At 72.7% G+C, this 57,671-nt stretch carries 48 protein-coding genes and 5 tRNA genes (2 of these 53 cut by a window edge); 32 read left to right on the top strand and 21 right to left on the bottom strand.

The features are described 5' to 3' along the window. The 4 genes from ACPXCS_RS24265 to cimA all read left to right on the top strand — a co-directional run. On the top strand, positions 1-624 hold the 3' portion of the coding sequence (locus tag ACPXCS_RS24265) for an agmatine deiminase family protein (protein ID WP_425947684.1). It extends 423 nt beyond the left edge of the window; 624 of the gene's 1,047 nt are visible here — the last part of the coding sequence; the start codon falls outside the window, past its left edge; it ends in the stop codon at positions 622-624. Positions 625-1,013: 389 nt separating this feature from the next. Then, positions 1,014-1,559, top strand: coding sequence for a TetR/AcrR family transcriptional regulator (locus ACPXCS_RS24260; protein ID WP_425947914.1), 546 nt, complete (start codon positions 1,014-1,016; stop codon positions 1,557-1,559). A gap of 126 nt (positions 1,560-1,685) precedes the next feature. After that, positions 1,686-2,930 carry a hypothetical protein gene (locus ACPXCS_RS24255; protein ID WP_425947686.1) on the top strand — a complete coding sequence of 415 codons (1,245 nt, stop codon included), beginning with the start codon at positions 1,686-1,688 and terminating at the stop codon, positions 2,928-2,930. A gap of 302 nt (positions 2,931-3,232) precedes the next feature. Continuing rightward, positions 3,233-4,837 (top strand): citramalate synthase, encoded by a 1,605-nt coding sequence (gene cimA / locus ACPXCS_RS24250; RefSeq protein ID WP_425947687.1) that lies wholly within the window; start codon positions 3,233-3,235, stop codon positions 4,835-4,837. 60 nt (positions 4,838-4,897) lie between these two features. Here cimA and ACPXCS_RS24245 read toward each other — a convergent pair whose 3' ends face one another. Next, a complete protein-coding gene (locus tag ACPXCS_RS24245; RefSeq protein WP_425947689.1) occupies positions 4,898-5,584 on the bottom strand; it encodes an SLATT domain-containing protein in 687 nt (228 codons plus the stop codon). 156 nt (positions 5,585-5,740) lie between these two features. Between ACPXCS_RS24245 and ACPXCS_RS24240 the strand changes: the two genes are divergently transcribed. Then, complete coding sequence (locus ACPXCS_RS24240; protein WP_425947690.1) at positions 5,741-7,093, top strand: hypothetical protein; 1,353 nt, start codon at positions 5,741-5,743, stop codon at positions 7,091-7,093. Between the two features lie 392 nt (positions 7,094-7,485). On the opposite strand, the gene ACPXCS_RS24235 is transcribed toward ACPXCS_RS24240, so the two are convergent. Both ACPXCS_RS24235 and ACPXCS_RS24230 read right to left on the bottom strand, forming a co-directional pair. Next, a complete protein-coding gene (locus ACPXCS_RS24235; protein ID WP_425947692.1) occupies positions 7,486-8,646 on the bottom strand; it encodes a Cmx/CmrA family chloramphenicol efflux MFS transporter in 1,161 nt (386 codons plus the stop codon). A 167-nt stretch (positions 8,647-8,813) separates the two neighbouring features. Then, a complete protein-coding gene (locus ACPXCS_RS24230) occupies positions 8,814-9,752 on the bottom strand; it encodes a DMT family transporter (protein ID WP_425947693.1) in 939 nt (312 codons plus the stop codon). A gap of 74 nt (positions 9,753-9,826) precedes the next feature. Here ACPXCS_RS24230 and ACPXCS_RS24225 point away from each other — a divergent pair, with 74 nt between their 5' ends. Together ACPXCS_RS24225 and ACPXCS_RS24220 are read left to right on the top strand one after the other, a co-directional pair. Continuing rightward, entirely contained in the window at positions 9,827-10,420 is a 594-nt protein-coding gene (locus ACPXCS_RS24225) for a TetR/AcrR family transcriptional regulator (RefSeq protein WP_425947695.1), read from the top strand. A gap of 39 nt (positions 10,421-10,459) precedes the next feature. Beyond that, positions 10,460-11,041, top strand: a complete 582-nt coding sequence (locus tag ACPXCS_RS24220) for a YdeI/OmpD-associated family protein (RefSeq protein ID WP_425947696.1) — start codon at positions 10,460-10,462, stop codon at positions 11,039-11,041. 292 nt (positions 11,042-11,333) lie between these two features. Here the strand turns inward: ACPXCS_RS24220 and ACPXCS_RS24215 are convergent, their stop codons facing one another. Beyond that, positions 11,334-12,119, bottom strand: a complete 786-nt coding sequence (locus ACPXCS_RS24215; protein WP_425947698.1) for a S1 family peptidase — start codon at positions 12,117-12,119, stop codon at positions 11,334-11,336. 216 nt (positions 12,120-12,335) lie between these two features. Beyond that, positions 12,336-12,941 (bottom strand): YceI family protein, encoded by a 606-nt coding sequence (locus tag ACPXCS_RS24210; protein ID WP_425947699.1) that lies wholly within the window; start codon positions 12,939-12,941, stop codon positions 12,336-12,338. Between the two features lie 344 nt (positions 12,942-13,285). On the opposite strand from ACPXCS_RS24210, the gene ACPXCS_RS24205 reads away from it, so the two are divergent. From ACPXCS_RS24205 to ACPXCS_RS24190, 4 genes are all read left to right on the top strand, one after another. Next, positions 13,286-14,101: an SDR family NAD(P)-dependent oxidoreductase gene (locus ACPXCS_RS24205; protein ID WP_425947700.1), complete on the top strand. Its 816-nt coding sequence runs from the start codon at positions 13,286-13,288 to the stop codon at positions 14,099-14,101. Between the two features lie 546 nt (positions 14,102-14,647). Next, entirely contained in the window at positions 14,648-17,017 is a 2,370-nt protein-coding gene (locus tag ACPXCS_RS24200) for a polysaccharide lyase 8 family protein (protein WP_425947702.1), read from the top strand. A 154-nt stretch (positions 17,018-17,171) separates the two neighbouring features. Beyond that, the gene (locus tag ACPXCS_RS24195; RefSeq protein WP_425947704.1) at positions 17,172-18,755 is read left to right on the top strand and encodes an acyl-CoA carboxylase subunit beta; all 1,584 of its coding nucleotides are present in this window, start codon (positions 17,172-17,174) and stop codon (positions 18,753-18,755) included. 35 nt (positions 18,756-18,790) lie between these two features. Then, complete coding sequence (locus ACPXCS_RS24190) at positions 18,791-18,985, top strand: acyl-CoA carboxylase epsilon subunit (protein ID WP_383325657.1); 195 nt, start codon at positions 18,791-18,793, stop codon at positions 18,983-18,985. Positions 18,986-19,137: 152 nt separating this feature from the next. Here ACPXCS_RS24190 and ACPXCS_RS24185 read toward each other — a convergent pair whose 3' ends face one another. From ACPXCS_RS24185 to ACPXCS_RS24150, 8 genes are all read right to left on the bottom strand, one after another. Then, entirely contained in the window at positions 19,138-19,719 is a 582-nt protein-coding gene (locus ACPXCS_RS24185) for a GTP-binding protein (RefSeq protein WP_014675207.1), read from the bottom strand. Then, positions 19,700-20,281, bottom strand: a complete 582-nt coding sequence (locus ACPXCS_RS24180; RefSeq protein WP_425947706.1) for a DUF742 domain-containing protein — start codon at positions 20,279-20,281, stop codon at positions 19,700-19,702. The genes ACPXCS_RS24185 and ACPXCS_RS24180 overlap by 20 nt, the downstream gene beginning before the upstream one ends. A gap of 94 nt (positions 20,282-20,375) precedes the next feature. Further along, entirely contained in the window at positions 20,376-20,789 is a 414-nt protein-coding gene (locus ACPXCS_RS24175) for a roadblock/LC7 domain-containing protein (protein WP_004983065.1), read from the bottom strand. A gap of 10 nt (positions 20,790-20,799) precedes the next feature. Then, a complete protein-coding gene (locus ACPXCS_RS24170) occupies positions 20,800-24,105 on the bottom strand; it encodes a nitrate- and nitrite sensing domain-containing protein (protein WP_425947709.1) in 3,306 nt (1,101 codons plus the stop codon). 378 nt (positions 24,106-24,483) lie between these two features. Further along, the gene (locus tag ACPXCS_RS24165; protein WP_425947711.1) at positions 24,484-25,059 is read right to left on the bottom strand and encodes a GTP-binding protein; all 576 of its coding nucleotides are present in this window, start codon (positions 25,057-25,059) and stop codon (positions 24,484-24,486) included. After that, complete coding sequence (locus ACPXCS_RS24160) at positions 25,040-25,435, bottom strand: DUF742 domain-containing protein (protein ID WP_031121441.1); 396 nt, start codon at positions 25,433-25,435, stop codon at positions 25,040-25,042. The genes ACPXCS_RS24165 and ACPXCS_RS24160 overlap by 20 nt, the downstream gene beginning before the upstream one ends. 112 nt (positions 25,436-25,547) lie before the next feature. Next, positions 25,548-25,961: a roadblock/LC7 domain-containing protein gene (locus ACPXCS_RS24155; protein WP_030851929.1), complete on the bottom strand. Its 414-nt coding sequence runs from the start codon at positions 25,959-25,961 to the stop codon at positions 25,548-25,550. 9 nt (positions 25,962-25,970) lie between these two features. Beyond that, the gene (locus ACPXCS_RS24150) at positions 25,971-29,732 is read right to left on the bottom strand and encodes a nitrate- and nitrite sensing domain-containing protein (RefSeq protein WP_425947712.1); all 3,762 of its coding nucleotides are present in this window, start codon (positions 29,730-29,732) and stop codon (positions 25,971-25,973) included. Positions 29,733-30,332: 600 nt separating this feature from the next. Here ACPXCS_RS24150 and ACPXCS_RS24145 point away from each other — a divergent pair. The 10 genes from ACPXCS_RS24145 to ACPXCS_RS24100 all read left to right on the top strand — a co-directional run bounded on the left by ACPXCS_RS24145 (position 30,333) and on the right by ACPXCS_RS24100 (position 36,677). Beyond that, entirely contained in the window at positions 30,333-30,524 is a 192-nt protein-coding gene (locus ACPXCS_RS24145) for a hypothetical protein (RefSeq protein ID WP_425947933.1), read from the top strand. Positions 30,525-30,697: 173 nt separating this feature from the next. Beyond that, a complete protein-coding gene (locus ACPXCS_RS24140; protein ID WP_425947714.1) occupies positions 30,698-31,474 on the top strand; it encodes a fumarylacetoacetate hydrolase family protein in 777 nt (258 codons plus the stop codon). Then, positions 31,467-32,951, top strand: a complete 1,485-nt coding sequence (gene gltX / locus ACPXCS_RS24135; RefSeq protein WP_425947716.1) for a glutamate--tRNA ligase — start codon at positions 31,467-31,469, stop codon at positions 32,949-32,951. The genes ACPXCS_RS24140 and gltX overlap by 8 nt, the downstream gene beginning before the upstream one ends. 171 nt (positions 32,952-33,122) lie before the next feature. Further along, positions 33,123-35,336: a FlgD immunoglobulin-like domain containing protein gene (locus tag ACPXCS_RS24130; protein ID WP_425947717.1), complete on the top strand. Its 2,214-nt coding sequence runs from the start codon at positions 33,123-33,125 to the stop codon at positions 35,334-35,336. A gap of 29 nt (positions 35,337-35,365) precedes the next feature. After that, positions 35,366-36,097: an HAD family hydrolase gene (locus ACPXCS_RS24125; RefSeq protein WP_425947719.1), complete on the top strand. Its 732-nt coding sequence runs from the start codon at positions 35,366-35,368 to the stop codon at positions 36,095-36,097. Between the two features lie 90 nt (positions 36,098-36,187). Then, positions 36,188-36,259 (top strand) — tRNA-Gln (locus ACPXCS_RS24120). A 40-nt stretch (positions 36,260-36,299) separates the two neighbouring features. After that, positions 36,300-36,372 (top strand) — tRNA-Glu (locus tag ACPXCS_RS24115). A gap of 39 nt (positions 36,373-36,411) precedes the next feature. Beyond that, positions 36,412-36,484: transfer RNA gene (locus ACPXCS_RS24110), tRNA-Glu, on the top strand. A 20-nt stretch (positions 36,485-36,504) separates the two neighbouring features. Then, positions 36,505-36,576 (top strand) — tRNA-Gln (locus ACPXCS_RS24105). Positions 36,577-36,604: 28 nt separating this feature from the next. After that, positions 36,605-36,677, top strand: a tRNA-Glu gene (locus ACPXCS_RS24100). 178 nt (positions 36,678-36,855) lie between these two features. Here ACPXCS_RS24100 and ndgR read toward each other — a convergent pair. Continuing rightward, positions 36,856-37,569 (bottom strand): IclR family transcriptional regulator NdgR, encoded by a 714-nt coding sequence (gene ndgR / locus ACPXCS_RS24095; RefSeq protein WP_094055732.1) that lies wholly within the window; start codon positions 37,567-37,569, stop codon positions 36,856-36,858. 194 nt (positions 37,570-37,763) lie between these two features. Between ndgR and leuC the strand changes: the two genes are divergently transcribed. The 4 genes from leuC to ACPXCS_RS24075 all read left to right on the top strand — a co-directional run bounded on the left by leuC (position 37,764) and on the right by ACPXCS_RS24075 (position 41,089). Then, positions 37,764-39,194: a 3-isopropylmalate dehydratase large subunit gene (gene leuC / locus ACPXCS_RS24090; RefSeq protein ID WP_425947721.1), complete on the top strand. Its 1,431-nt coding sequence runs from the start codon at positions 37,764-37,766 to the stop codon at positions 39,192-39,194. A gap of 6 nt (positions 39,195-39,200) precedes the next feature. Further along, complete coding sequence (leuD, locus tag ACPXCS_RS24085; protein ID WP_425947722.1) at positions 39,201-39,794, top strand: 3-isopropylmalate dehydratase small subunit; 594 nt, start codon at positions 39,201-39,203, stop codon at positions 39,792-39,794. Between the two features lie 277 nt (positions 39,795-40,071). Next, the gene (locus ACPXCS_RS24080) at positions 40,072-40,302 is read left to right on the top strand and encodes a hypothetical protein (protein ID WP_425947724.1); all 231 of its coding nucleotides are present in this window, start codon (positions 40,072-40,074) and stop codon (positions 40,300-40,302) included. A 136-nt stretch (positions 40,303-40,438) separates the two neighbouring features. Continuing rightward, the gene (locus tag ACPXCS_RS24075) at positions 40,439-41,089 is read left to right on the top strand and encodes an HU family DNA-binding protein (protein WP_425947725.1); all 651 of its coding nucleotides are present in this window, start codon (positions 40,439-40,441) and stop codon (positions 41,087-41,089) included. An 81-nt stretch (positions 41,090-41,170) separates the two neighbouring features. Here ACPXCS_RS24075 and ACPXCS_RS24070 read toward each other — a convergent pair whose 3' ends face one another. Both ACPXCS_RS24070 and cofC read right to left on the bottom strand, forming a co-directional pair. Continuing rightward, complete coding sequence (locus ACPXCS_RS24070; RefSeq protein WP_309095154.1) at positions 41,171-41,374, bottom strand: hypothetical protein; 204 nt, start codon at positions 41,372-41,374, stop codon at positions 41,171-41,173. Positions 41,375-41,383: 9 nt separating this feature from the next. Beyond that, positions 41,384-42,022, bottom strand: a complete 639-nt coding sequence (gene cofC, locus ACPXCS_RS24065) for a 2-phospho-L-lactate guanylyltransferase (RefSeq protein ID WP_425947727.1) — start codon at positions 42,020-42,022, stop codon at positions 41,384-41,386. 158 nt (positions 42,023-42,180) lie between these two features. Between cofC and ACPXCS_RS24060 the strand changes: the two genes are divergently transcribed. The 3 genes from ACPXCS_RS24060 to ACPXCS_RS24050 are packed head-to-tail and all read left to right on the top strand — an operon-like array spanning position 42,181 to position 45,220. Beyond that, positions 42,181-42,996 (top strand): lysophospholipid acyltransferase family protein, encoded by an 816-nt coding sequence (locus tag ACPXCS_RS24060; protein WP_425947729.1) that lies wholly within the window; start codon positions 42,181-42,183, stop codon positions 42,994-42,996. Continuing rightward, positions 42,993-44,003, top strand: coding sequence for an NAD(P)H-dependent glycerol-3-phosphate dehydrogenase (locus ACPXCS_RS24055; RefSeq protein WP_425947730.1), 1,011 nt, complete (start codon positions 42,993-42,995; stop codon positions 44,001-44,003). Before ACPXCS_RS24060 ends, ACPXCS_RS24055 begins: the two co-directional genes overlap by 4 nt. 59 nt (positions 44,004-44,062) lie before the next feature. Further along, a complete protein-coding gene (locus ACPXCS_RS24050) occupies positions 44,063-45,220 on the top strand; it encodes a D-alanine--D-alanine ligase family protein (protein ID WP_425947731.1) in 1,158 nt (385 codons plus the stop codon). Positions 45,221-45,248: 28 nt separating this feature from the next. On the opposite strand, the gene ACPXCS_RS24045 is transcribed toward ACPXCS_RS24050, so the two are convergent. Then, positions 45,249-45,764, bottom strand: coding sequence for a DUF3515 domain-containing protein (locus tag ACPXCS_RS24045; RefSeq protein WP_425947916.1), 516 nt, complete (start codon positions 45,762-45,764; stop codon positions 45,249-45,251). 20 nt (positions 45,765-45,784) lie between these two features. Beyond that, positions 45,785-46,018 (bottom strand): Lrp/AsnC family transcriptional regulator, encoded by a 234-nt coding sequence (locus ACPXCS_RS24040; protein ID WP_037677600.1) that lies wholly within the window; start codon positions 46,016-46,018, stop codon positions 45,785-45,787. Positions 46,019-46,224: 206 nt separating this feature from the next. Here ACPXCS_RS24040 and ACPXCS_RS24035 point away from each other — a divergent pair, with 206 nt between their 5' ends. Continuing rightward, positions 46,225-47,190 carry a thiamine-phosphate kinase gene (locus ACPXCS_RS24035; RefSeq protein ID WP_425947733.1) on the top strand — a complete coding sequence of 322 codons (966 nt, stop codon included), beginning with the start codon at positions 46,225-46,227 and terminating at the stop codon, positions 47,188-47,190. Further along, positions 47,187-47,978, top strand: a complete 792-nt coding sequence (thiD, locus tag ACPXCS_RS24030) for a bifunctional hydroxymethylpyrimidine kinase/phosphomethylpyrimidine kinase (protein ID WP_425947734.1) — start codon at positions 47,187-47,189, stop codon at positions 47,976-47,978. Before ACPXCS_RS24035 ends, thiD begins: the two co-directional genes overlap by 4 nt. Positions 47,979-48,092: 114 nt before the next feature. Here the strand turns inward: thiD and rpmB are convergent, their stop codons facing one another. After that, positions 48,093-48,278 (bottom strand): 50S ribosomal protein L28, encoded by a 186-nt coding sequence (rpmB, locus tag ACPXCS_RS24025; protein ID WP_003993230.1) that lies wholly within the window; start codon positions 48,276-48,278, stop codon positions 48,093-48,095. 268 nt (positions 48,279-48,546) lie between these two features. Here rpmB and ACPXCS_RS24020 point away from each other — a divergent pair, with 268 nt between their 5' ends. Then, positions 48,547-50,493, top strand: coding sequence for a DAK2 domain-containing protein (locus ACPXCS_RS24020; protein WP_425947736.1), 1,947 nt, complete (start codon positions 48,547-48,549; stop codon positions 50,491-50,493). 15 nt (positions 50,494-50,508) lie between these two features. Here the strand turns inward: ACPXCS_RS24020 and ACPXCS_RS24015 are convergent, their stop codons facing one another. Beyond that, on the bottom strand, positions 50,509-53,475 hold the full coding sequence (locus ACPXCS_RS24015) for a tetratricopeptide repeat protein (protein WP_425947738.1): 2,967 nt from the start codon (positions 53,473-53,475) through the stop codon (positions 50,509-50,511). Further along, a complete protein-coding gene (locus ACPXCS_RS24010) occupies positions 53,472-55,310 on the bottom strand; it encodes an HSP90 family protein (RefSeq protein WP_425947740.1) in 1,839 nt (612 codons plus the stop codon). The genes ACPXCS_RS24015 and ACPXCS_RS24010 overlap by 4 nt, the downstream gene beginning before the upstream one ends. 187 nt (positions 55,311-55,497) lie before the next feature. On the opposite strand from ACPXCS_RS24010, the gene recG reads away from it, so the two are divergent. Further along, positions 55,498-57,671: the 5' portion of an ATP-dependent DNA helicase RecG gene (recG, locus tag ACPXCS_RS24005; protein ID WP_425947742.1), read on the top strand. The gene runs 70 nt beyond the window's last position; only the first 2,174 of its 2,244 coding nucleotides appear in the window; its start codon is at positions 55,498-55,500; the stop codon falls past the right edge of the window.

The raw sequence follows: 57,671 nt of genomic DNA, 5'->3' as shown, positions 1-57,671 counted from the left end.
GCCTCGCGGCTGGTCAACGAGGGCGGCGCGATCCACGTGGACGGGGAGGGCACGGTCCTGCTGACCGAGACGGTCCAGCTCGGACCCGAGCGCAACCCCGGGTGGAGCCGCGAGGAGGTCGAGGCCGAGATCCACGCGCAGCTCGGCACGCGCAAGGCGATCTGGCTGCCGCGCGGCCTGACCGGTGACTATCCTCCGCACGGCTTCGGCACCCTCGGGCACGTCGACATCGTCGCGGCGTTCGCCCGCCCGGGCGTCGTCGTGGCGCACTCCCAGCCGGACCCCGCCCACCCCGACCACGAGGTGACCCGGGAGGTCATCGGCCTGCTGAAGGCGCAGACGGACGCGCGCGGCCGGCGCCTGGAGGTCGTGGAGGTCCCCGCCCCCACCGTGCTGGAGGCCGACGGCCACTGGGCCGACTACTCGTACATCAACCACTACCTCTGCAACGGCGGCGTGGTGCTGTGCGCCTTCGACGACCCGCGCGACGAGATCGCCGCCGGGATCTTCCGCCGCCTCTTCCCCGAGCGGACCGTGACCCTGGTCGACGCCCGGACGATCTTCGCCGGCGGCGGAGGCATCCACTGCATCACGCAGCAGCAGCCGAGGACGGCCGTCAGGTAGAACGTACGGGTGAACGAAACGCCGCACCGCGCGTCCCGCGGCCGCCACCGCACCGAGTCGCCCGGGCTCCCGCCGGGGCCCGGCCCCGACCAGCGTGACCACCCGGCCCCTCCCCGGCCCGCCCCCCGAGCCGGGCAGCACACGGCGCACCCGCCGGAGCCCAGCCCGGTCGCAGTCCCCTCGACGCCCTGTAGGCCGGGCGTTACGGGTCGTGCGTCGGGCTTCGCGTCCCCACCCCCGGGCTCCGCGGACCGACGGCCGCACGCGGCCGCCCCCGATTCGGCCGCGGCGGTCCCCGGCACGGGCGTGAGGGCGAGTCGGTGAGTTCAGCCGCCGCGCCCCGTCGCCGTACCCCCGCCCCGCCCCGCGAGGACGTGCTCGCCGCCGCCATGGCGATGATCGCCGAGCGCGGTCTGGAGAAGCTCACCATGGCCGCGCTCGGACGCGAGGTCGGGATGAGCAGCGGGCACCTGCTCTACTACTTCGGCTCCAAGGACGAACTGCTGCTGCGCACCCTGGAGTGGAGCGAGGGCCGGCTCGGGGCCGAGCGGGCCCGCCTGCTGGCCCGGGCCGCCTCCGCCCGCGAGCGGCTCGACGCCTACGTCGGCCTGTACGTCCCCGACGGCCACCGCGACCCGCACTGGACCCTGTGGCTGGAGGTCTGGAACCGCTCGCAGGGCGCCGACGAGGACGCCCGCGACCGGCAGGCGGCCATCGAGGGCGCCTGGCACCGCGACCTGGTCGCCCTGCTCGCCGAGGGCATCTCGCGCGGCGAGTTCCGCCGCGTCGACCCGGACCGCTTCGCCGCCCGGCTGCGCGCCCTGCTGGACGGCCTCTCCATCCACGTGGCGATCGGCCTGCGCGGCACAGACCGGACCCAAGTCCTCGGCCATGTGCGCGAGTTCCTCAGCGACGGGCTCCTCGCGGACGCCTGAACGCCCGCCCGGGTTGTACTCAATACGACGGATTGACCCGGTGACGGCCGGTGCGGTTGGCTCAGGGGATGCCCTCGGCGCGGGGCCGGGGGAGAAGCGTCCACGGGGACACAGGGGGAACAGCACATGAGAAGCACCAGGAGGGTCACGTCCGGCGTGCTCGGCGTGGCCCTGGCCGTCGCGCTCGGCGCCGCCGCCGCACCGCCCGCGACCGCCGCGCCCACGGCGCCGCGTACCGAGAAGGCGAGCGTCGCCCCGGACGGCACCGAGGGCAACGGCCCCTCCGGCGGCCCGAGTCTGAGCGCCGACGGCCGCCGTCTGGCCTTCGTCTCCAGCGCCGACAACCTCGTCGCCGGCGACACCGACGGCACCGCCGACGCCTTCGTGCGCGACCTGAGGACCGGCACGACCAGGATGGCCGGCGCCTCCGTGCCCGGCTCCGTCGACGACGTCGCCCTCAGCGGCAACGGCCGACACCTGGCCTTCAGCGCCACCGACCCCGGCGACGGACGGAGCCACGTCTGGGTCGAGGACCTCGGCACCGGCGCCCTGCAGCGCATCGAGGACACCGTCGCCCCGGGCTACGACACCGGCCGGCAGCCCGCCCTGAGCGCCGACGGCCGGTACGTCGCCTTCGTCGCCCAGCAGTCCGGACTCCCGGAGGGCGAGGACCGCTGGGCCCGCGTCTACCGCGTCGACCGCAGCAGCGGCGCGACCGTCCGCATCAGCCAGCTCCCCGCCGCGGGGGACCGCAGGACCGCCGCGGCGGACCCGACGCTCAGCGCCGACGGCAAGCGCGTCGCCTACCGGCTCTTCGTCCCGCACCCCGCCTCCGGCGACTGGAGCGACGCCTGGGTCCGGGACGTGCCGAGCGGCGAGCTGATCCAGGCCGACCGGGCCCCCGACGGCCGGACCTCCGACGGGCAGTCGGAGTCCCCGCAGATCAGCGCCGACGGGCGGTACGCCGTCTTCAGCTCCCTCGACGCGCAGCTCACGCCCGGCGACACCAACCGAGGGCACAACGTCTTCGTCCGCGACCTGAAGACGGGCGAGCTGCGCCGGATCGACGCCGCCGACCCGGCCGCCTTCACCGCCTTCGGGCAGCTCAGTGCCGACAACCGCCACCTGGTCTTCGTCTCGGCCGACCCGGGCGACACCGACCACGTCCACCGCGCGTACGTCCGCGACCTGCGCACCGGGCGCACGGTCCTGGCCAGCCCGGACACCCGGGGCGGCGGCAACGACCAGAGCGTGTCCACCCCGGTCCTCGACCGGCACGGCCGCACGGTCGCCTTCGCGAGCCCCTCGCCCGACCTCGTGCCCGGCGACACGTACGACACCTCGCACGTCTACGTCCGCCACCTGAAGTGACCGACCGCATCCTGAGACAACCGTGAGCGAGGTACGGGGGTTGTGCCAGACTGCCCCCGTGCTCTCGTTCGCCATGATTATTGGCAGCAGGCGCGCCGGTCCGCAGTGACCGCCACGTACGACCAGGTACGGGCGGACACCGTCGTCCTCGACCCGCGCGCAGACCTCTCGCACCCGCGAGAGGTTTTTCGCATTTCTGGCCCACCCACAGCCGGAAGGCGAGAGCGCGAGGGAGTATGTGAGGGCGGTGGAGCCGGTCACTCCGGTACGACCGAGATCCCATCCTCAGGAGCCTTGACACCATGACCGCTACCAGCGAGCTCGACGATTCGTTCCACGTCTTCGACACCACCCTGCGCGACGGCGCCCAGCGGGAGGGCATCAACCTCACCGTCGCGGACAAGCTCGCCATCGCGCGGCACCTGGACGACTTCGGCGTGGGCTTCATCGAGGGCGGCTGGCCCGGCGCGAACCCCCGGGACACCGAGTTCTTCGCCCGCGCGCAGCAGGAGATCCGCTTCCGCCACGCCCAGCTGGTCGCGTTCGGCTCCACCCGCCGCGCCGGCACCACGGCCGCCGAGGACCCCCAGGTCAGGGCGCTGCTGGAGTCCGGCGCCCCGGTGGTCACGCTGGTCGCCAAGTCGCACGACCGCCATGTCGAACTCGCGCTGCGCACGACCCTCGACGAGAACCTGGAGATGGTCCGGGACACGGTCTCCTTCCTCAAGGAGCAGGGCCGCCGCGTCTTCGTCGACTGCGAGCACTTCTTCGACGGCTACCGCGCCAACCCGGAGTACGCCAAGTCGGTGGTCCGCACGGCCTCCCGGGCCGGCGCGGACGTCGTCGTCCTGTGCGACACCAACGGCGGCATGCTCCCGGCGCAGATCCAGGCGGTCGTCGCCACGGTCCTGGCGGACACCGGCGCCCGGCTCGGCATCCACGCCCAGGACGACACCGGCTGCGCGGTGGCCAACACCCTCGCGGCCGTCGACGCGGGCGCGACCCACGTGCAGTGCACGGCCAACGGCTACGGCGAGCGCGTCGGCAACGCCAACCTCTTCCCGGTCGTGGCGGCCCTGGAGCTGAAGTACGGCAAGAAGGTCCTGCCCGACGGGCACCTGCGCGAGATGACCCGCATCTCGCACGCCATCGCCGAGGTCGTCAACCTCACGCCCTCCACGCACCAGCCCTACGTCGGCGTGTCCGCCTTCGCCCACAAGGCCGGACTGCACGCCTCGGCCATCAAGGTCGACCCGGACCTGTACCAGCACATCGACCCCGAGCAGGTCGGCAACACCATGCGGATGCTGGTCTCCGACATGGCCGGGCGCGCCTCCATCGAGCTCAAGGGCAAGGAACTCGGCATCGACCTCGGCGACGACCGCGAGCTGGTCGGCCGGGTCGTCGAGCGGGTCAAGGAGCGCGAACTGCGGGGCTACACCTACGAGGCCGCCGACGCGAGCTTCGAGATCCTGCTGCGCACCGAGGTGCAGGGCAGTCCGCTGCGCTACTTCGAGGTCGAGTCCTGGCGGGCCATCGTCGAGGACCGGCCGGACGGGTCCCACGCCAACGAGGCGACGGTCAAGCTGTGGGCGAAGGGCGAGCGCATCGTCGCCACGGCCGAGGGCAACGGCCCGGTCAACGCGCTGGACCGGGCCCTGCGCGTCGGGCTGGAGAAGATCTACCCGCAGCTGGCCAAGCTGGAGCTGGTGGACTACAAGGTCCGCATCCTCGAAGGCAAGCACGGCACCAACTCGACGACCCGGGTGCTGATCGCCACGTCCGACGGCTCGGGCGAGTGGTCGACGGTGGGTGTCGCCGACAACGTCATCGCGGCGAGCTGGCAGGCCCTGGAGGACGCGTACACCTACGGCCTGCTGCGGGCCGGAGTGGAACCGGTGCGGTAGCGGGGAGTCGTCCCGCGGGCCCGGGCGCCGCAGCCGGCACCGGGCCCGGCCGGGCGGGCGTCACATCGCCGTGTCGCGGGAGCGGGGCCCGGGCAGGTCGCCGCCGCGGTCACGGCCGGGCGTGCGGTCGAGGCGGAAGAGGCCCGCGGCGTGCGGGCGCTGGCCGGCGGCCTGGGCCGTGGAGCGGGTCAGTTCCTCGACGCCGTCGGCCAGGTAGCCGACCCACGCCGTGCCCTCGTCCTCGATGATCCGCTGGGCGTCCGTCCGCAGCCGCTCGATCACCTGCAGCAGGGCCGCCTGCTCCTTGTCGCTGGGGGAGTCGGTGGTCCGCAGGAACGCCTGCGCCCAGTCGGACTGCGCCCTCTTCAGGATCTGCTGCAGCGCCAGTTCCGTGCGGATGTAGCGCGTCCAGGACGCGGAGAAGCCGAAGATCCGGTCGAACAGGACACAGCCCGCCCCGCCGGCCAGGAACACGAAGCCCCACTCGGGCTGCACGGCCGTGGGCGCGGCGGCGTGCACCAGCGGCGTGATCGTGCCGACGATGCCCAGGAGCGCGGCCAGCGCCCGCAGCGACCGGGACCACATCGCCGGCCCCCGGCGCCGGGCCAGGTACCAGCCGATCGCCGACCTCACCTCGGCCTCGGCGTGCCGGAACAGCTCCCACAGCAGGTCGGACCGTGTCCGTGACCGGTCCAGCTCGGCGAGTTCGGACACCGTCATGTCCGCCGCTCCGCGTCTTCCGAACATGCCCCTCTTCCCGCCCCTTCTGCTGCGACCGCTCGGCCGGACCGGCCGGACCGGCCCACGGCAGTGGGCCAGGAGGCATCGTAGGCGCAGCCGCGCTCCGAAATCCCTGCCCTCACAGATATCCGTTTCTGTACCGATTCAGGTAGCTTCGAACATATGAAGGCCGCACTGGTGCGCACTGTCGTACGCCTGCTGATCGTGCCGGTCGCCGCCGTCCTGGCGGTGCTCCTGGCCGGTGCGCCCGGTGCGCACGCGGCCACGGACCTGACGACGGTCGCCCGTGAACTGCGCGAGAGCCCCGTCTACGTCGATCCGGCCGCCCGCGGCCAGCTCGCGGAGTCGGACGCGGAGGCGCTCGCCGACAAGATCAGGGACGCCGACAAGCCCGTCTTCGTGGCGGTCCTGCCGGACGGCTATCCCACACAGGACCTCTTCCGCAACCTCCGCACCGAGACCGGCGTGACCGGCCTGTACGGCATCCGTCTCGGCGACGAGTTCGACGCCCGCGCGGACAGCGCGGTGATGAGCCCCCAGGCGGTGTCCAACCTGGTCACGGCCGTGCGCGGCTCGGGGGACGCCAAGGCCCAGCTGAACGACTTCGTCGACGACGCCCTGCGCAACGTGGGCGGCTCGGCGCCGAGCAGCTGGAGCGACGGCTCGGGCACCGACGTACCGGTCGGCGGGCTGATCACGGTCGGCGCCCTGGTCGCGGCCGGAGGCGCGGGCGCCTACGCGATGGTCCGGCGCAACCGGCGCCGCCACGAGGAGGAGCAGCGGGCCGCGCTGGAGAAGCTGCGGGTGGTCGTCGACGAGGACATCACCGCGTTCGGCGAGGAACTCGACCGCCTCGACTTCCACCCCGGCGAGCCCGGCGCCGACGACGCGATGCGCGACGACTACGCACACGCGCTGGACGCCTACGAGCGGGCGAAGTCCCTGATGGCCGCCGCGACGCGGCCGGAGGACGTCAAGGCCGTCACCGAGGCCGTCGAGGACGGCCGGTTCTCCCTGGCGCGACTCGTCGCGCGCCGCGCGGGCGAGCCGCTGCCCGAGCGCCGGCCGCCCTGCTTCTTCGACCCGCGGCACGGCCCGTCGGTCGCCGACGCGAACTGGACGCCGCCGGGGGGTGCCGTGCGCCAGGTCCCGGTCTGCGCGGCCGACCGCACCCGGCTCGCCGAAGGCCGTGACCCGGTGATCCGCGAGGTCGACACCGACTACGGCCGCCGCCCGTACTGGGAGGCCGGCCCGGCCTACGGCCCCTGGGCCGGCGGCTACTTCGGCGGTGGCCTGCTGCCCGGCCTCCTCGTCGGCACCATGCTCGGCAGCATGATGGCCGGCCCCGCCTACGGGGCCGACTACGGCTCCGGCTACGGCGACTTCGGCGGCTACGAGGGCGGCGACGTCTCGGGCGCGGACTTCAACGCCGGCGACTTCGGCGGCGACTTCGGCGGTGGCGGGGGTGGGGACTTCGGCGGCGGCGGGGGAGGCGACTTCGGCGGCGGCTTCTGAGCGCGGGGTCGCTGTCCGCCCGGGCCTGACGTGGCCCACCCCGGATCCCGCTGTCCGTCCGGGCCTGACTCGCCCCACGCCGGTCCCGCCGTCGGTCCGGGCTTGATTCGCCCCACGCCGGTCCCGCCGTTCGTCCGAGCCTGATACGGCCGCGCCGGGTCCCGCCGTCTGTCCGGGCCTGACATGGCCCGCCCTGGGTCCCGCCGTTGTCCGGGCCTGACATGGCCCGCCCCGGCTCCCGCCGTCTGTCCGAGCCCGGCATGGCCTGCCCTGGGTCCCGTCGTCCGCCCGGGCCCGGCACGGTCCACCAGCCGTTCAGCGCGACAACAGCAGTCCCCTCCGGCCCCGGGGGAGAGCACCGCCCCGCCCCGGCCGCCCCCCGCGCCCAGGGCTCAGCGGCGCGGTACGGCTCGCCCTCGCCGGCGCCACGCCACCCCCGCCACGCCACCCGCAACCGCGACCAGCCCCGCGCTGACCCATACCGGCGATCGGTAGCCGAACCCGGCGTCGATGGCCGCTCCGCCCGCCCACGGGCCCAGCACCGCACCGACGTTGAACGCGGCCGTGGCGAAACCCCCGGCCAGCGTGGGGGCCTCCGGGGCCGCGTAGAGGGCCCGGGAGATCAGCGTCGAGCCGACGCCGAAGGACAGCGCCCCCTGGACGAGGACGAGCGCGAGCGCCGGTGCCGGGTGCCCGGCCCCGAGGGCCAGGAGGCACCAGCCCGCGCACACCGCCACACCTCCGCCGGCGAGCACCGGCACGGGACGCCGGTCTGCGAACCGCCCCGCGAGGGTCACCCCCAGGAACGACCCGGCCCCGAACAGCGCGAGCACCCCGGGCACCCAGCCGCTGCCCAGCCCCGTCTCCTCGGTGACCAGCGGCGCGAGATAGGTGAAGGTGCAGAAGGTCGCGCCGTTCACCAGGGCGCCCAGCAGCAGCGTCAGCACGAGCCGCGGGCTGCGCAGCGACCGCAGTTCACCCCGCAGCGCGGGCGGCGGGCCCCCGGCCGTACCGCCCGGCACGGACCGCGCCACCGCCACCAGAGCCGGCAGCGACAGCAGCGCCACGGCCCAGAACGCCGCCCGCCATCCCCACACCTCGCCCAGCACGGCCCCGGCGGGCACCCCGGCCACGCAGGCCAGCGTCACCCCGCCCAGCAGCATGGACGTCGCCCGGCCCTTGGCGTCCGGCGGGACCATGCCCACGGCGGCCACGAGAGCGACGGCGAGGAACCCGGCGCCGGCGAGCGCGCCCACCACCCGGGTGACGAGCAGGACCTCGAAACTGCCGGTGAGCGCACCGGCGACGTGGACGGCCAGGAAGACGACGAGGAACGCCAGCAGCGCACCCCGGCGCGGCCAGCGCCGCGCGAGCCCCGCCATCAGCGGCGCCCCGACGACCATCCCCGCGGCGAACGCGGAGGCAGTCGCCCCCGCCGCGGGAACGGACACCCCCAGATCCCGCGCGATGTCCGGCACCAGCCCGGACAGCATGAACTCGGACGTGCCTTGCGCGAACACGGCAAGGCCCAGCATGACAAGAGCGAACGGCATGAAAGAACTCCGCACCCGGAAGTCGACGACGGACGAGACACGTCGGACGGCGCACCGGCAGCGGAGCGAGCGGGCAGCCTCAGCGGCCCGGCATCGGCGTCACGAGCAGCCACCGGAGTGCCGGTGGCCGCAGTCTGGACGCCTCGGGGCTGGACATGCCCCGCAGGCTAGGCGCGCCCGGGGGAGCGGGTCCACCGGTTTTCCGACGGCCCGCCCCGGGCCGCGGTCACGGCCGGGTCCGCGCGCCCGCCGCCGCGGTGGACGACGACGACGGCCACGAGGCAGACGGCCAGCCCCAGGGCGGTCTGGACGCCGAACGGCTCCCCGAACATCAGCGCGCCCCAGACGGCCGTCACCGGCGCCATGAGGAACATCAGCGTGTTGACCTTGGTGACGCCGGAGCGCTTCAGGATGAGCCAGTACAGCCCGTAGCCGCCGAACGTGGCCAGCCCCACCAGCCAGGCCACCGCGACCCAGAACTCCGTGTCGGCCGGCGGCACCGCGGCCCCGGCGCCCAGCGCCAGCACGCTGAAGAGGAGGGCGCTGGTGGCGCAGTGGACGGTCAGCGACACCGAGGGCGCGACCCGCGAGCGGGAGCGGCTCTCCAGGAACGTGGCCGCGACCAGCGACAGCATGCCGAGCAGCGGCACGGCGTACGCCCACCAGGCCACGCCGGTGCCGGCCGCCGCGTCGGCCAGGGTGACCACGGCGACGCCGCTCAGCCCCAAACCCAGGCCGAGCCACTGCCGGCCCGAGACGTACTGCCCGAGCAGCGGTCCCGCGAGGGCCCCGGCGACCAGGGGCTGCACCCCGTCGATCAGGGCCGTGGTGCCGCTGGAGACACCGAGCTGGATGGCGTAGTAGACGCTGAGCAGATAGCCGCTCTGCGACAGCACGCCGACCACGGCCTGCCGGGTGACGTCCCGGGCGGTGAGTCCCCGCCAGGCCGGCCGCATCGCGAAGGCGACGGCGAGGAGGACGACGGCCAGCGGCAGGAACCGCCACATCAGGATCGTGAGCGCGGACGCGCTGCCCGCGCCGAGCTTGGCGCCGATGAAGCCGGAGCTCCAGCACAGGACGAAGGCGAGGGACAGGAAGATGTTCACGCCGTCACCACCAGTAGACAGATCGGTATACCTCTTTCTTCCGGCCACTATACAGATCGGTATACTCTGGTGCCATGAGCACCACCGCGCCGACCCCGCCGGCACCGCGCCGCATCACCATGACGCCCGCCGCCCGCCGCGCCCTGGACGCCGCCGCCCGGCTGTTCTACGAGCGCGGCATCCACGCGGTCGGCGTGGACCTCATCGCAGCCGAGGCGGGGGTGACGAAGAAGACCCTCTACGACCGGTTCGGCTCCAAGGAGCAGATCGTCGTGGAGTACCTCGCGGACCGGGACGAGCGCTGGCGGGAGTTCCTCGCCGGGCACCTGGACGCGGCGGGACCCGATCCGCGCGCTCGGGTCCTGGCCGTCTTCGACGCCACGGGCGCCTGGGCCGCGGACCGCAGCCCCAAGGGGTGCAGCATGGTCAACGCCCACGCGGAGATCAGCGACCCCGCCCACCCGGCCCACCCGGTCATCACCGGGCAGAAGCAGTGGATGCTCGACCTGTTCACCCGGCTCGTCACGGACATCGCCCCGGACCGGGCCGGCGAACTGGCCCGGACGCTGATGCTGCTGCACGAGGGCGCCCTGGTCGCGCACGGCCTCGGCATCTTCCCGGACGCCGCCGCCTCGGCCCGCGAACAGGCCCGCGCCCTGCTCGCATAGCGGACGGCAGCTGTCCTACCGCCTGCCTACGGTGGTGCCATGACCGCCGAAGACGACACCGGCCCCCTCGCCTTCGCGACCGTGGCCGAGCTGGACGCCTGGCTGACGGCCCATCCGGCCCCGCACCCCGGGTTGTGGGTCGAGGTCGCGAAGAAGGGCACGGGCATCCCCTCCGTCAGCGCCGCCGACGTCAACGACGTGGCGCTGTGCCACGGCTGGATCACCGGGCAGCGCAAGGGCCTCGACGCCTCGCGCTACCTCCAGCGGATCACCCCGCGCCGCCCCGGCAGCCTCTGGTCCGCGGTCAACGTCCGGCGGGTCGGCGAACTGACCGCCGAGGGCCGGATGCGTCCGGGCGGGCTCGCGGAGGTGGCGGCCGCGCGGGCGGACGGACGGTGGGACGCGGCGTACGCGTCGCAGAAGGAGGCCGAGGTCCCCGACGACCTGGCGGCGGCACTGGAGCGCAGCCCGCGGGCCGCGGCGGCCTTCCGGGCGCTCGGGCGCACGGACCGCTACCTGGCGATGCTCGGCGTCCTGCGCGCCAGGACGCCGAGCGCCCGGGAGTCCCAAGTGGCCTCCGCCGTGGCCGAGCTGGAGTCCCGCGACGAGCCGGACCGCTGACCCCGGCCGGTACCGCGCCCCGCGCCGACCGACACCGCGGGCCGACACTGCCGGCCGGCATCGCCGGGCGACATCGCCGGGCGGCGAGGCACCGTCACCGTGCGGGGACGCCGCACCGGGCGCCACGTACGCACCGGACAGGACCCGGCGTCCCGCACGCACCGACAGGACCCGGCATCCCGCACGCACCGGACGGCCCGGCGCCACGCGGCGCCGGGCCTGATGAACGGTGAGTCAGAAGGTGGACGCCGATGAACGGCGAGTCAGAGGGTGGACGCCGATGAACGGCGGGTCAGAGCGTGGACGCCGCCGAAGCGATGGCGGAGGCGAACGTCGAGACCTCCGTGTAGACGCCGGGTGCCTCGGGCCGGGCGCAGCCCTCGCCCCAGCTGACGATGCCGACCTGGATCCAGCTGCCGGCGTTGTCCTTGCGGAACATCGGGCCGCCGGAGTCGCCCTGGCAGGTGTCCACGCCGCCCGCGTCGAAGCCGGCGCAGATCTCCTCGTTCGCGACGAGGCCGCTGTACAGACCGCCGTAGGCACGGCAGGCGGCGTCGCTGACGAACGGCACGGTCGCCTTCAGCAGGTAGCGCTGCTGGGCCCCGCCCTCCCGGTTCGCGCCCCAGCCGGCCACGGTGAAGTCACCGGTGTTGTACTGCGTGGTGGTGGCGATCTTCAGGGTCGGCAGGTTGATGGGCTGGGCCAGCTTGATGAGCGCCCAGTCCTTGCCGGTGCCGTTGTAGCCGGGGGCCCGCAGCACCTTGGTGGAGCGGACCTGGACCCGGCCGCTGGTGGACTGGAGGTCGACGACCCCCGCGGTGGCGGTGATGCTCGTGTTGTTGCCGGAGCTGCCCACGCAGTGCGCGGCCGTGAGCACGATCTGCTGGGTGTAGAGCGCGCCGCCGCAGCCCATGGAGAGCCGGACCATGAACGGGAACTCACCCTGCGCGGCACGGGTTCCGCCGACGACCGGCGAGGGGGCGGCCTGTGCGGAGGAGACGGGCTGGAGGCTGGCGATCGCGAGGGCGGCGGCGCCGAGGGCCGCGCATCTCTTGAGGGCGGTGAGGAGTCTCTTCAACGTGATGCCTTCCGTGGGGGGTTGACTGGGGAGGTGCAACCGAAGCATCAGATTGACGAGAACATGACAGCAGCATGGGCAAAAAGAACGTCCATGTGCTGGCATGGACTGGTCAATTCTTGCTGCTGGATTATGAGAACGCCGGCGGTTCTCGCACAAGGGGCGCGATCCGGCCAGGCCGGCCCGGCGGGGGTTCGCCGGGCCGGTGCCGCCGGTTCACGCGTTCCGGATCGCCGAGATGTCGAAGCTGAGCTTGATCTTGTCGGAGACCAGGACGCCGCCGGTCTCCAGCGCGGCGTTCCAGGTCAGACCCCACTCCGAGCGCAGGATCTGCGCCTTGCCCTCGAAGCCGACGCGCTCGTTGCCGAACGGGTCCTTCGCGGCGCCGTTGAACTCCAGGTCGATGGTCAGGGGGCGGGTCGTGCCGAGGATCGTCAGGTCGCCGGTGATGCGGTAGTCGTCGCCGCCGAGCGCCTCGGCCTTGGTGGAGCGGAACGTCATGGTCGGGAACTCGTCCGCCTTGAAGAAGTCCGCGCTCTTCAGGTGCCCGTCGCGGTCGGCGTTGCCCGTCTCGATGCTGTCCATCACGACGTCGAGCGAGGCGGTGGAGCGCGCCGGGTCGGTGCCGTCGAGATGGAGCGTGCCGGTGAAGTCCTGGAAGCTGCCCTTGACGTTGGTGACCATGGCGTGGCGGGCCACGAACCCGATCGTGGAGTGCGCGGGGTCGATCGTGTAGTCGCCGGTCAGGGCGGCGAGCTCCGGGGTCACGGCGGTGCCCGTGGCGGTGGCGGTCTCGGCGTCGGTGCGGCTGAAGATGCTCATGGGGTGCCTCCTGCGGCTTATGTTGAATGTTGAACTACCTAACGCGCTCCACCGTAGACCTATTCCGTTCAATGTTCAACATCTTCGGCGGGTGTGTCCGCAACGGATGTCCCGCGGTTCGCCCGTACCGCCGCCTGGCGGCATCCGGCGGCCCCGCACGGGTGGTCCCGCGCCCCGCGGCCGCGGACGGCCGTGGCCTGCGGTTCGCCTGGGTGGCGGGCCCGGCGGCGGGTGAGCGCGGACCGCCGGGGCGGGGAGGTGCGGTGGCGAAGCCCCGGGAGACGGGGTTCCGTAGCAAAGGACCGTAGGGAGACAGACGAGGCACAGCGCAGGGGAGACGACTCGTGACACTCACCGGCTCCGGTTCGGCCTACGACCCACCGGCGGGCGCCACCCCACGCGATCCCGGCGCGCCCGTCCCCGCCCGGACGCGCGTGTACGGGCCGGAACGGCGTCTCGACCGGCCCGTGGCCCTGGTCACCGGTGCCTCCTCGGACGTCGGGGCGGCCACGGCACGGCGCTTCGCCCTGGACGGCTGGCAGCTGCTGCTCAGCGGACACGACCGGTACCGCCTGGAGCGGACCGCCGCCGGCACGTCGGCCGTCGTGCTGCCCGCCGACCTCGCCGCCCCGGACGGCCCACGCCTGCTGGCCCGGTCCGCGCTGCACCGCACCGGCCGGATCGACGCCCTGGTCGCCGGGGCGGGCATCGGCTGGGCGGGCCCCTTCGCCGCCATGCCGCACACCGACATCGACCGGGTGCTGACCCTGAACCTCAACGCCACGCTGCACCTCGTGCGCGAGGTCCTGCCGACGATGATCGCGGCCGGGCGGGGCCGCGTGGTGCTGCTCGACGCGCTTCAGCGCCCCGGGGACCTACGGCAGGAAGCGGTGTACGCCGCCGCCAAGGCCGGCCTGGCCGCCTTCGCCGAGGCCCTCCGCGAGGAACTGCGCGGCACGGGCGTCGGCGTCACCCGCGTCGCCCCGGGCCCGGCCGACGGCTCCCACGCCGGCCTCCCGTCCCCGGGCCACGTCGCCGGCACGATCTTCGACGCCGTCCGCCGCCACGAGGACGAGGCGTACCTGCGCCCGCCCCCCGGCACCCGCACCGGCGAGCCGGGCCCGGGGTTGCTCCGCCGCCTGCGAGACCGCCTGGGCTGAGAGCCCGAGGCCGCCTGCCCGGTGGCCGGCTGCGCCGGTGCCGGACGCTCGGTGGCACGGTGATGCGCGGCGCTCTCCGCGGTACGGGATCCCGACGAGGACGCCCGCAGCGGCCGGTGCCGGGGCTGCCTGTGCAGCCGGTCCGACGGCCGCCCGATCCGGTGTCGATCCGGGCGCCGGACGGCCCGGGGGAGAGCTCCCCTCGCGGCCGCACCGGAAGGTCTGCGGCGCTTCCGGCGCCCCGGTCAGGCGCATGCCGGGCCTCGAACACCTGCACCCCGCTGAAGCCCTCGCCCGCAGCCGCTTCCGGAAGGACCACCGCCCTCCGCCGCCCGCGCCCATGTTCCCCACCCCGCCCCGCAGCTCCGGCCCCCGCCCCGCAGCTCCGGCCCCCGCTCCGGCCCCTGCCCCGGCGGCCGGGGCGCTCTCCCGCAAGAAGCCCGGCGGACAGCGCACCTGCCCCCCGCGTCGGCTCGTTCCGCCATTCCGGTCACTCCGGCCGGATCCTCCGTTCAGGTGAGCGGCTCCCCGTGGTAGGGCATGGGCATGACTTCGCAGCGTCGCCTGTCCCTTCACCGTCAGGGCGAAGCCGCCGGTCCGGCCCGGCCCGGTCGCCGGGCCCTGCTGCTGGCCGCCGCGGCCCTGGCGGCGACCGGGGGCGCGAGGCCCGCGGCCCGGACCGGGGCACCGCCCGAAGACCCGTACGACACCCTGCGCCGGCGCTGGCTCGGCATCGCGCTCGGCACGGGCTACGACCCGGCCGCCGAGCCGTACGCCTCCCGGCTCGCCGGGACCGGCGCACTCGCCCGGGACCTGCTCGCGCGGATGGCCCCGACGGCGAACTCCCTGTGGCCCGGGCACCCCTTCGACCCGCCGGCCGGCATCACCCTCAGCTACAACCGCCTGTGGACCATGACCCGGGCCCACGTCCAGCAGGGCACCGGCTCCACCGGGGACCCGGACCTGCTCACCGGCGTCCTGCGCGGACTCGACCACCTCGCCGCCACCGTCTACCACCCCGCCACCACCCGCTACGGCAACTGGTGGGAGTGGCAGATCGGCAGCCCGCGCCTGCTCCTGGACATCACGGCCGCCCTGTACGACCGGCTGGGCGACGCCCGGATCGAGGCCGCCTGCGCCGCCGTCGACCACTTCGTCCCCGACTCGGCCCTCGGCGACTACTCCGGCACCTCCACCGGAGCCAACCGCGTCGACCTGTGCCGCTCCGTCGCCCTGCGCGGCATCCTCGGCCGAGCCCCAACCAAGATCGCCCTCGCCCGCGACGCCCTCTCGCCGGTCTTCCCGTACGTCACCCGCGGCGACGGCCTCCACGCCGACGGCTCCTTCGTCCAGCACACCTGGGTCGCCTACTCGGGCACCTACGGCCAGGTCATGCTCGACGGCCTCGGCCGCCTCTTCGCCCTGCTCGCCGGATCCGGCTGGGAGGTCACCGACCCGAACCGGCAGATCGTCCTCGACAGCGTCGAGCGGGCCTACGCGCCGCTCATCCACGACGGCCTGGTCATGGACAGCGTCAACGGCCGCGCCATCAGCCGCGGCCGCCTGCGCACCGACGACCGCGGGGTCATGCGCAGCGACCACTACCACGGCCATCAACTCATCGCCGCCATCGCCCTCCTCGCGGCCGGCGCGAGCCCGGCGGAACGCGACCGCTGGCACGCCCGCATCAAGGGCTGGATCGAACGCGACACCGTCACACCCCTGCTGACGGCCCCGCAGTTCGGCGTCGCCACCCTCGCCCGGCTGCACACCGTCGCCGCCGCCCCGGTCCCGGCCGCCCCCGAACCCGCCGGCCACCACCTCTTCGCCGCCATGGACCGCGCCGTGCACCGCCGCCCCGGCTTCACCGTGAACATCGCCATGGCCAGTGACCGCATCGCCCACTACGAGTGCGGCAACGGCGAGAACCCGCGCGGCTGGCACACCGGCGCGGGCATGGTCAGCTGGTGGTCCGGCGCGAGCGACCAGTACACGGACTGGTACTGGCCGACCGTCGACTGGTACCGGCTGCCCGGCACCACCGTCTCCACCCGGCGGCTGGCCGACCGGGAGGGCGGCGAATGGGGCGCGGCCCGCCCGGACGCCCGCTGGGTCGGCGGCACCACCGACGGCACCTACGCGGCGCTCGGCCAGCACCTCAAGGGCCTCGGCTCCACCCTGCAGGCCCGCAAGTCCTGGTTCTGCGCCGAGGACGCGGTGATCTGCCTGGGAGCCGGGATCACCTGCACCGACGGCGTCCCGGTCGAGACGGTCGTCGACAACCGCAACCTCGGCGAGAACGGCACCCCGGCTTTCGCCCGGGGCCCCGGCTGGGCCCACCTGGACGGCCACGGCGGCTGGGTGCTGCTCGACGGGGAGCCGAGGGCACTGCGCGAGGACCGCACCGGCGCCTGGTCCGACATCAACACCGGCGGCACCACCGAGCGCCGCACCCGCCGCTGGCAGACGCTCTGGCTCGACCACGGCACCGACCCCGTCGACGCCCACTACGCGTACGTGCTGATGCCCGGGGCGTCCCGCCGGGCGGTCGCGCGCCGTGCCGCCGACCGCCACTGGCTGTCGGTCCTCGCCAACGACCCCGCCCGCCAGGCGATCCGGGTGCCCTCCCTCGGCCTGACGGCCGCGAACTTCTGGCGGCCCGGCACCGCGGGACCGCTCACCGCCTCCGCGGGCGCCTGCGTGCTGACCGTCGGCGAGGGCCCCGCCGCCACCCTCCGCGTGAGCGAGCCGCCCCGCACCGGGGAGCCGCTGGAGATCACCTGGGACCGCCCGGTGCGCCGGGTCCTCCACGCGGACGAGACCGTCGAAGTCCTGTCCACGGGCCGCAGGCTGCGGCTGCGCATCACCCCCGGCACGGCCTGCGCCACCCACCGGTGTGACGTGACACTCGCCTGAGCGGCTTGTGCGACCCCTACAAGCAGAACGCCCCCTGAGCAGTCGAAACGGCTGCACCCCGGTGTGGTTCTGTTCAGTGGTACCAGGAAAACACGCCGGAGACTGTGAGGAGTCGACGGCCCGCTTTTCTTGGTGGACTTCGTAAGGTCACTACATGACCGTTTTGGATGAGGCGCCGGGTGAGCCGACCGACGCGCGTGGACGCGTGGCCGAACTGCACGAGATCCGTGCGCAGGCGGTGGCCGGACCGAGCGAGAAGGCGACCGAGGCGCAGCACGCCAAGGGCAAGCTGACCGCACGTGAGCGCATCGAACTTCTCCTCGACCCGGACTCCTTCCGCGAGGTCGAGCAGCTGCGCCGGCACCGGGCCACGGGCTTCGGCCTGGAGGGCAAGAAGCCGTACACCGACGGTGTGATCACCGGCTGGGGCACGGTGGAGGGCCGCACGGTCTTCGTCTACGCCCACGACTTCCGCATCTTCGGCGGCGCGCTGGGCGAGGCCCACGCCACGAAGATCCACAAGATCATGGACATGGCCATCGCGGCCGGAGCACCCCTGGTCTCCCTCAACGACGGTGCGGGCGCCCGCATCCAGGAGGGCGTCTCGGCCCTGGCGGGCTACGGCGGCATCTTCCAGCGCAACACCAAGGCCTCGGGCGTCATCCCGCAGATCAGCGTGATGCTCGGCCCGTGCGCGGGCGGCGCGGCCTACAGCCCCGCCCTGACGGACTTCGTGTTCATGGTCCGCGAGACCTCGCAGATGTTCATCACCGGCCCCGACGTCGTCAAGGCGGTCACCGGCGAGGAGATCACCCAGAACGGCCTGGGCGGCGCCGACGTGCACGCCGAGACCTCCGGCGTGTGCCACTTCGCCTACGACGACGAAGAGACCTGCATCGCCGAGGTCCGCTACCTGCTCTCGCTGCTCCCGCAGAACAACCGCGAGAACCCGCCCCGCGCCGAGTCCTCCGACCCCGTGGACCGCCGCTCGGACGTCCTGCTGGACCTGGTTCCGGCGGACGGCAACCGGCCCTACGACATGGCCAAGGTCATCGAGGAGATCGTCGACGACGGCGACTACCTGGAGGTCCACGAGCGCTGGGCCCGCAACATCATCTGCGCCCTGGGCCGGATGGACGGCCAGGTCGTCGGCATCGTCGCCAACCAGCCGCAGGCCCTGGCGGGCGTGCTGGACATCGAGGCCTCCGAGAAGGCGGCCCGCTTCGTGCAGATGTGCGACGCCTTCAACATCCCGATCATCACTCTTCTGGACGTCCCCGGCTTCCTGCCGGGCGTCGACCAGGAGCACGGTGGCATCATCCGCCACGGCGCGAAGCTCCTCTACGCCTACTGCAACGCGACCGTGCCGAGGATCTCCCTGATCCTGCGCAAGGCCTACGGAGGTGCGTACATCGTCATGGACAGCCAGTCCATCGGTGCCGACCTCACCTACGCCTGGCCGACCAACGAGATCGCGGTCATGGGCGCGGAGGGCGCCGCCAACGTCATCTTCCGCCGCCAGATCGCCGAGGCCGAGGACCCCGAGGCCATGCGGGCCCGCATGGTCAAGGAGTACAAGTCCGAGCTCATGCACCCCTACTACGCGGCCGAGCGCGGCCTGGTCGACGACGTCATCGACCCCGCCGAGACCCGCGAGGTCCTCATCAAGTCCCTCGCCATGCTCCAGACCAAGCACGCGGACCTGCCGTCCCGCAAGCACGGCAACCCGCCGCAGTAACCCGGCGGACATCTCAGCCACGGAGACTGACACCCATGGACACGCCTGACATCCGCGTAGAGAAGGGCCACGCCGAGCCCGAGGAGGTCGCCGCCATCACGGCGCTCCTGCTCGCCCGCGCCGCCGCCCGCCCCACGGACCCCACCCCGGCCCACCGGGGCCGCGTCAAGGCCGGCTGGCGCCGCCTGGAGCGCGAGCCCGGCTTCCGCGCCCCGCACAGCTGGCGCTGACCGCAGAACCTGAAAGAAGGCCCCTCTTGGAGGGGCCTTCTTTTTCTTGGGGCGCGGGGAACTGCGCGACCAGCCCGCCACCACCCGCACCCGGCAACGCGACAGCCCCTGGCAGCTCAGAGGCCGCCAGGGGCTGTCCCACAGCGGGAGAACTAACGCAGCCGAGCCATCAACGCGTGCTCGACCAGCGTGATCAGCGCACTCTTCGCATCGGCGCGATGCCGCGCGTCGGTCGTGATGATCGGCGTGTCAGGACCGATCTGAAGCGCCTCCCGGACCTCGTCCGGGGTGTACGGCTGCTGGCCGTCGAAGCCGTTGAGGGCGATGACGAACGGCAGGCCGCTGTTCTCGAAGTAGTCGACGGCGGGGAAGCAGTCGGCGAGCCTCCGCGTGTCGACGAGCACGATCGCGCCGATGGCGCCGCGCACCAGGTCGTCCCACATGAACCAGAAGCGGTCCTGACCGGGCGTACCGAAGAGGTACAGGATCAGGTCCTGGTCCAGGGTGATACGGCCGAAGTCCATGGCCACCGTGGTGGTGGTCTTGTCCCCGGTGTGGGTGAGGTCGTCGATCCCCGCAGAAGCGGACGTCATGACGGCCTCTGTGCGCAGCGGATTGATCTCCGAGACGGCGCCGACGAACGTGGTCTTGCCCACGCCGAAGCCGCCAGCCACCACGATCTTCGCGGACGTGGTGGAGCGGGAAGGCCCTCCGCTAGAGCTTGCGAAGTCCACTGAGCACCCTTTCGAGCAGTGTCACGTCTGGCTGGCCGCCGGCGTTCTCGTCGCCGCCGGGCTGATGGATGGCGACCAGTCCCGCCTCCGCCAAGTCGGCGACGAGGATCCTGGCCACGCCGAGAGGGATCGTGAGGAGCGCCGAGATCTCGGCGACCGACTTGATCTCCCGGCAGAGGTTGCAGATCCGCTGATGCTCGGGCAACTGGCCCTGCATCTGGTGCGGCTGCGCAGTGGTGTGCACCAGCGCCTCGATGGCGAGCTGGTAGCGCGGGCGCGTCCGGCCGCCGGTCATGGCGTACGGACGCACCAACGGATTGTGATGGTTCGACGCCCCGCCGGGCGCCGGCTCGGGGGTGCGGCGCTGCGGCTGCACGGGCTGGATACGAGGGGCCGGAGGCTGGTCGTACGGCGACGGGCCGGGGCCCTGAGGCGCGTACGGCTGCCGGTGGCTCGGGGTGGAGGGAAAGTTGTAACGGTTCGGGTTCTGACCACCGTCGCCCTGACCCTGGGCAGGGCCGTACGACCAGTTGCCTGACGAACCGCCTGGGGGTGTTGCCACTTTCTCCTCCTCCGACTGTGCCTGGCACCCATCGCTGTGGAGCCGCGTCCCGAAACCTTACGGCCACGGGACGCCAAAACGCACCGTCCGTCGATTAGTTGAGCAGGCTCCCCTGGAGCTCCGCACGAAGGTCCGGGGTCAGGACCGTACCGGCTCGGTCCACCAGCAGAGCCATCTCGTACCCGATGAGGCCGATGTCCGCCTCGGGGTGTGCGAGAACCGCGAGCGACGATCCGTCGGAGATGGACATGATGAAGAGGAATCCCCGCTCCATCTCCACAACCGTCTGATTCACGCTGCCGCCCTCGAAGATCCGGGACGCGCCTGCCGTCAGAGACGTCAGACCGGAGGCGACGGCCGCGAGCTGGTCGGCGCGGTCGCGGGGGAAGCCTTCGGACATCGCCAGAAGGAGTCCGTCGGCGGAGACCACCACCGTGTGGGACACCCCCGGGGTGTTGTCCACGAAGTTGGTGATCAACCAGTTCAGGTTCTGTGCCGCCTGGCTCATCGGGCTCACACTAACGCTCCTGGTTGTAGGTGCTGTCAGGACCGAAGCCCTGGCCGTTCGTTTCACTGCCTGCGCTGCGTCCGCGTTGGACACCCCGGCGCAGGTTGCTCAGCCTGCCCCGGACGTCCTCCGGGGCACGGGAGACCTGTGGGCCTCCCTGGGGAGTGCTCTCGGCGGCCCCCTCGATCAGGTTGGCCTTGGGGACACGCCTCGGCAGGCCGGAGGAGGTGACCCCGCCCGCCTTCGGCTTCCGGAGCTGCGAGGCCTGCTGCCACCGCTCGTCGTTGGCCGAGCGCCAGTCGCTGTCGCCGTTGCTCTCCTGCGTGGAGGCCGGCGGCTCCTGGCTCCCGTGCCGTGCGCCACCCGTGCCGTTCGCACCGCCGGCGGTGGCTCCGCGGCGGGGAAGCCCGGCGTCGGTCAGCGCGTGGGCGGCGGAGGGGGCCGGTCCCGGACGCTCGAAGCCTACGCGGTCCTGCTCACCCGCGTCAGCGGCCTGCGCAGATTCCGTTTCCTGGGCCTGAGAAGGGTACTGGTTCGGGTAGCCGTTCTGGTAGCCGTCCTGCTGCGGCCAGTCATCCTGGTGGCGCCGCTGCTCGAACGCCGGGAAGCTGTCGGGCACGCCCGCGCCCTGTCCCGCGGACTCCTCCTGGGCCGGCTCCGCATAGGCGGGGTCCGGGTAGCCGCCGTTCGGCGAGAAGGTGTCGTTCTGCGGCAGATTGCCGTTGGGCGCGTAGTACTGCTCGTCGTACGCACCGCGCTGCGGCTCCTCGTACGACGTCTGCCGCTGCTCCTCGTACGCCGCCTGCTGCTCCTCGTAGGCCTGCCGGCCGTCGTAGGAGGCGGGCTGCTGCTCCGGGTAGCCGTTCCGGCCGGTGCCGTAGTCCTGGCCGTAGCCCTGCTGCCCGCCGAAGTCGTCCTGGTACGCGGGCGCCTCGGCCTGCTCCTGGGCGTTCGGGCCGGACAGGGCGGGCTGCTCGTCGTGGGACTGGGCCTCCAGGGCCGCCCGGCGCTCCTCGCGCATCAGGGAGCGGCCGACGGGGTCCAGCTCGCGTATGTCGTCGGGGACGTCGGAGTAGCGGCTGTCGTCGAAGCCGAGCTCCGCGGCGGTGCGCAGGGGCTGGCCGAAGTTCTCGCCGCCGAAGTTCTGCTCCGGGATGATCTGCGAGACCGTGAACTCGTCGCGGTCCACGTGCTGTTCGCCGCCACCGCCGTGCGTGATGGCGTCCGGCAGCATGACCAGCGAGGTGGTGCCGGCCTGCTCGCCCGAGGGGCGCAGCTGGACGCGGATGCCGTGCCGGTCGGACAGCCGGCCGACCACGAACAGACCCATGCGCTGCGAGATCGCGGCGTCCACGGTCGGCGGGTTGGCCAGCTTGTGGTTGATGTCCGCGAAGTCCTCGGCGGTCAGGCCGATGCCCTTGTCGTGGATCTCGATCATCACGCGGCCGTCGGGCAGCCGGGTCGCGGTGACGCGGACCTTGGTCTGCGGGGAGGAGAACGTGGTCGCGTTCTCCAGCAGCTCGGCGAGCAGGTGCACGAGGTCGGTCACGGCCCGGCCGTGGATCTCGGCCTCCGGCACGCCCGACAGCTCGATGCGCTCGTACTGCTCCACCTCGGAGGAGGCGGCGCGCAGCACGTCGATCAGCGGCACCGGCTGGTCCCAGCGGCGGCCGGGCTCCTCGCCGGCGAGGACCAGGAGGTTCTCGCCGTTGCGGCGCATACGGGTCGCCAGGTGGTCCAGCTTGAAGAGGTTCTCCAGCTGGTCCGGGTCGGCCTCGTTGTTCTCCAGGTCGGTGATCAGGGTCAGCTGGCCCTCGATCAGCGACTGGTTGCGGCGCGAGAGGTTGGTGAAGATCGCGTTGATGTTGCCCCGCAGCAGGGCCTGCTCGGCGGCGAGCCGGACGGCCTCGCGGTGGACCTGGTCGAAGGCGCGGGCGACTTCGCCGATCTCGTCCGTGGTGGTGATCGGGATCGCCTGCACGCGGGTGTCGACGCGGCCCGGGTCGGTCCGCGAGAGCTGGTCGACCAGCATCGGCAGGCGCTGCTCGGCGATGCCGAAGGCGGCGTTGCGCAGCTGGCGCATCGAGCGGCTCATCTGGCGGGCGACCGCGCCGGCCAGGATGAAGGCCAGCAGGAGGGCGACCACGACCGCGGCACCGGTGATGTAGGCGTCGCGCTGGGCGCCGTCGGCGATGTCCGAGGCCTCGCTCACGGCCTTGTCGGCGAGGTCCGTCTCGATCTTCTCGTACGCGTTGAACTTGAGGGTGTTGACCGCCCACCAGTTCTCGGCGGTGACGCCCTTCTCGGCGAGGGCGGCGCGGGCGCTCGGGTCCGTGCTCTGCAGCGTCGCGACGGCCGAGACCATCGTCGTCGGGTTCGACGGCGGGGCGACGTAGTCCGGGTTCTTGGCCTTGGCCTCCCGGGCCATCGCGGCGCCGTCGGTCCTGAGCTTGGCCTCGGCTTCCTTCAGCTTGGCCGCGTCCTGCTCGGTGCCACCGCCGATGTACTCCTGCATGGCGATGCGCTCGAGGTAGGCGTACGAGGACAGGGCGATGCGCTGGCTGGCCAGGTTGCCGTCGTCGGGGCCCGGCTTGACCAGGATGTGCATGCCGATGGAGCGCTGCAGCGACAGGGCCGCCTTGGTGAGCTCCATGGCGTACACGGTCCGGCCGTAGCTGGTGATGTTGCCGGTGCCGAGGCCGAGTTCGTTGGCGAACTCGGTCAGCGGGTGGGCCACCTCGACGTAGCCCTCTTCGGTCTGGACGCCCTTGAGCTTGGAGGTGTAGGCGACCTGGCGCAGGGTCTGCAGCTTCGGCTCGGCCTCGCGGAACAGCTTCAGCCGCCGCTCCAGGCCGGGCTTGGCCGGCATGCTCTGTGCGGCGGCGTCGAAGGCGTCGGCGGCGGCGTCGGTGGCCTTGCGCACCTCGGTGACGGTCGCCTTGTCCTGGGCGGTCTGGGCGCTGCCCTTCAGCAGGGGCGCCGCGGAGGCGTCACGCTCGTTGTAGAGGGCGTTGGCGTAGAGCAGCGAGGCGCGGACCAGGCGCGCGGTGTTCTCGGCGTCCTCGGCTTCCTGCCAGGTGTCGATCGAGCTCTTCACCTGGAAGCCGCCCATGACGAGGCCGACCAGCACGGGTATGAGCAGGATCGCGTTCAGCCTGGTCGCCACGCGCCAGTTGCGCGGGGAGAGACGACCACCGCTCCGGTCGGGTGCGGCCGCCGGCTCCGAACCGGGCACGGGGGCGGGCGCCGCTGTGCGCGGCGGCGGGGTGAAGTTGCCCCGGGCCGACGGCTCGGGACTGTTCTTGCTTCGCCTCACTCGACCAACAACCTCTCGGCGGTCGGCACCAACCATGTGCCGCAGTGTCTCAGAGCCCAACCACGTCCTCGGTGGACGAGTACGTCATTGACTATTGGGCAGTTCAGGCATTCCAGCACGACGACCTGCGCTCTTCCAAACAGTCGAGGGCAGTGATTCCGGGGTGCGCGAGCCCCAGATAAAACGGTCATAAAGAGCGAGCCCCGCCAAAAGGCGGGGCGATTGTGCGCGCAGCGAGACCGGATGTGCGCGACGCGTGGCCGTACCACCCCAGTTCTCTGCCGAAACGTTATGAACACCTTGGCCGACCGTGTCAAAGGACACAGCCGGCTCCGGTGTATCTACGACAACTGCCGTATATCGCCTCAGAATTGGGTGCTACCTCAGCCGGGCCATCAGGGCGTGCTCGACCAGCGTGATCAGGGCACTCTTCGCGTCGGCGCGATGCCGGGCGTCCGTGGTGATGATGGGGGTGTCCGGACCGATCTGGAGCGCCTCGCGCACCTCGTCGGGCGTGTACGGCTGCTGGCCGTCGAAGCCGTTGAGGGCGATGACGAACGGCAGGCCGCTGTTCTCGAAGTAGTCCACCGCCGGGAAGCAGTCGGCCAGGCGCCGGGTGTCCACGAGCACCACCGCGCCGATGGCGCCGCGCACCAGGTCGTCCCACATGAACCAGAAGCGGTCCTGGCCCGGCGTACCGAAGAGGTACAGGATCAGGTCCTGGTCCAGGGTGATACGGCCGAAGTCCATGGCCACCGTGGTGGTGGTCTTGTCCCCGGTGTGGGTCAGGTCGTCGATCCCCGCGCTGGCCGAGGTCATCACGGCCTCGGTGCGCAGCGGATTGATCTCCGAGACGGCGCCGACGAACGTGGTCTTGCCCACGCCGAAGCCGCCCGCCACCACGATCTTCGCGGAGGTGGTGGAACGACCCGAGTCAGAGCTTGCGAAGTCCACTGAGCACCCTTTCGAGCAGTGTCACGTCGGGCGCACCGGTGGCCTCGTCGCCACCCGGCTGGTGGATCGCCACGAGACCCGCCTCCGCGAGGTCCGCGACCAGGATGCGCGCCACACCCAGCGGCATGTTGAGGAGAGCGGAGACCTCGGCCACCGACTTGACCTCACGGCACAGGTGGCAGATCCGCTGGTGCTCCGGGAGCAGGCCCATGAGCGCGGCGGGGTCCGCGGTCGTACTGATCAGTGCCTCGATGGCGAGCTGATAGCGCGGCCGGGTCCGGCCGCCGGTCATGGCGTACGGCCGTACCAGCGGCTGGTCGCCCTCGTCCTCGTACGGCTCCGCGTACGGATCATGAGAGGCGGTGGGCGGGGTCATGGGTCCTCCGGGCGGGACAGCAAGTCGGTCAGATCAAGCCGTCTGACGAGGCCTGTGTGGGGTGTGTGGCGGCCGGACGGTGATGTGGTGAGACGGGTGGTGCCGGGGCCGATCAGTGGAGCAGACTGCCTTGGAGCTCGGCTCGCAGGTCGGGGGTCAGGACCGCGCCCGCGCGGTCGACCAGGAGCGCCATTTCGTAGCCGACGAGGCCGATGTCGCACTCGGGGTGGGCGAGTACGGCCAGGGACGAGCCGTCCGAGACGGACATGAGGAAGAGGAATCCTCGTTCCATCTCGACGACCGTCTGGGCCACCTCGCCGCCCTCGAAGATGCGCGAGGCGCCCGCCGTCAGGGACGTCAGCCCCGAGGCGACGGCCGCGAGCTGGTCCGCGCGGTCGCGCGGGAAGCCCTCCGACATCGCCAGGAGGAGACCGTCGGCGGACACGACGACGGTGTGGGACACCCCGGGGGTGTTGTCCACGAAGTTGGTGATCAACCAGTTGAGGTTCTGTGCCGCCTGGCTCATCGGACTCAACTAACGCTCCTGCTGGTGAGTGGGGTGCGGGAAGCTTCCGGTCTGGGTGGAACCGGCCTGTCGACCCTGTGCGATACCCCGACGGAGATTGGTCAGCCGGCCGCGCACGTCATCGGGGGCGCGCGAGACCTGCGGACCACTCTGGTGCGGTTGCTGCTGAGCCGTGCCCGGGACGAGGTTCGCCCTGGGCACCCGGCGCGGCAGGCCGGAGGTGGTGACCCCGCCTGCGGCGGGCTGGCGGACACGTTCGGCCTGGCGGACGAGATCGTCGTTGGGCGAGGTGCGCCAGCCCGCCGAGGCGGACCGCTGCGGGCCGGTGGGGCCCTGCGTCTGCTGGGGAGCGGCGGGAGCCGAGCCGTTGCTGCTCTGCGGCTGCTGCTGCTCCTGCTGCCCGTGGAACCAGTTGGTCTCGAGCGTGTCGTACAGCGGCGTACGTCCGTCGCCCGGGCCGGTCGCCGGCGGCAGCGCCTCGGGCTCCTGCCGGGCGGGCCTGCCCTGCGGGGCGGGCGGACGCGGGGCGCCGAAGTCGGAGGTGCCGCGGCCGCCGTTGACCTGCGGCCGCTCGAACTGGCCCGTGCCCGCCGGGTCGGCCGGGGTGGCCGGACCGGGGAGGGTGGGACGGCCGGAGCCGTTGCCCTGCCGCTGCGCGGGGTACTGGCCGTTGGTGTCCTGGCGGGGCGCCGGGTACTGCCCGGTCGAGCCGTTGCCGTACGACTGCGGAGCCTGCGGGGCCGGGAACTGGCCCGTCGAGCCGTTGTCGTAGGCCTGCGGGGCCGGGAACTGGCCCGCCGTGGAGGACGGGTCGGGGCGGCCGCCGGCGGAGCCGAAGACGTCCGGCCGGACGAACTGGCCCGAGTTCTGGTCGTAGCGCTCCTGGTGCTGCGGGACGCCGAAGTCGGCCGGGCCCTGGCGCTCGTCGCGCACGGCCGGCATCTCCGCCGTCGCGCCGGGACCCTGACGGTCGTCGACGCGGGGGAGGGCGGACGTCCGGGAGACGTCCTGCTCCTCGTGGCCGCGAGGGGAGTCCAGCGAGGCGCGCGGCACCGGGGGCTGGGCGTTGTCGTCGCTCCAGCTCGGCGTGCGCGGCTGCGGGTCGCCGCCGGGCAGCTCGGCCCGCGCGCCACCGCGCGGCGGCAGCTGCGGCCGACGGCCCTTGCCCTGCTCGCCGTTGCCGCCCTGCTGCGACCGGCCCCGGCCGCCGCCGAAGGCGTCCTGCGCCCCGCCGGTGCCCGCGGCCTGCAGACCCTGCGGCGTACCCGGCGCCTGGCCGTATCCGGCACCGGCACCGGCCGGCGCGGGACGGCCCTGCGCGGGCGGGCCCTGCTCGAACAGCGAGGGGCCCGGACCCTGCGGTCCGCGCGCTCCGCCCTGACCGGCCGGACGGCCGTCACCGTCGCGTCCCGGCAGCGCGGCCCGCGGGCCCTGGCCGGCACCGAGCCGGCCACCGCCGGGCGCGCCGCCGAAGGCGCCGGCACCGAGGGCGCCGCCGTTCTGGCCGGCACCGGCGGCCCGCCGGGCCGCCGCCGCACCGGCCGCGGCCTGCGCGGCGGCCGGACCGCCACCGCCGACCGGCGGCTGGCCGCCCTGCTTGGGCTGGGGCTTCTTGCCGCCCTGGGCGACGTCGACGGGCAGCATGACCAGCGCGGTCGTGCCGCCGGAGTCGGACGGGCGCAGCTGGATGCGGATGCCGTGCCGCTGCGACAGCCGGCCGACCACGAACAGACCCATGCGGCGGGAGACGGAGACGTCCACCGTCGGGGGAGAGGCGAGCCGCTCGTTGATCGCGGCGAGGTCCTCGGGGGACAGGCCGATACCGGTGTCGTGGATCTCGATCAGCACCCGGCCGTCGGGCAGGGCGTGACCGGTGACCTTGACCTTGGTCTGCGGCGAGGAGAACGAGGTCGCGTTCTCCAGCAGCTCGGCGAGCAGGTGCACGAGGTCGTTGACGACCCGGCCGGCCACTTCGGTGGTCGGCACGGAGGCCAGCTCGATGCGCTCGTACTGCTCCACCTCGGACGCGGCGGCGCGGAGCACGTCGACCAGCGGGACCGGGCGGGTCCAGCGGCGGCCGGGCTCCTCACCGGCGAGGACGAGGAGGTTCTCACCGTTACGGCGCATGCGCGTGGCGAGGTGGTCGAGCTTGAACAGCGAGGACAGCTGGTCCGGGTCGGCCTCGCGGGACTCCAGTTCGGAGATGAGCGACAGCTGACGCTGGATGAGGCCCTGGGAGCGGCGCGAGAGGTTGGTGAACATCGCGTTGACGTTGCCCCGCAGCAGGGCCTGCTCGGCGGCGAGGCGGACCGCCTCGCGGTGCACGTCGTCGAAGGCCGCGGCCACCTTGCCGATCTCGTCCCGGGAGTGCACACCGACCGACTCCACGGACGTGTCGACGTCCTGCGGGTCGGACTCGGACAGCTGCTTGACCAGCTCGGGCAGGCGGTCGGAGGCGACCCGGGTGGCCGTCTCCTCCAGGCGGCGCAGCGAGCGGATCATCGACCGGGCCACGACGAACGCGCCGACCAGCGAGACACCGAGCACGATCAGGATCAGCGCGCCGGAGATGATCGCGTCGCGCTCGGTGGCGCTGCGCAGCTCTCGGGCCTTCTGTTCCATCTCCTCGAGCAGGGTGTGCTCGATGTTCTTCATCTGCTGGATCTTGGTGGAGCTGTCGTCCAGCCAGTCGCGGTAGGACCGCTTGTCCTGCTGGGCGAGACCGCTCGCGGAGATCAGGGCGCGGCCGGCGTAGGTGTCGGTGGCCTTGATCGTGGAGTTGCCGCCGTCCTCGATCGGCTTGAGCAGCTCGGCGGCGGCGTCCTCGCCGTAGATGCTCTTGAAGGTGCGCAGCTCGGAGTCCTGGCTGTCCAGGGCCGACTGGGCGTAGAGCCGGTCGTTCGGGGACAGCTTGCCGGCCGTGGTGTTGCTGGCGGGCAGCGCCGCGGCGAGGGCGGCGCGCTGGATCGAGGAGTACTCCTTGGCGGAGGAGAACGCCGCGAGCGCACGCGTGCGCTGGATCATGTCCGGGTTGCTGGTCGCCTCGGCCATGTCCTGGGAGAGGTCGATCAGGTTCTCGATCAGACGGTGGTACCCCTCGATCGTCTGCGTCGAGTTGCCCTCGGAGGCGTAGGCGCCCTTGCGGATCTGCTCCAGGTTGCCCAGCTCGCCGGCGATCTGGACGAGGTACTCGCGGACGCCGGTGAGGTTGCCGTCCTTGCTGGCGCTGTCGATCTCCTCGGACGAGTCGAGGAAGTTCGTGCGCGCCCGGTCGGTCTTCTCCCGCAGGCCCTTGATCGTGAAGTCGGTGGCCTTGCCGCCGTGCGCGAGCGGGCCCGCCGACTGGTCGCGCTCCTCCTGGAGGGCGGCCGACAGCTCGGTGGCCTGCTTGGTCATGTCCGTCAGCAGCTTCATGTTGTCGAGCTGCTGGATGTCGTCCATGGACTGGTTGATACGCAGCGCGCCCAGCGAGGTGGCCGCGACCACCGGGAGAGCGAGCAGCGACACCAGTCGGGTGGAGATCCGCCAGTTGCGCAGGGCTATTCGCGGGCCGGGGCCGGTCGGGCCGGCCGGCGGCTTCAGGGCCGGGGCCGGGTCGGCGGGGCCCGAGGGGACCGACGCGCCGGGGCGCCCCGGGCGCTCACCGCCGTCACCGGCCGGGCCCGGGTTCTGGGCGTGCTGGGGCGAGGGGCCGCCATTCATGGGGCCAGTCCCGCCGTGCGGCTCCGGCTCCGCCGAAGCGTTGCCATCCCTCTTGAAACGTCCCTGCACTAGCGTCGCAACCTCTGGACCAGGCACCCCGTCGGATGAACGGCGGGGCACGGTGTCGGCGTTCTGGGGACGCCCTGAGTTCGCCCCCGTGGTGGTCGTGAGTGACCGGCGCTGGTTCCCCCTTCTGGCCGCCACTCGGCGCGTCTGTGCGCCCCCTGTGCGCCGGCTCGATCCTTCGGCGGTCCGTGGCATTCCAGCACAGCACAGGATCTCCAACAAGGCTCGTAGGCCAGGCCGTGACATAGGTGACACCACGTGAGGGCCGGATCACCGGTCGTAGAAAGGGAGTTCGCCAATTTCGGGCATATGCCCGCGAGTCGCCGAGCGGTGACAGGTGTCCCAGTCGCCATGATCAGGAGCGGAATGATGGCTTCAGGGGGTCAATGTCCGCTTCGTCACGCTGGGGCGGGAGTCCGGAATGACCGATTCGACCCCTGATTCGTGAGCAAACTCACAGCCTGATCGTGAACCCCGTGCGTCCTGACCGGGAATCCGATGTTTAGCCTGACGCTTTACAGAGAAGGCAAAACCGACAACCCGCGCCCCAGCGGGGGTCTCGCACCCCCGCCGCGCCCGTCACAGGACAGGGTCAAGTAAACAGTGAAGACGACGACGATGTTCCACAAGATCGCCAACCCGCGACGCACGACGCTGGCGCACCTCGACGACGCCGACGAACTGCAGACGCCGGAGCAGCCGGAGCACCGCGTCGAACTGCCCGCCCAGACCGCCAACCCCAAGCGCACCGTCCTCATGGAGAAGCCCGTCGCGGCCACCGCGACCGCGGAGTGACACCAGGACATACGCGTGCCGGCCGCGGGATGCTCACCGCGGCGGGAGACGGACTTCGAGGGGCGCCCCCGGCGACGGGGACGCCCCTCGCGCATGCGCGCGGCGGGCACGCCCTGCCGCGTTAGCCTGGAGCGTCAGACTCCAGCCGCTTCAGTCAAGGGGCCAAGCATCCCGTGCGCATCGCCAGATTCTCCATCGACGGGAACGTCGCCTTCGGCGCCATCGAGGGCGAGAAGCAGGACGAACTCGTCCTGGACATCATCAAGGGCATCCCGTTCGCGGACTACGAGCTCTCCGGCACGAAGGTGCCGGTCGGCAAGGTGAGGCTGCTGCCGCCGGTGCTCCCGAACAAGGTCGTGGCCTTCGGCCGCAACTACGCGGAACACGCGCGCGAGCTGGGCAACGAGGTGCCCGAGGCCCCCTTCGCCTTCTTCAAGCCGTCCACCTCGGTGATCGGCCCCGGCGACGAGATCCAGTACCCCTCCTTCTCCGAGGAGCTGCACCACGAGGCCGAGCTGGCCGTCGTCATCGGGCGGATGTGCCGCGAGGTCCCGCGCGAACGGGTCAAGGACGTGATCTTCGGCTACACCTGCGCCAACGACATCACCGCCCGCGACGTCCAGAAGCGCGAGAAGCAGTGGGCCCGGGCCAAGGGCTTCGACAGCTCCTGCCCCCTCGGCCCCTGGGTGGAGACCGACCTCGACCCCTCGGACCTGACCATCCAGCTCACGGTGAACGGGCAGCAGCGCCAGCTCGGCCGGACCAGCGAGATGATCCACTCGGTCGAGGACCTGATCGTCAACATCTCCGAGGCCATGACGCTGCTCCCCGGCGACGTGATCCTCACGGGCACCCCGGCTGGGGTCGGCCCCCTGAACGTCGGCGACGAGGTCGCCGTCACCATCGAAGGCATCGGCACTCTCACCAACAAGGTTGTCAAGCGTGGCTAGCGCATCCGCCCCAGCAGTCCGTGTCCGTTTCTGCCCGTCGCCCACCGGTAACCCCCACGTGGGCCTGGTCCGCACCGCCCTGTTCAACTGGGCGTTCGCCAAGCACCACGGCGGCACCCTGGTCTTCCGCATCGAGGACACCGACGCGGCCCGCGACTCCGAGGAGTCCTACGACCAGCTGCTCGACTCCATGCGCTGGCTGGGCTTCGACTGGGACGAGGGGCCCGAGGTCGGCGGCCCGCACGCGCCGTACCGCCAGTCGCAGCGCATGGACCTGTACAAGGACGTCGCGGCCAAGCTGCTCGACGCCGGCCACGCCTACCACTGCTACTGCTCCCAGGAGGAGCTGGACACCCGCCGCGAGGCCGCTCGCGCCGCCGGCAGGCCCTCCGGCTACGACGGCCACTGCCGCGCGCTGACCGACGCGCAGGTCGAGGAGTACCAGGCCCAGGGCCGTGAGCCGATCGTCCGCTTCCGGATGCCCGACGAGACGATCACCTTCACCGACCTGGTCCGCGGCGAGCTGACCTTCACCCCGGAGAACGTCCCGGACTACGGCATCGTCCGGGCCAACGGCGCCCCGCTGTACACGCTGGTCAACCCGGTCGACGACGCCCTGATGGAGATCACCCACGTCCTGCGCGGCGAGGACCTGCTCTCCTCCACCCCCCGCCAGATCGCCCTGTACAAGGCGCTGATCGAGCTCGGCGTCGCCAAGGAGATCCCCGCCTTCGGCCATCTGCCGTACGTGATGGGCGAGGGCAACAAGAAGCTCTCCAAGCGCGACCCGCAGTCCAGCCTGAACCTCTACCGGGAGCGCGGGTTCCTCCCCGAGGGCCTGCTCAACTACCTCTCCCTGCTCGGCTGGTCCCTCTCGGCCGACCAGGACGTCTTCACGATCGACGAGATGATCGCGGCGTTCGACGTCACCGACGTGAACCCGAACCCGGCCCGCTTCGACCTGAAGAAGTGCGAGGCGATCAACGGCGACCACATCCGCATGCTGGACGTGAAGGACTTCACGGAGCGCTGCCGCCCCTGGCTGCGGGCCCCGTTCGCCCCCTGGGCCCCGGAGGCCTTCGACGAGGCCAAGTGGCAGGCCGTCGCCCCGCACGCGCAGACCCGCCTCAAGGTGCTCTCCGAGATCACCGACAACGTCGACTTCCTGTTCCTGCCGGAGCCGGTCGAGGACGAGGCCTCCTGGAACAAGGCCATGAAGGAGGGCTCCGACGCCCTGCTGCGCACGGCCCGCGAGAAGCTGGAGGCGGCCGACTGGACCTCCGCCGAGTCGCTCAAGGAGGCCGTCCTGGCCGCCGGTGAGGCCCACGGCCTGAAGCTCGGCAAGGCCCAGGCCCCGGTCCGGGTCGCCGTCACCGGCCGCACGGTCGGCCTGCCGCTCTTCGAGTCCCTGGAGATCCTGGGCAAGGAGACGACCCTGGCCCGCATCGACGCGGCGCTGGCGAAGCTGGCGGCGTAACGCCGGAGCGGGACCACGAGGGCGGCGTCCGGTTCGGGCGCCGCCCTCGCCGTGTCCGCCCAGCCGTCACCCGGAGTTCACCCTTCCGGCCAACTCCCGTCCCCGGTCGGGACGTTGGATGCCGGATGGGCACACGGTACGCGTGTGCGCCCTGGTACCGGGGGAGGGAACATGAGCCGTTCACGAAGACTCGTCCACACGGCCGTCGGCGGGGTGGTGGCCCTGTCCTGCGCCGTACTGACCGCACCCGCGCAGGCGGCGCCCGAGGCCGACGCGCCGGCCGGCACCGTGCGCCTGGTCACCGAGCGGCGCGTGACCGTCGACTACCCGTGGGCCGGCGCGTCCGGCTTCCAGTACCGGCCCGGGACCACGGCGGTCACCACGGTCGACTACCCGGACACGACCCCGCCCGCCCACGCCGGCCCGGACGCCCCGGCCACCGGCACCGACGTCATGACCACGCGCGAGGGTCAGCAGGTCGTGCAGCGGCACCGCTCCACCGGCGTGACCGCCACCGTCACCATCCCCTCCGACCAGGCCTACCGGGCCGCCGTCGGCTGGAGCGTGCTGACCATGGACGGCACCGGCGCCCTGCACGTGCTGCGCGGCGCCGACGGCTCCCGCACCGAGGACATCCCGGTCACCGGCGTCCCCGCGGGCGCCCGGCCCGTCTCCTACCGCACCGGCGGCTCGGTCGCCCGCCTGGCCGTCGTGTACGTGCTGGACGGCAAGACGTCCGTGGGCCTGGTCGACCTGGCCGACGCCACCTTCCGCACCTACGTCACCGGCGACGAGGCCACCCCGGAGCTCGCCTTCAACGACCGCTGGGTCGTCGCCGACTGGAAGGCGATCCGGGTGGACTCCGAACCCGGCACCGCGCCCACCGCCCTCACCAGGACCGACGGGCAGCTGGAGGCGGTCGTGGGCGACCAGCTCCTGCTCGGCAACCCGATGTTCGTGGTGGGCGGCACCGAGGCCGCGCTGACCTCCCGCTCCCTGGTCACCGGGGCCACCGCCACCGTGCTCCCCTCGTCGTTCGGCGGGATCGGCCCGACCCTGGACGGCGGCGCCCTGGCCACCGCCGGCCCCTCCAGCCTCGACTGGAACATCCACCGCATCACCCTCACGGACGACGGCGGCCTCACCACCACCGCGGTGGCCGAGGTCCCCGCCGCCCCGACCGCGGTCGAGGGACTGGCCGCCGCCGGCGGCGAGTTGCTCCTGCACGGGGCGACCCCGGGCGGCTCGTTCCGCTACAACGGATTCCGGCTGGACGCCAACGGCCGGCCCGCCGGCCCGCAGACCCCGCGCAGCCCGGGCCTGAGCGCCCCCACCTGCCTCGGCGGCGACGCCGCCTGCCCCCAGCTGGAAGCCCTGGGCGACGGCCGGGTCAGCCACCTGTCCACCGACGCGAGCGGCGAGGAATCCGTGGTGAACACGGGCCTCGACACCACCACGCTCCTCAGTGCGCCCACGGACGGCGACTCCGGCGGCCGCATCGCCGGCAGCACCGGCCGTTACGTGCTCTACAACGGCGGCTCCGGCAAGCAGCGGATCGTCGACTTCCCGCGCGGTGCCACGAGCGGCACGACCGTCCTCACCCGCGACCGCACCGCCGCCGCGGTCTGGGGACAGACGCTGTGGACCCCGGGCACCACCCAGGGCACGGCCACCGGCCGCAACCTCAAGACCGGCACGACCACCACCGTCACCACCGGCGCCTCCTGCACGCCCACCGACCTCCAGGCCGTCAACACCTGGCTGTACTGGTCCTGCGGCACCTCCGCCGGCGTCTACGACCGCGCCACCAACCGGAAGATCACGGTCCCGGCCGACCACGGCCCGGCCCGTCTCGCCGACGGTTTCCTGCTCCGCGAGAACCGCACCACCCACGAGCTGCTGCTCACCGACTTCCACACCGGCACGGCCACCACCCGCACCCTGGTGAAGCTCCCGGCCACGGACCAGAACACCGGCGGCAGCAACGGCCGCTGGGCCGTCGACCGCTTCGGCGGCCACATCGCCCACCTCACCGGCACACGCGGCGAGGTGTCGATCGTCCCCAGCGGCGTGCCCGCCTCGCCCCTGGCGCAGATGGAGGCCCAGGTGTACTCGCCGTCCGTGATCGGCAAGTCGATCCCCTGGACACCGGTGTGGCAGCTGAACAGGCCGTCCACCTGGACCCTGACCCTCACCAACGCCTCCGGCACCGTCGTGCGCACCCTCACCGGCGCCTCCGCCGCGGCCGCGGTACGCCCCGCCTGGGACGGCACCACCGACGCCGGTGGCCCCGCCGCCGGCCCGTACACCTGGAGGCTCACCGCCGAGCCCCGCGACGGCCAGGGACCGGACCTGACGCTCTCCGGCACCATCACGCCGGGCTGAGAACGGGGCGCCGTGGGTACGGTCGGACCATGAGCATTCGCGCCGTGGTCTGGGACGTCGACGACACCCTCTTCGACTACACCACCGCCGACCGCCTCGGCATGCGCGCCCACCTGACGGCCGAGGGCCTGCTCGACGACCGCGAGACCGTCGAGCAGGCCCTCGCCCGCTGGCGGGAGGTCACCGACCGGCACTGGACCCGCTTCGCGGCCGGCGAGGTCACCTGGCAGGGCCAGTGCCGCGACCGCGTACGGACGTTCCTGGACCGCGACCTCACCGACACCGAGGCCGACGCCTGGTACCGCCGGTACATCACCCACTACGAGGCGGCCTGGTCCCTCTTCCCGGACGTCCTGCCCGTCCTCGACGCCCTCGCCGCCAGCCACCGGCACGCCGTGCTCTCCAACTCCAGCCTCCTGGTCCAGGACCGCAAGCTGCGCACCCTCGGCGTCCACGACCGCTTCGAGACGATCCTGTGCGCGGCGGAACTGGGCATCTCCAAACCGGAGCCCGGCGCCTTCCTCGCGGCCTGCGAGTCCCTCGGCCTGCCACCGCACCAGGTCGCCTACGTCGGCGACCACCCGGAGATCGACGGACGGGGCGCCGCCGACGCCGGTCTGCTGTCGGTGTGGATCGACCGCGGCGGCCTGTACGCCACGATCGAACCGCCCGTCGGCCCGCACCGCATCGCCTCCCTCGCCGAACTGCCGTCTCTGCTGGGCGCGGATACTCGTTTTGGAGCCCCGTCCACCTTCGGGTAATGTTCTTCCTGCGCCGCGGGGAGCGGGCCGGAAGGCAGGAACCCCAGGCGCACAACTAGAACAAGATCCCCTCAGGGGCTTGCGTTCCAGTGGCCTATGGTGTAATTGGCAGCACGACTGATTCTGGTTCAGTTAGTCTTGGTTCGAGTCCAGGTAGGCCAGCTCGCAGAGCTCATCTGCGCCAGCGGATTCCGATCCGCAAGCCCCCGTTGTGTAGCGGCCTAGCACGCTGCCCTCTCAAGGCAGTAGCGCCGGTTCGAATCCGGTCGGGGGTACTGGTTCCGGAAGATCGACGATCACCCGGAGCTGCTAGGGCCCCCGTTGTGTAGCGGCCTAGCACGCCGCCCTCTCAAGGCGGTAGCGCCGGTTCGAATCCGGTCGGGGGTACTGACTGGTCTAAACCACATTGGTCTATGGTGTAATTGGCAGCACGACTGATTCTGGTTCAGTTAGTCTTGGTTCGAGTCCAGGTAGACCAGCTCGGACCTGCGGAAACGCAGGATCCACGCCCCCGTTGTGTAGCGGCCTAGCACGCCGCCCTCTCAAGGCGGTAGCGCCGGTTCGAATCCGGTCGGGGGTACGTACGACGGAAGGCCCCTCACTTCGGTGAGGGGCCTTCCGTGTATGCCCTGCTTGGGGCGCGGGGAACTGCGCGCTCAGCCACGGACGGGCCACAGCCGACGACGAACCCGCCACGGTCACGGCGCCGACTCGGGGAAGACCTGCCGCGGCGTCGAGGCCGGCCTCCCCCGTGTCGCTCAGCCGCGCCGCAGCGCCTCGGACAGGCGCCCCGCGGCGTCGATCACGGCCTGCGCGTGCATCCGCCCCGGGTGCCGCGTCAGACGCTCGATGGGCCCGGAGACGGACACCGCGGCCACCACCCGGTTCGACGGCCCCCGCACCGGCGCGGACACGGACGCGACGCCCGGCTCCCGCTCGCCGATCGACTGGGCCCAGCCCCGCCGCCGGACGCCGGAGAGGGCCGTCGCCGTGAACCGCGCCCCCTGCAGGCCGCGGTGCAGCCGCTCCGGCTCCTCCCAGGCCAGCAGGATCTGCGCCGAGGAGCCGGCCTTCATCGTGAGCGTCGATCCCACCGGGACCGTGTCCCGCAGTCCGGACAGCCGCTCCGCCGCGGCGACGCAGATGCGCATGTCGCCCTGGCGGCGGTAGAGCTGCGCGCTCTCGCCCGTGACGTCGCGCAGATGCGTGAGCACCGGGCCGGCGGTGGCGAGGAGTCGGTCCTCACCCGCGGCCGCGGCCAGCTCGGCCAGGCGGGGGCCGAGAATGAAACGGCCCTGCATGTCCCGCGCCACCATGCGGTGGTGCTCCAGGGCCACGGCCAGGCGGTGAGCCGTGGGTCGTGCCAGTCCGGTGGCACCGACCAGGCCCGCGAGGGTGGCCGGACCGGACTCCAGAGCGCTCAGGACGAGGGCCGCCTTGTCCAGAACGCCGACGCCGCTACTGTTGTCCATGCAACGATACTCGCGTCTCACTCTGTGAAACGCAAGTTCAAATTTCCGCGGAACCCGCCACCCTGGAATCACGAAGTCACAACGGCCCGTGACGTAAGGGCCTGGTGGTGTGTGCCCGGAATCAGGGGAACGGGCACCGCCTCTCAAGATCTCTAGTTGGGTCGGCGGATGGCCGTCGGCCGGAGGGAACAGCGATGGGTAGGACACTCGCGGAGAAAGTCTGGGACGACCATGTCGTCCGCCGCGCGGAGGGCGAGCCCGACCTTCTCTTCATCGATCTGCACCTGCTGCACGAGGTGACCAGCCCGCAGGCCTTCGACGGTCTCCGCAAGAGCGGCCGCCCCGTGCGGCGCCTCGACCTCACCATCGCCACCGAGGACCACAACACCCCCACCGTCGACATCGACAAGCCCATCGCCGACCCGGTCTCCCGGGTCCAGCTGGAGACGCTGCGCAAGAACGCCGCCGAGTTCGGCGTGCGGCTGCACCCGCTGGGCGACGTCGAGCAGGGCGTCGTGCACGTCGTCGGCCCGCAGCTGGGCCTGACCCAGCCCGGCATGACCGTCGTCTGCGGCGACTCCCACACCTCCACGCACGGCGCCTTCGGTGCGCTGGCCTTCGGCATCGGCACCTCCCAGGTGGAGCACGTGCTGGCCACCCAGACGCTGCCGATGAGCCGCCCGAAGACCATGGCGATCACCGTCGACGGCGAACTGCCCGAGGGCGTCACGGCCAAGGACCTGATCCTCGCGATCATCGCGAGGATCGGCACCGGCGGCGGCCAGGGCTACGTCCTGGAGTACCGCGGCGCGGCCATCGAGAAGCTCTCGATGGAAGCCCGCATGACCATCTGCAACATGTCGATCGAGGCCGGCGCCCGCGCGGGCATGATCGCCCCGGACGAGACGACGTTCGCCTACCTCAAGGGCCGTCCGCACGCCCCCGAGGGCGAGGACTGGGACGCGGCCGTCGCGTACTGGAAGACGCTGAGGACGGACGAGGACGCCGAGTTCGACGCCGAGGTCGTCATCGACGCCGCCGCGCTGTCGCCGTTCGTCACCTGGGGCACCAACCCCGGGCAGGGCGCACCGCTTTCCGCGTCCGTCCCCGATCCTGCTTCGTACGAAGACGCATCGGAGCGCCACGCCGCCGAAAGGGCCCTGGAGTACATGGGGTTGGAGGCCGGGCAGCCGCTGCGCTCCATCAAGGTGGACACCGTCTTCGTAGGCTCCTGCACCAACGGCCGCATCGAGGACCTGCGCGCCGCGGCCGCGCTGCTCAAGGGCCGTAAAGTCGCCGACGGCGTACGGATGCTGGTCGTCCCCGGCTCGGCGCGGGTCGGTCTGCAGGCCGTCTCCGAGGGGCTGGACGTCGTCTTCAAGGAGGCCGGCGCCGAGTGGCGGCACGCGGGCTGCTCGATGTGCCTGGGCATGAACCCGGACCAGCTGGCCCCGGGGGAGCGCTCCGCGTCCACCTCCAACCGCAACTTCGAGGGCCGGCAGGGCAAGGGCGGCCGTACGCACCTGGTGTCGCCGCAGGTCGCGGCGGCCACCGCCGTCCTGGGCCACCTGGCCTCCCCGGCCGACCTGGCCGACGCCGACGTCCGTACGCCCGCTGGAGTCTGATCAGTCATGGAAGCATTCACCACCCACACCGGCCGGGCCGTCCCGCTGCGCCGCAGCAACGTCGACACCGACCAGATCATCCCCGCCCACTGGCTCAAGAAGGTCACGCGCGACGGGTTCGAGGACGGGCTGTTCGAGGCCTGGCGCAAGGACCCGGAGTTCGTGCTCAACCGGCCCGAGCGGCAGGGCGCGACCGTGCTGGTCGCCGGCCCCGACTTCGGCACCGGCTCCTCCCGCGAGCACGCCGTCTGGGCGCTGCAGAACTTCGGCTTCAAGACCGTGATCTCCTCCCGCTTCGCCGACATCTTCCGCGGCAACTCGCTCAAGAACGGCCTGCTCACGGTCGTCCTGGAGCAGAAGATCGTGGACGCGCTGTGGGAGCTCACGGAGAAGGACCCGCAGGCCGAGATCACCGTCGACCTGGTGGCCCGCGAGGTGCGCGCCGAGGGCATCACCGCCTCCTTCGAGCTGGACGAGAACTCCCGCTGGCGGCTGCTGAACGGCCTCGACGACATCTCGATCACCCTGCAGAACGAGGCGGACATCGCCGCGTACGAGGCGAAGCGCCCGTCGTTCAAGCCGCGGACGCTCCCGGTCTGATCCGGATCACGTTCCGACGCCCGCGAGCAAGGCGACTTTCGGCCACCGCAACACCCCCGCCGTACCCCCGATCAGCCCGATCGGGGGTACGGCTGTTTCTGCACCCGAACGGCCCTGCGCGCCCCCTGGTCGGCAGCCAACTGGCCACGTTATGGCGGTGGTTGTCGGGGTACGCGAGTGGTAAAGCCGTGCCTTCCGTGTGTGCTCGGATGGCCGTTTGAGGCGGCAGTTGTCCCCTGCGCAGGCGACAACTCGCCCCAGATGGCACAATCTGTGCATGGAACGCGACGGCCAACTCGAGCTCTATGCGGCAGTCGCGGACCAACTCAAGGAAGCGCATGCAAGGGTGCGCGCACTGCAAGTCCCGGAGGGCGTACGGATGGCGCTGACCCGGAAGCTGCTGGTCATTACGGCCGCGGCCAAGCACGATCTCGCCGACGCGGCAAGGCGGCTGGAGCGGTTCATCGCGGACCTCGACAAGGGGTGCCTCCCCGAAGAGGAACGCTGAACCCGTCGACACCGCCGAGTTCGTTGCGGCACAAGGGTGATAAGCCCGTTTCGTGTTTGATTTGCGGTATATATCTGCCTAACGTGCGAAAAAGCTTGAACACTTTCGTTCTGGCGATGTCTCCGAAGGGGAAGACGTGAACAAGGCGCAGCTCGTAGAAGCGATTGCCGACAAGATGGGCGGCCGCCAGCAGGCCGCCGACGCTGTCGACCATGTGCTGGACGCCATCGTCCGCGCGGTCGTCGCAGGTGAGAGGGTCTCCGTCACCGGCTTCGGTTCCTTCGAGAAGGTCGACCGCCCGGCGCGCTACGCCCGCAACCCGCAGACGGGCGAGCGGGTTCGGGTCAAGAAGACCTCCGTTCCGCGCTTCCGCGCGGGCCAGGGCTTCAAGGACCTGGTCAGCGGCTCGAAGAAGCTCCCCCGGGGTGGCGAGGTCTCCGTCAAGAAGGCGCCCAAGGGCAGCCTGACCGGTGGTGCCGGCGCGACGGTCAAGAAGGCCGCCGCGAAGAAGGCGACCACCAAGACGGCCGCCGCGAAGAAGACCACCGCCAAGAAGACCACGGCGAAGAAGACCACCGCCAAGACGGCCGCCGCGAAGAAGACCACCGCGACCGCCAAGAAGGCGCCCGCCAAGAAGACCACGGCGACGTCCAAGACCACCGCCGCGAAGAAGACCACCGCCAAGAAGGCCCCGGCGACGAAGAAGGCCACGGCCAAGAAGGCCCCGGCCAAGAAGTCCACTGCGCGCAAGACCACCGCCAAGAAGACCACCGCCCGCAAGAAGTAGGGCCGCCTGGGTACTCACGCGACGGGCCGGACTCCTCAGGGAGTCCGGCCCGCGGCGTGTTCGGGAAGTGGTGGGTGGTGCTCAGAGGGTCTGCAGGGTCACCAGAGTGATGCGCGGGGCGTCCTTCGGGCCCTCCACCTCGATGCGCACCCGCTGTCCGGGGCGCAGCAGCCGCAGGCCGCCCGCGTCGAACGCCGCCGCGTCGAAGGGCACCGGAGTTCCGTCGTCCAGGAGGACCTGCCCGCTGCGGCTGTCGGGGTCGTAGGTGTACGCGGTCGCCTGCATGCCCGCAGCCTACTGCCCGGGAATCAGCAACCGCGCGGCGGTCGCGGCCGTATGAGGGCCCACGCCCAGGGCCAGCGCGCTGCGCAGGTCGTCGCCGGTGTCCACGTCCTGGCGTACGGAGTCCACGCCGGTCAGGGACAGTTCCACGGCCCCGGAGGCGCGGTGCCGGGCCCGGGAGCCGGTGCCGAAGGCCGGGCGCAATGCGCGGCCCGGGGCGGCGGCCAGCAGTGTCGTTCCCATTGCCGCCGCATCCGGCAGAAATGCGCGCGGGAATTCGGCGGCGGTATCGAGAACCCGGGACAATTCCCGCGGGCGCAGCGCCGGCAGATCCGCGTTGAGCGCGGCCACCGGACTCGCGGGACGGGACAGGCGCACGGCGGCCGCCGCGTGTGCGAGTGCGGCGTTGAGGCCGCCGCCCGGCTCGTCGGCGATGATCGCGGCGCCGAGCGCGGCCAGCTCCCGGCCCGCCCGGGCGTCGTCCGTGACGACTGCCACATCCCGCACCGCCGGGCAGGCCAGCGCGGCCGCCACGGTGTCCTGGGCGAAGGCGAGCGCCAGGTCCGGCCGCAGCCCGTCGTCGGCGGTGTCCGCCAGCCTGCTCTTGGCCTGGGCCAGGGGCTTCAGGGGTACGACCAACGTCCACTGCACGGGTGTTTCGTCCTCCTCTTGTCGCGGTCATTGTCACCCGGGGCCTCCGGCGGCCGGCGGGTCGGGGCGTACGGTGTTCTCGACAGACCGGCGGCCTGGGGCGACACTTGTGCGGCCCCCCGTGGCCGCCGCTTCAGGCCCTAGAGGAAGGTGTCCGCGTGCCCCGCCGCAGAATCGGCTTCTGGTACCGCTTCGCCGCGGTGATCTGCAAACCGCCGCTGGTGGTACTGCTCAGGCGGGACTGGCGTGGAATGGAGCACATTCCGGCCGAGGGTGGATTTATCACCGCGGTGAACCACAATTCGCACATTGATCCCTTCGCTTACGCGCACTTTCAGTACAACACCGGGCGCGTCCCGCGATTCCTCGCCAAGAGCGGGCTTTTCAAGAAGGGATTCGTGGGCGCCGCGATGCGCGGCACCGGACAGATCCCCGTCTATCGCGAGAGCACGGACGCGCTCAGCGCCTTCCGGGCCGCGATCGACGCCGTGAACCGCGGGGAATGCGTCGCCTTCTATCCCGAGGGCACCCTCACCCGCGACCCGGACGGCTGGCCCATGACGGGCAAGACCGGGGCCGCCCGGGTCGCCCTGCAGACCAAGTGCCCGGTGATCCCCGTGGCGCAGTGGGGCTGCAACGAACTGCTGCCGCCGTACGCGAAGAAGCCGCATCCGCTGCCGCGCAAGACGCACCGCGTGCTCGCCGGACCGCCGGTGGACCTCACCCGGTTCTACGACCGGGAGATGACCGCGGACCTGCTGAAGGAGGCCACGGAGGTCATCATGGCCGCCATCACGGCCCAGCTGGAGCAGATCCGCGGGGAGAAGGCGCCCGAGACGCCCTACGACCCGCGCCGGGAGCGGATCGAGCAGCGGCGGCGGACGCAGGCGCAGCGGGGCGGGCAGGAGCCGGGACGGCCGGTGCGGTCGGCGCAGTCGTCGCAGTCGGCTCAGGAAGAGGGGCTGAGTACGTGAGCAAGCCGGTCAAGGCGGCGGTTCTGAGCGCCGGTTCGTGGGGCACGGCCTTCGGCATGGTGCTCGCGGACGCGGGGTGCGAGGTGACCCTCTGGGGACGCCGCCCGGAGCTCGTGGAGGCGATCAACTCCACGCGGACCAATCCCGACTACTTCCCGGGCGTCGAGCTCCCGGAGCACGTGCGGGCCACCACGGACCCCGCCGAAGCCGCCGCGGACGCCGACTTCACGGTCCTGTCGGTGCCCTCGCAGACCCTGCGCGGCAACCTCGCCGAGTGGAGTCCGCTGCTCGCCCCGGACACGGTCCTGGTGTCGCTGATGAAGGGCGTCGAACTGGGCTCCGCGATGCGGATGAGCGAGGTCATCGACGACGTCGCCAAGGTCGGCCCGGACCGGATCGCCGTGGTCACCGGGCCCAACCTGGCCCGGGAGATCGCCGCACGAATGCCGGCGGCGGCCGTGGTCGCCTGCACCGACGAGGCCGTCGCCCAGCGCCTTCAGGCCGCCTGCCACACGCCCTACTTCCGCCCGTACACCAATACGGACGTGGTGGGTTGCGAGCTCGGCGGAGCCGTGAAGAACGTCATCGGTCTCGCCGTCGGCATCGCGGACGGCATGGGGCTCGGCGACAACGCCAAGGGCTCGCTCATCACGCGCGGCCTGGCGGAGACCACCCGGCTCGGCATGGCGCTCGGCGCCGACCCGCTGACCTTCTCCGGACTCGCCGGCCTGGGCGACCTGGTGGCGACCTGCTCCTCGCCGCTGTCGCGCAACCACACCTTCGGCACCAACCTCGGCAAGGGCATGACGCTGCAGGAGACCATCGCGGTCACCAGGCAGACCGCCGAGGGCGTCAAGTCCTGCGAGTCGGTGCTGGATCTGGCCCGCAGGCACGGCGTCGACATGCCGATCACGGAGACGGTCGTCGGCATCGTGCACGAGGGCAAGCCTCCGGTGGTCGCCCTCAAGGAGCTGATGTCGCGCAGCGCGAAGCCCGAACGACGCTGAGCGACGCGGGGTGGCGGGCGCTGTCTCGGTGCCCTACCACCGGGTACTCTCAACGCGATATGAGCACCGAGAACCTCCCCCAGAGCCCCGAGCAGCCGCCTCGCAAACCGCGTGTGGCCGTCGTGTTCGGCGGGCGCAGCTCCGAACACGGGATCTCCGTGGTCACCGCCGGAGCCGTCCTCAGGGCCATCGACCGGACCAAGTACGACGTCCTGCCGATCGGCATCACCCAGGACGGCCGCTGGGCGCTCACGGCGGACGAACCGGAGCGGATGGCGATCGTCGACCGGCGCCCGCCGAGTGTCGACGCGCTCGCCGAGTCGGCCGAGGGCGCGGTGATCCTCCCGGTCGACCCCGCCGACCGCGAAGTCGTCTACAGCGAGCCCGGATCCGTGCCCAAGGCGCTCGGCGAGGTCGACGTGGTCTTCCCGGTGCTGCACGGCCCGTACGGCGAGGACGGCACCCTGCAGGGCCTGCTGGAGCTCTCCGGAGTCCCGTACGTGGGCTCCGGTGTGCTCGCCTCGGCCGTCGGCCAGGACAAGGAGTACATGAAGCGGGTGTTCACCTCCTTCGGGCTGAAGGTGGGCCCGTACCTGGTGATCCGGCCGCGCGAGTGGGCCATGGACGAGTCCGCGGCCCGCGGGCGGATCGTCGACTTCGCCGGCGAGCACGGCTGGCCGCTGTTCGTGAAGCCCTCCCGCGCCGGTTCGTCGATCGGCATCACCAAGGTCGACGACCTCTCCGGCCTGGACGAGGCGATCGCCGAGGCGCAGCGCCACGACCCGAAGATCCTGGTGGAGGCGGCCCTGCGCGGCCGCGAGATCGAGTGCGGCGTCCTGGAGTTCGAGGACGGCCCCCGGGCCTCGGTGCCCGCCGAGATCCCGCCGCCCGAGGCGCACGCGTACTACGACTTCGAGGCCAAGTACATCGACTCCACGCCGGGGATCGTGCCGGCGCCCCTCACGCCCGAGGAGACGGCCGAGGTCCAGCGCCTTGCGGTGGACGCCTTCGAGGCGGCCTCCTGCGAGGGCCTGGTCCGCGCGGACTTCTTCCTCACCGAGGACGGCGAGTTCGTGATCAACGAGATCAACACGATGCCCGGCTTCACGCCCATCTCGATGTACCCGCAGATGTGGCAGGCGAGCGGGGTGAGCTACCCGGAGCTGATCGACCGGCTGGTGCAGGCGGCGCTGGGCCGCTCGACGGGCCTGCGCTGACGCGGCCGTGCGGCCGGCCCGCGGGCCACTAGGAGGCGATCCCCTCGGGGATCGCCTTTTTCACGGCCGGGGCCAGATCGATCAGGACACCCGAGCTGTCCACGCCCCGGGGCACCTGGACCTCGACGTAGGCCTTGCGGTTGGCGGTCGTGAACCGGTGCCCGTCGCCCTGCTTCTCCATCAGCCAGTCCACCCCGTCCACGCCGCCGGCGACGGCGTCCGCGTCCCGTCCTTCGGCCACCTTCGGATCGACCATCTTCGGCGGCTGCGGCACACCGCAGCGAAGTATGATCGCCGGGCTGCCCCAGCCCGCCGTCAACGCCGATGCGGGCCCGGGGTCCTCGCGACGCTCACCGGCCACCTTCGCGGGCAGTACGTTGTCCAGGTTCCGGCACAGTTTCGCGACCCCGGCATCCGGACTGGGAACCGCCGCCGACGCGCTGTCGTCTGCTGAGGAGCAGCCCGCGGCAGTGATCAACAGCGCGACAGCGGGCAGGCGGAAAACGCGGAAGACACGACGGTGCCGGTGACGGAAAGAGTTCACCGGCACAGGGTAGACGGGGGCTACAGATGGACGACCGGGCAGGTCAGGGTGCGGGTGATGCCGTCCACCTGCTGGACCTTGGCGACCACCATGCGACCGAGGTCGTCGACGGTGTCGGCCTGGGCCCGCACGATCACGTCGTACGGCCCCGTGACGTCCTCGGCCTGGACGACCCCAGGGATCTTGCTGATCGTCTCGGCGACGGTCGACGCCTTGCCGACCTCCGTCTGGATCAGGATGTACGCCTGTACCACGGAACCTCCAGGGCGGCCACGAGGATCATGTGGGGAAAAGGAACGCCACGGTATCGCGTTGCCGCTCGCCGCGGGGAGACCTGCGGACACCGGGTCTTGCGCGCCGGGGTGCAGGTCGGTCAGAACGTGACGGTCACTTCGACCGTAGCGAGGACCGAGATGCCCCGCGACCGGGCACGGACAGGGACAGAAGGGGAGAAAGGGCAATGAAGGGCACTGTTGGTGAGCTCGGTGAGTTCGGGCTCATCAGGGAGCTCACCTCCCGTCTGACCACCACCCCGGCGGTCCGGGTCGGCCCCGGCGACGACGCCGCCGTGGTGGCCGCCCCCGACCGCAGGGTCGTGGCGAGCACGGACATCCTGGTGGAGGGCCGGCACTTCCGCCGGGACTGGTCGACCGCCTACGACGTGGGCCGCAAGGCCGCCGCGCAGAACCTCGCGGACATCGCCGCCATGGGCGCCGTACCGACCGCGCTGCTGCTCGGCCTGGTCGTCCCGGCCGAACTGCCGGTGACGTGGCCGAGCGAGCTGATGGACGGCCTGCGCGACGAATGCCAGGTCGCGGGCGCCGCCGTGGTCGGCGGGGACGTGGTGCGCGGCGACTCGATCATGGTGTCGATCACCGCGCTCGGCGATCTGCGCAACCAGGAGCCGGTGACGCGCGCGGGCGCGCAGCCCGGCGACCTCGTCGCCGTGACGGGCTGGCTGGGCTGGTCGGCGGCCGGGTACGCGGTGCTGTCGCGGGGGTTCCGCTCGCCGCGGGCGTTCGTGGAGGCGCACCGGCGCCCCGAGCCGCCGTACCACGCCGGGCCGGCCGCCGCCGGGCTGGGGGCGACCGCCATGTGCGACGTGAGCGACGGGCTGATCGCCGACCTGGGGCACATCGCCGAGGCCAGCAAGGTGCGCATCGACGTCCGCTCCCAGGCGATCGACATCCCGTCCCAGATGAACGACATCGGGCAAGCCGTCGGGGTCGACCCGATGCAGTGGGTGCTGACCGGGGGAGAGGACCACGCGATCGTGGCGACCTTCCCGCCGGACGTGAAGCTGCCCGCCCGCTGGAAGGTCATCGGCGAGGTCCTCAACCCCTCGGCGCTGCCCCAGGTGACGGTCGACGGGGCGCCGTGGACCAGCAAGGGCGGCTGGGACCACTTCGGGGACGTGGAGCCGTGATCCCCAACGTCCTCACGGTGGCGGGCTCCGACTCCGGCGGCGGCGCGGGCGTCCAGGCCGACCTGAAGACCATGCTCGCGCTCGGGGTGCACGGCATGAGCGTGATCACCGCCGTGACCGCGCAGAACTCACTCGGTGTGCAGGGCGCCTGGGAACTGCCCGTGGAGGCCGTGCGGGCCCAGTACCGCAGCGTCGTCGACGACATCGGCGTCCAGGCGGTCAAGACCGGCATGCTCGCCTCGGCGGAACTCGTCGAGGCGGTGGCCGAGTTGATCACCGGCACGGACGCCCCCGCGGTGGTCGACCCGGTCGGCGTCTCCAAGCACGGCGACCCCCTGCTCGCCGCCTCCGCGCTGGACTCCGTGCGCACGAAACTGCTGCCGGTGGCGACGGTCGCCACGCCCAACCTCGACGAGGTGGCCCAGCTGACGGGCGTACGCGTCGAGTCGGAGGGGGAGATGCGGCGGGCCGCGGCGGCCGTGCTCGGGTACGGGCCGCGCTGGGCGCTGATCAAGGGCGGGCATCTCGCGGGGGACGCCGTGGACCTGCTCACGGACGGGTCCGAGGAGCACTGGCTGCGGGCGCCGCGGCATGACAACCGCCACACCCATGGCACCGGCTGCACCCTCGCCTCCGCGATCGCCGCGCAGCTGGCGAAGGGCGACTCGGTGCCGGAGGCGGTGGCGGCGGCCAAGGCGTACGTCACCGGGGCCGTCGCGGCCGGCTTCGCGCTCGGCGCGGGCATCGGCCCGGTGGACCACGGCTGGCGCTTCCGGCGCGGGGCCTGACCGCTCGGGCCCCGGCCTGCCCGGCGTGCGCCCGTCCGGGCACGCCAAAGAGCCGGTCCACCACGGTGGACCGGCTCTACGGCGAACCAGCAGTGGCCGCGCGCTAGCTGAGCGTCAGCGCGAGACCTTGCCGGCCTTGATGCACGAGGTGCAAGCGTTCACGCGCTTCGGCGTCCCGCCCACCACGGTACGCACACGCTGGATGTTCGGGTTCCAGCGGCGGGACGTACGGCGGTGCGAGTGCGAGATGTTGTTGCCGAAGCCCGGCCCCTTGCCGCAGACGTCGCAGTTGGCAGCCACGGGTCACTCCAAAGACTTCAGATGCACTTACGGTTAATCCCGGCATGCCGGGATCGAGATCCTGTGGCTCCAGGAGCCGGCGAGATCTGAGTGGCGCTGCCAGGGGGGAAAGCCCGATCAGGATCGGGCAACCGGAGCAGCATACAACGGCTGCACCCGTACAAGAAAACTAGCACGGCAGCTCAGGGGACCGCCCCCGGCCCTCTTCGGGTGGAGACCGCCCCAAGGTCTACGCTGCGTGCCACGTCCAGCAGCTCAGGGAGGCGCGGTGGCGCAGGTGCCGCAGACATTCTTCGATGCTCTCGCGGTGCGCACCTGGTGCGGTCTCGCGCTCGAGACGCTGGGGCGGGCGCGTGAGGAGATCGACGCCATCAACGTCTACCCGGTGGCGGACGGCGACACCGGCACGAACCTGTACCTGACCGTGGAATCCGCGGTCGCGGCCGTCGAGGCGGTGTTCGCCGGGCACGCGGCGGGCGCCCCGGCCACCGGTGACCGCGCCCCGCAGGGGCCGACCCTGTCCGACGCGGTCCGCGCGATGGCCCACGGGGCGCTGATCGGCGCCCGCGGGAACTCCGGGACGATCCTCGCCCAGCTGCTGCGCGGCATGGCCCAGGTGCTGGCCGACGACGCGAGCGCGCACGCCGACGGCCGGGGCCTGCGGCTCGCCCTGCGGCACGCGGCCGACTCCGCCCGCCAGGCCGTGGCCCACCCCGTGGAGGGCACCGTCCTCACGGTCGCCTCGGCCGCCGCCGACGCCGCGGGCGGCACCGGCGGCGACTGCGGGAGCGTGGCCCGGGCCGCCTACGAGGGAGCCCGCCAGGCCCTCGCCGCGACCCCGGACCAGCTGCCCGTCCTGGAACGGGCCGGGGTGGTCGACGCGGGCGGGCGGGGACTGGTGGCGGTCCTCGGGGCGCTGGTGGAGACGTTCACCGGGGAGCGGCCGCGCGGTCCGGTGGTCGGCGCGGGGCGGGTGCCGGAGGCGAGGGCGTCCGGGCCGGGCGCCGGGGAGTCCGCGCCGGGACCCGGGGGGCCGGTCGCGGCGCACGCGCGCGTGGCGCGGCCGGGTGCGGTGTCCGGAAGGCCCGCCGCCCACCCGTCGCACGCCCTGCCGGGGACGGGGGAGCGGGTCCGGGAGGCGCCCGGTGCGGGATCCGGCCCGGTCGCTCCGGGGGTGCCGGACCCGCCGGGTTCCACGGCCGACGGGTCGCCCGCACGCGGGGCGGCGTCCGGAGCACCCGTCACGGCCTGCGCCGACCCGGGCGACGGTGTGGCCGCGCCCCACCAGGACGGGCCCGCCTTCGAGGTGATCTACCTCCTGGAGGCCGAGGACGACGCCGTGGCGCGGCTGCGACGGCGGCTCGACGCCCTCGGGGACTCCCTGGTCGTCGTCGGCGGCGACGGGCTGTGGAACGTCCACGTCCACGTCGACGACGCCGGCGCCGCCGTCGAGGCCGGCATCGAGGCCGGGCGCCCCCACCGGATCCGGATCACGCACTTCGGCGCCCAGGACGTGCACACCACCGGTGCCGAGCGCGCGCCCCGGGAGCGCGCCCAGCGCGCCGTCGTCGCCGTCGTGCCCGGCGAGGGCCTGGCCGGGCTGTACGCCGAGGCCGGCGCGACCACCGTGCTCGCACGCCCCGGGGAGCCGCCCGCCAGTGGCGAGCTCGTACAGGCCGTACGGCGGGCACACGCGCGCGAGGTCGTGCTGCTGCCGAACGACGCCGAGCTGCGCCACACCGCCGCGGCGGCCGCCGAGCAGGTCCGCACGGAGGGCGTCCGCGTCGCGCTCATCCCGACCCGGTCGGCGATCCAGGGCATCGCGGCGCTGGCCGTGCACGAGCCGGAGCGCCGCTTCGACGAGGACGTCGTGTCGATGACCTCGGCCGCCGGCGCCACCCGCTACGCCGAGGTCACCGTCGCCGAGACCCAGTCCTGGACGATGGCCGGCATCTGCCAGGCCGGTGACGTCCTCGGCCTGATCGACGGCGACGTGGCCGTGATCGGCTCCGACGTCACGGCCACCGCCGAGGCCGTCCTGGACCGGATGCTCGCGGCCGGGGGCGAGATGGTCACGCTGGTGCTCGGCGACGACGTGCCCGACACCGTCGCCGGGCACCTGGAGGGCAGGGTCCGCGAGGGCTACCTCGCCGTCGACACGGTCGTCTACCGGGGCGGGCGGCAAGGGGCCCTGCTGCTCATCGGCGTCGAGTAGGCAGCGGCAGCCCTGCTACTCCTGCGTCGCCAGGCGGAGCACCCGCTGGGCCTCCGACCGCCGCGACCGGGCCGTCGCGTCCTCCCCGTCGCCGTCATCAGCCCCGTCCCCGGCTCCGTCGCCGCCGGAGCCGGCCCGACCGGCACCGGCGTAGGCCGCCAGTACCGCACGCGCGCGTGCCGCCGCGTCGGGGAGCCGGCCCTTCTCGATCTCCAGCCATGCCGCGGTGAGTTCGGCGTCGGTGCGGTCGTGCAGGGCGGCGTCCCCGAGGGAGGCGAACACCTCGGCCGACCGCAGCAGCCGGGACAGGGCCTCCTCGTCCGACGCGGGAGGCGGGTCCACGGCTCCGCCCTCGGAGACGGGTGGAGCCAGCAGCTTGCCGAACTGCAGGTGGGTGTGGCCCAGTTCGGCGGTGAACCGCTGCCGGGACTCCTCGTCGGCCGCCGTGTCCCGCGCCGCCTCGCACGCACGGACCGCGTCCGCCATCAGCGCGCGGGCCTCCGCCAGCCCGTCCGGCGCCCGCACCGCCAGCCAGGCGCGGGCCCGCAGGGAGCGCACCAGCCCGGTGACGTCGCCGAGCGAGCGCCAGAGCTCTCCCGCGCGCGTGTAGGCACGGTCCGCCTCGGCGGTCAGCCCGGCCTCCGCGAGCGACTCCCCGGCCAGGTGCGCCAGCGTCGCGTGGTCGTGCTGCTCGGGCCAGGTGCGGGCGATCTCGGCGGCCTGCAGACGCCGTTCGGCCGCCGCGCGGTGCTCGCCGAGTTCGCTCAGGCAGTCGCCGAGCCACCACTGCGTCTGCACGATCGCCCCGTCGCCGTGCGTCGCGGCCGTCAGGTCGGGCAGCGCCGACTCCAGCACCTCCGCCGCCTCGGCCCACCGGCCCTGGCGCAGCAGGAAACCGCCGAGCTGCTGCCGAGCCCAGGCGCCCAGCGTGGCGCTCTCACCCGCCTCGTCGGCCCGGTGCGCGGCCTCCAGCGCGTGCCGCGCGGCCTCCACGGGCTCGTCCCGGGCCCCGAGGAGCTCGGCGAGCTGGAGGTGCAGCTGGGCCCGCCCGGGCGCCTCCAGGTGCGCCCCACCGTGTTCCAGGGCGGCCCGCAGCGCCCGTTCCGCCTCGGCCATGTCGCCCAGGTGGTGCGCGAGGGACGCCAGCCGGGCCTCGTACTCCACGGCGTACCAGGGCAGCCCCGCCGCGACGAACGCCGCCGCGCCCCGCGCGAACAGCTCCACGGCCGCCGCCAGGTCCCCGCGCAGCCCCGCCAGTTCGCCGAGCATCGCCTGCCCCTCGGCGGCCCGCGCGGCCAGCCGCACGTCCTCGCCGCTGCGCCCGTCGACGAACGTCAGGAGCTCGCGCACGGCGGCCTCGGCCGCCTCGATAACCGCCTGCGCACCGGGCCCCTCCGCCGCGTGCGCCCGGCGCAGCAGGACCCGGGCCCGGCCCATGAGGACGGCCGCCGTCTGCCGCGTCCCCGTGCCGCCCTCGGCGTACAGCGCGAGGACCTCCTCGTACGGCCCGGCCACGGCCGCGACCGCCTGCGCCACCTCACCGCCCAGAGCGCGCACGTACGCCGCACGCGTGCGTGCCGCCAGGGCCTCGCCCGGGTCGCCGGCCTCCGCGTACAGTCCGGCGGCCCGCTCGAACAGCGCGGCCCCGGCCGGGCCGAGGCCCATCGCCTCGTGGTCGGCGATCTCGGCCCGGTCGCGCGGGTCCAGCTCGACGCCCTCGGCGGCCCGGGCGACGGCCGCCCACGCCTCAACGGCGTGTGGCTGCAGGTGGTCCGACAACCGCCGTGCCTCGGCCAGCAGGGCGGGCAGTTCCGGCTGCCCGGCGCCGGCGCCGGTGACCGGTGGGGGAGCGGGCGCGGGGGCCGGTCCGACCGAGCGCACCCCCAGGGGCAGCCGCTCGGCCAGCGGCTGCTGCGCCATCCGCGCCCGGGTCCGGTCGCCGACGTGGGAGGTGCCGTTGCGCTCGTCGAAGCGGGCCGCCAGCGCGAGGGCGTCCGCACGCGCGTGCGCGGCCAGTTCCCGGGCGGTCCACTCATTGCCGGGCGGGCCCGGCACCGGCCGGTCGCCGAGGCCGAGCGCGGTGAGGCGGTCCATGAGCAGGGCCGCCACGCTCAGGAAGTCCAGTCTGCTCTGCGGCTGCCCGTCGTCCGTGAAGTACGCCGGCCGCTCCGCGAGCAGTTCGAGCCCGCGCGCCTCGTTACCGGTCAGCGCGCAGAACTCCACGTGCTCCGCGTAGGCGCCGCGCATGCTCTCCATGGACCGCACGAGCCGGAACCCGCGCAGATGACCGGCCCGTGCCTCGTCCACGCGGCCCAGCCGCAGCAGCGGCACCAGGGAGGACGCCAGGGTCGTGTGCGGCTCGTGGGCGCAGGTGTACGCGCCGTCCAGCACCGGACGCCACAGCTCCAGCGCCTCCGCGTCCCGGCCCTGCTCGGCCTGCCACCAGCCCTGGCCGTGCAGCTCGCACGCGTGGCAGTCGGACATGGCGTCCCGGTCGGCGGCCAGCCACGCGGCGTACGCCCGCTCCGCGCGGGCCACGTCCCCGATGTGCGCGGCCACGCTGTGTTCGGCGCTGCGCACGGCCCCTTCGGAGTACCCGGCGAGCCGGTAGCGGCGCTCCATCTCGCCCAGCCAGCCCTCGATCGAGGCGAGCGGGATGTGCGGCTGGCCGAGCATGCCGGACGACACCCACTTGAAGACCCAGTGCAGCGCGTGGGCCTCGTACGCGTCGAAGTCCTCGGGCCGTTCGTCCCACATGCGCAGCAGACGCGCGAAGGGGACGAACATCTTCCCCTTCTCGGAGCTGTAGTTGTAGACCTTCACCTGGTGCCCGAGCGCCTCGACCACGGCGAGCGGGACGTTCAGCTTCTCGGCCGCGGCGAGCAGTTCCTCCGCGCGCGCGTTGCGGGCCGGGCCCTCCGGCTGCTCGGCGTTCTCCGCCATCGCCCGGCGCAGCGCGTCGAGGTCCGTGATCTCGGTCATGCCGTCCCGTCCTCGGTGTGCGTGGCCCACTCCAGCAGGCCGATGAACGCGCGGTTGAGCAACGCCGAGTCGGCCGGCCGCAGGGGCCGCTGCGCCATCAGCAGCGCCTGCCCGTACAGCGACTCCACGGCCGTGCCGATGAGCTCCGGGTCGGGCAGCGCGCCGATCCGCCGCACGAGCGGGTTCAGCTGGTTGAGCACCAGACGTGCGCGGGGGGCACTGCCGCGCAGGGAACCCAGGATGCCCGCCCACAGGTCGTCGGCCTGCGCCTCGGCGTCCGCCCGGGCCTGTTCGTGCCGGGCGTCCCGGTCGTCGAGGTGCAGCGCGGGCACCGACAGGGGATGGAACGCCCGCAGCACGACGTCGCAGCCGAGCGGGTCGAGCCGGGCCCGCGCGGCGGCCAGGAAGCCGGACAGGGCCAGCTCCTCGGCCGGGTCGACCGCGTCCAGGTGCGCGGTCACCGTCTCGGCGTCCAGCTCGGCGACCACCGTCCCCGGCCGCACCGACGGCAGCGCCTGGACCAGCTCGCTGTCGTACGTGTAACCGCCGTTGACCACGCCGACGCCCTGCGCCGACGCGATCGGCGCGACCTGCCGGTACTCCTCCACCGTCCGCGTGAAGTGCACCACCGGGTGCCGCTGCGCGAACTCCTCCAGCGACAGCCGCCCGTCGGTCGTCTCGAAGGGCAGCCACGGCAGCATGGTGCGCAGCATCTCCCGGTCGTGCCGGGCCAGGGACTTCACGCCCAGGTGGTGCACCTCCAGGAACGCGGCGAGCCGTTGCGGATCACCGGCCGCGAGACCCGTCAGCCACGCGCGGATCCGCTCGCCCAGCGCCTCGCGAACGGCCGCCAGGGTCTCGTCCTCGTACAGCGCCTCGCGCGAGGCCGTCGGCCGCAGGCTGTCCGTGTCGAGCACGCAGCGCACGAAGAACGCCCAGTCGGGCAGCAGCTGTTCGGCCCGGTCGGTCAGCAGCATGCCCTTGAGGTGCACGCGATGGCCCGCGCGCCGGGCCGGGTTCACCGCCGCGGGCAGCACGTATGCCACCCCGCGGATGCCCGCCACCGGAACGGACAGGTCGATCGTGTCCAGCGGCGCGAACCCGAACAGGTCCTGGCAGTGCCGGGCCAGGGCGATCCGCCGGGCGGCCGGGCCCGGATACGGCCGGTCCCAGGGCGCGGGCAGGTCGGTGACCGCCTCGTCGCCCACCCGGACGTCGTACGGCAGCAGCGACCCGAAGTCCCTGGCCAGCGCCTCGACCCGCTCGGGCGTGAGCCACTCCGCCGCGCCGGCCCGGGCCACCAGGTGCACCGTGGTGCCCGGTTCGGGCCGCTCGGCGTCCGGCAGCGTCCGCACGGTGTACGAACCGTCGTCGGACGCCGTCCACTCCACCGGCGGCGCCTGCGGTGTCCGGGCGCTGCGGCTGACCACCCGGATCCGCTCGGCGACGACGAAACACGCCAGCAGGCCGATGCCGAACTGCCCGAGGAAGTCGGACCGGGCCTCCTGGAGCTCCTCGGCCCGTTTGGAACTGCGGCCGATCGTGGCGAGCAGGCTGTGCACGTCCGCCTCGGTGAGCCCCACGCCGGTGTCCTCGACGCGCAGCGCCCCGCCCTCGGCGGACAGCCGGACCCGGGCCGGAGCGCCGGGTTCCGTCGCACGCCGGGCGGTGATCGCGTCCACGGCGTTCTGCAGCAGCTCCCGCAGGTACACCTTCGGACTGGAGTAGAGGTGGTGGGAGAGCAGGTCCACCAGGCCGCGCAGGTCGACCTGGAACGTATGAGGTGACGGGGGCGAAGGGGAGGGCTGGGATGACGGTGAGGTCTGGGAGTCCATCTTCACGGCGCCGGTGGGGGACTCGCGACGGCGCGGGGTCGGGCGGTCCCGGTGGGGCGGTGACCGCGAAAGAGGGCCGGGAGCGCGTCATCCTATGGCCCCGGCGAAGCGCCTGACCAGGGATTTCCGGGATCTTTACGACAATCGGGACGAGGCCTTCGAGCCATTGTCAGTGGCGTGGTGTGCAATGGATCTCGTGCCCGCACTGGAAGAACCGCTGCAACAGCCCCTGAAGTCGGTGCTCGGCCCCGCCACCGCGAAGGTGATGGCCGAGCACCTCGGCCTGCACACCGTCGGCGACCTCCTCCACCACTACCCGCGCAGATACGAGGAGCGCGGCCAGCTCACCCACCTCGCCGACCTCCCCATGGACGAGCACGTCACGGTGGTCGCCCAGGTCGCCGACGCCCGGCTGCACACCTTCGCCTCCGCCAAGGCCCCGCGCGGCAAGGGCCAGCGCCTGGAGGTCACCATCACGGACGGCAGCGGCCGCCTCCAGCTGGTCTTCTTCGGCAACGGCGTCCACAAGCCCCACAAGGAGCTCCTGCCGGGCACCCGAGCGATGTTCGCGGGCAAGGTCTCCGTCTTCAACCGCCGTCTGCAACTCGCCCACCCCGCCTACGAGTTGCTGCGCGGGGACCCCGACGAGCCGGGCACGTCCGTGGAGAGCTGGGCGGGCGCCCTGATCCCGCTCTACCCGGCCACCGCCAAGCTGGAGTCCTGGAAGATCGGCAAGGCGCTCCAGACGGTCCTGCCCACGGCCCAGGAGGCGGTCGACCCGCTCCCGGAGAGCCTGCGCCGGGGCCGCGGCCTGCTCCCGCTCTCCGAGGCCCTGCTCAAGATCCACCGCCCGCACACCAAGGCGGACATCGAGGACGCCCGCTCCCGCCTCAAGTGGGACGAGGCCTTCGTGCTCCAGGTCGCCCTCGCCCGCCGCCGCCGCGCGGACGCCCAACTCCCCGCCGTCCCCCGCCGCCCCGCACCGGACGGCCTGCTCACGGCCTTCGACGCCCGCCTCCCCTTCACCCTCACCGAAGGCCAGCAGCGCGTCACCCGCGAGATCTTCGCCGACCTGGCCACGGACCACCCGATGCACCGGCTGCTGCAGGGCGAGGTCGGCTCGGGCAAGACGATGGTCGCCCTGCGCGCCATGCTCGCCGTCGTCGACTCCGGCGGGCAGGCCGCGATGCTCGCGCCCACCGAGGTGCTCGCGCAGCAGCACCACCGCTCGGTCGTCGAGATGATGGGCGAGCTGGCCGAGGGCGGCATGCTGGGCGGGGCCGAGCAGGGCACCAAGGTCGTGCTGCTCACCGGCTCCATGGGCACGGCCGCCCGCCGCCAGGCCCTGCTCGACCTGGCCACCGGCGAGGCCGGCATCGTCATCGGCACGCACGCGCTGATCGAGGACAAGGTGCAGTTCCACGACCTGGGCCTGGTCGTCGTCGACGAACAGCACCGCTTCGGCGTCGAGCAGCGCGACGCCCTGCGCGGCAAGGGCAAGCAGCCCCCGCATCTGCTCGTCATGACGGCCACCCCCATCCCGCGCACGGTCGCCATGACGGTCTTCGGCGACCTGGAGACCTCCGTCCTCGACCAGCTCCCGGCGGGCCGTTCCCCGATCGCCAGCCATGTCGTCCCGGCCGCCGACAAGCCCCACTTCCTGTCCCGCGCCTGGGAGCGGGTGCGCGAGGAGGTGTCCAACGGCCACCAGGCGTACGTCGTCTGCCCGCGCATCGGCGACGAGGAGGACGACCCCGGGAAGGCGGGCGCCAAGAAGCCCGCTCAGGCCCAGCAGAGCCCGGAGGACGCCGAGAAGCGCCCGCCCCTGGCCGTCCTGGACGTGGCCGACCAGCTCGCCAGGGGCCCCCTGAAGGGCCTGCGCGTCGAGGTCCTGCACGGCCGGATGCACCCGGACGACAAGGACGCCGTCATGCGCCGCTTCGCCGCAGGTGACACCGACGTCCTGGTCGCCACCACGGTCATCGAGGTCGGTGTGAACGTCCCGAACGCCACCGCGATGGTGATCATGGACGCCGACCGCTTCGGCGTCTCCCAGCTCCACCAGCTGCGCGGCCGCGTGGGCCGCGGCTCGGCGCCCGGACTGTGCCTGCTGGTCACCGAGATGCCCGAGGCGAGCGCCGCCCGCCAGCGACTGAACGCCGTGGCCTCCACCCTCGACGGCTTCGAGCTCTCGCGCATCGACCTCGAACAGCGCCGCGAGGGCGACGTCCTCGGCCAGGCCCAGTCCGGCGCCCGCACCAGCCTCAGGATGCTCGCCGTCATCGAGGACGAGGAGATCATCGCGGAGGCCAGGGAAGAGGCGACGGCCGTCGTGGCCGAGGACCCGGAGCTGACCCACCT

This window comes from Streptomyces sp. DT190 (genome assembly GCF_049846985.1).
Classification (GTDB): domain Bacteria; phylum Actinomycetota; class Actinomycetes; order Streptomycetales; family Streptomycetaceae; genus Streptomyces.
Note: the sequence above shows the minus strand (reverse complement) of the source record. Positions and strands in the feature narration are given on the sequence as shown.

Excerpts from the sequence above, each read along its gene's own strand:
- ACPXCS_RS24260 (WP_425947914.1), top strand. The coding sequence starts at position 1,014 with ATGGCGATGATCGCCGAGCGCGGTCTGGAGAAGCTCACCATGGCCGCG.
- ACPXCS_RS24255 (WP_425947686.1), top strand. The coding sequence starts at position 1,686 with ATGAGAAGCACCAGGAGGGTCACGTCCGGCGTGCTCGGCGTGGCCCTG.
- cimA (WP_425947687.1), top strand. The coding sequence starts at position 3,233 with ATGACCGCTACCAGCGAGCTCGACGATTCGTTCCACGTCTTCGACACC.
- ACPXCS_RS24245 (WP_425947689.1), bottom strand. The coding sequence starts at position 5,584 with ATGTTCGGAAGACGCGGAGCGGCGGACATGACGGTGTCCGAACTCGCC.
- ACPXCS_RS24240 (WP_425947690.1), top strand. The coding sequence starts at position 5,741 with ATGAAGGCCGCACTGGTGCGCACTGTCGTACGCCTGCTGATCGTGCCG.
- ACPXCS_RS24235 (WP_425947692.1), bottom strand. The coding sequence starts at position 8,646 with ATGCCGTTCGCTCTTGTCATGCTGGGCCTTGCCGTGTTCGCGCAAGGC.
- ACPXCS_RS24225 (WP_425947695.1), top strand. The coding sequence starts at position 9,827 with ATGAGCACCACCGCGCCGACCCCGCCGGCACCGCGCCGCATCACCATG.
- ACPXCS_RS24220 (WP_425947696.1), top strand. The coding sequence starts at position 10,460 with ATGACCGCCGAAGACGACACCGGCCCCCTCGCCTTCGCGACCGTGGCC.
- ACPXCS_RS24210 (WP_425947699.1), bottom strand. The coding sequence starts at position 12,941 with ATGAGCATCTTCAGCCGCACCGACGCCGAGACCGCCACCGCCACGGGC.
- ACPXCS_RS24200 (WP_425947702.1), top strand. The coding sequence starts at position 14,648 with ATGACTTCGCAGCGTCGCCTGTCCCTTCACCGTCAGGGCGAAGCCGCC.
- ACPXCS_RS24195 (WP_425947704.1), top strand. The coding sequence starts at position 17,172 with ATGACCGTTTTGGATGAGGCGCCGGGTGAGCCGACCGACGCGCGTGGA.
- ACPXCS_RS24190 (WP_383325657.1), top strand. The coding sequence starts at position 18,791 with ATGGACACGCCTGACATCCGCGTAGAGAAGGGCCACGCCGAGCCCGAG.
- ACPXCS_RS24175 (WP_004983065.1), bottom strand. The coding sequence starts at position 20,789 with ATGAGCCAGGCGGCACAGAACCTGAACTGGTTGATCACCAACTTCGTG.
- ACPXCS_RS24160 (WP_031121441.1), bottom strand. The coding sequence starts at position 25,435 with ATGACCCCGCCCACCGCCTCTCATGATCCGTACGCGGAGCCGTACGAG.
- ACPXCS_RS24155 (WP_030851929.1), bottom strand. The coding sequence starts at position 25,961 with ATGAGCCAGGCGGCACAGAACCTCAACTGGTTGATCACCAACTTCGTG.
- ACPXCS_RS24130 (WP_425947717.1), top strand. The coding sequence starts at position 33,123 with ATGAGCCGTTCACGAAGACTCGTCCACACGGCCGTCGGCGGGGTGGTG.
- ACPXCS_RS24125 (WP_425947719.1), top strand. The coding sequence starts at position 35,366 with ATGAGCATTCGCGCCGTGGTCTGGGACGTCGACGACACCCTCTTCGAC.
- ndgR (WP_094055732.1), bottom strand. The coding sequence starts at position 37,569 with ATGGACAACAGTAGCGGCGTCGGCGTTCTGGACAAGGCGGCCCTCGTC.
- leuC (WP_425947721.1), top strand. The coding sequence starts at position 37,764 with ATGGGTAGGACACTCGCGGAGAAAGTCTGGGACGACCATGTCGTCCGC.
- leuD (WP_425947722.1), top strand. The coding sequence starts at position 39,201 with ATGGAAGCATTCACCACCCACACCGGCCGGGCCGTCCCGCTGCGCCGC.
- ACPXCS_RS24080 (WP_425947724.1), top strand. The coding sequence starts at position 40,072 with ATGGAACGCGACGGCCAACTCGAGCTCTATGCGGCAGTCGCGGACCAA.
- ACPXCS_RS24070 (WP_309095154.1), bottom strand. The coding sequence starts at position 41,374 with ATGCAGGCGACCGCGTACACCTACGACCCCGACAGCCGCAGCGGGCAG.
- ACPXCS_RS24050 (WP_425947731.1), top strand. The coding sequence starts at position 44,063 with ATGAGCACCGAGAACCTCCCCCAGAGCCCCGAGCAGCCGCCTCGCAAA.
- ACPXCS_RS24035 (WP_425947733.1), top strand. The coding sequence starts at position 46,225 with ATGAAGGGCACTGTTGGTGAGCTCGGTGAGTTCGGGCTCATCAGGGAG.
- ACPXCS_RS24015 (WP_425947738.1), bottom strand. The coding sequence starts at position 53,475 with ATGACCGAGATCACGGACCTCGACGCGCTGCGCCGGGCGATGGCGGAG.
- ACPXCS_RS24010 (WP_425947740.1), bottom strand. The coding sequence starts at position 55,310 with ATGGACTCCCAGACCTCACCGTCATCCCAGCCCTCCCCTTCGCCCCCG.